Origin of the sequence: Roseibium sp. (assembly GCF_048260565.1) — a bacterium.
Taxonomy (GTDB): Bacteria; Pseudomonadota; Alphaproteobacteria; order Rhizobiales; family Stappiaceae; genus Roseibium.
Genome location: NZ_JBLXGP010000001.1, coordinates 863082 through 919174, shown reverse-complemented (window position 1 = coordinate 919174; position 56093 = coordinate 863082). Strand labels below are relative to the sequence as shown.

Here is a 56093-nt window from a genome sequence, read left to right as displayed (position 1 = left end):
CGTTTCAGCTCATCAACGAGCAGATCCGCGTCGTAGGTATTGGTGTAGCCGATGGAGACAAAGGACGGGGTGTTGACCAGCCTGCCGACCCCGCGATGGAGCGGATCATCGCCCTGAATGTCGCGGCAAGTGTCGAAGGAACCCATTTCGATCACGGTCATCGGCTTGTCGGCGTAGAACACGACGGTGCGCGGATAGCCGTTGGTGGCGGGAATATCGGTGAACCACCGGGCATAACCGCCGACCCAGTCGCTGGTGTTCTGCATGACCAGCGCATCGATGCCGTCCGCGCGCATCGCGGCGCGCACCGCCTGCCAGCGGCGTTCAAGCTCCGCGGTCGAGGTTTGGGATCGGTTGACCGGTCCTGTCATTTGGGAAAGCTCCTGCTAGCTGGGACGTTCAATGACGTTCTTGAGGGCGGCGGCTCCGCCCTTCGCGTAGGCATTCAGATTCTCGGCGACGATCGGCTGGGCCTGCTGGGCGTAGCAGTCCGACATGCCGCCGATATGCGGGGTGATAATCAGGTTCGGTACGGTCCAGAGCGGGCTCGTCTCCGGCAAGGGTTCGGTATTGAAAACGTCGAGCCCGGCGCCGGCGATCTCACCGCTGTTCAGGGCGTCGACAACTGCGTCCTGATCGACACATCCGCCGCGGGCAATGTTGATCAGATAGGCGCTCTGCTTCATGGCCTTGAGCACATCGGCGTTGACGATGTGATGGGTCTCCGGGCCGTAGGGCACGATGACGACGAGGAAATCGGCCTCCGCTGCCGCCTCTGCAATCCGGTTGCGTTTGAAAATGCGCGCAAAGCCGTCGACCTCCGACCGGCCGTCGGAAACGCCCGTTACGCGCATGTCGAACGCATTGCAGCGGACCGCCAGTGCCTCCGCGATCACTCCGAGGCCGACGATGCAGACCGTCTTGTCCTGCAGGAGCGGCTGCGGCCATTGCTTCCAGGCGGATGCCTGCTGGTTGGCGATCATGGCCGGAAACTGCCGGGCGAGGGACATCATCATCAGGACTGCAAGTTCCGACATCTGCGGACCGTGCATCCCCCTCGTATTGGTGATGACCACATCGGAAGCGAGTTCCGGCATGTGGAGCAGATGGTCGACGCCGGTGGTCAGCGCCTGAACCCATTTGAGCTTCGGCATCGCCTGGATCATGTCGACCGGGATGAAAGGCGCCAGTCCGCACAGGATTTCCGCATCTGCGGCCACCTTAAGCGCTTCGTCGACGGTGACCGCAGGCAGGAAGGCATATCCGGGACACTGTTGTGCAAGGGTCTCGCAGTACCACTGCGCATCCGGGTCGAAGATCAGGACTTGTGTTTTGGCCATGATTTGCCTCGGTCAGTAAAGCGCTGCGGGCAGCCAGAGCGCCAAGCCCGGCAGCAGGAACAACAGCAGGATGAGGAAGACCGGCGCGATCAGAAAGGGCGCTATGCCGGAATAAAGGGCCCTGAGGCTGACTTCGGGAGCCTGAGCCTGGATGATGAACAGGTTCATGCCGACCGGCGGGGTGATCAGTCCGAGTTCGACGACGATGACGACCAGCACGCCGAACCAGACCGGGTCGTAGCCGTAGCTGGTGATGATCGGCAGGAATACGGGCACGGTGATCAGCACCATGCCGATCCCTTCCAGGAAACAGCCAAGGATGATGTAGAGGATGATGATCAGGGTCATGATCATCAGCGGACCGAGCCCTATTGCCTGAGCGGTCTCGATCAAAAGGTTCGGCAACCGGGTCTGGACCACGAAATTGGCGAACATCGACGCGCCAATGATGATCATGAACAGCACCGCGCTGGTGATGGTCGTTGTACGCAGGGCCCGGATCAGGCTTTCGACGGTCAGCCGGCGGCTGAGAAAGCCGATGACGATGGCGGCGAAGGTCCCGACGCCGGCGGCCTCGTTCGGGCTGAAGATCCCGCTGTAGATGCCGCCGATGGTAACGATGAACAGCAGATAGAACTGCCAGGGTTCAAGCGACGCCTTCAGCCGGTCGCCGAAGGATACCTGATCGGCGGCCGGAACCTGACCGGAAACCCTATGGGCGACGAACAGCGCGATCGCCGCATAGAGCACCAGCAGGACGATGCCGGGGATCATGGAGGCGGCGAAGAGCTTGGGGATCGACTGTTCGGCGATCGCCCCATAGATGATCAGAATGATCGACGGCGGGATGAGAATGCCGAGCGTTCCGCCGGCGGCGACGGAGCCGGCGGAAAACGCATCCGCATAGCCCGCCTTGCGCATTTCCGGCATGGCGATCCGGGTCATGGTTGCCGCAGTCGCAACCGACGAGCCGCAAATGGCGCCGAAAGCCCCGGAGGCGCAGATCGTTGCGACCGACAGACCGCCACGCAATCCGGACATGATGACCCGGGCAGCAGAGAAAAGCTCGGACGAGAGCCGCGAAGAGGTTGCGATTTCGCCCATCAGGACGAACAGCGGGACGACGGACAGGCCGTATTTGGAGGCCATGTCGAATGTGGTCGACCCGGCCATGAACTGGGCGACCTGAATGTTCGACAAGGCTGCATTGCCGACGATGCCGCAAATGGCGAGCGCCAGCCAGACCGGAGTACGCAAGAACAGGAGGACGAACATGATCGCGATGAACAGCAGTCCGACAATCGAAGCGCTCATTTCGATGGCCCCTTGTTCGCCGGGTAGGCTGGACTTCTGGAAAGTCCGCCGAACAGGTTCAGGATGGAGGCGAGAACACCGCCTGCCATGCCGCCGAGCGCGATGACCCAGACGATCCAGACCGGCAGGTTCAGTTCCAGTTTCAGGTCGCCGTACAGGTAGGCCTGTCTCGCCGGGTCGATCATCGACAGGAGCATGAAGCCGAGGATCACGGCGGACAGAAGGTTGGAAAACCGCCTGAGAAATTCCACGAACCCGGGTGGAACCAAATGATCGATCAGGTCGATGATGATTTCATGCCGCCCGGCGATCACGGCCGGAAGGCCGTAGAAGACACTGATGACAAGCAGGATCTCGACACCGTCATAGGCCCCGGTCAACGGCTTGTTGATGGCAAACCGCATGGCCACGTCCGCCACGATGACCAGCATCATGAGAAACAGGGCGGTCATGGCTATTGCGAGCAGCGCACGCAGTATCGCATCCGAAAAACGGTTCAGTCCGGACATTGAATCCACTTTACCTGTTGTCGAAAGTTAATGGGAAGCCGGAAACCGGCTTCCCGTGCGCTGAGCCTATTTCGTGTAGGCGTCGTAGAATGCGCGTCCGGGCTTGCCGGATTCATCGACCGCATTGATCGAAGCATCGATTATAGGTGTCACGATTTCGGTCAGTTTTTTCACCTGACCATCGTCGAGGGTGACGATGTCGATGCCGTGATCAACAGCATACTGGCGGCCCTTGGCTTCGCCTTCGTCCCACATGGCACCGAAAGTGGCGGCGCGGGCAGGGCCGGTCGTTTCCATGATGAGCTTCTGTAACTTCTCAGGCAACGCATTGAAGGAAGTCTCATTCATGACCACGGCGAACGTTGCCGACGCCATCCCCGGTTCCAGAGAATATTTCACCACCTGGCCGAGATCGAACGCCATGACGGCTTCGAAGGGGAAGGTTGCGCCGTCGATGACACCCTTCGCCATGGCTTCGGATACTTCGCCGGGCGGGACCGGCATAGGGGAAGCGCCCAGGCTTTCGATCATCTGCTGAAAGACCTTGCCGGCGTAGCGGATGCGCAGACCCTTAAGGTCATCGAGCGTTGCCGGCTTCTTGTCTGCGAGATTGATCTTCAGCGGAGGGGTTACCGCCATCCAGAGGATCTTCGTGCCCGGATGTTCGGCAGCCAGGTATTCCGGTGCGAGTTCGGTCAGCCGTTTGGACGAAACCGCGCTGTTCGACCCTTCCGAAGGATAGGAAAGGGGCATGGCCGCAAGCCCGGTCATGGGAAACCGGCCCGGAGTGGCGGCATGCAGCACCACGGAAATGTCAGCAGCGCCCGAGGCGGCGAGATCATACTGCCGCGGAGCCGGGCCAAGCTGACCGGCAGGAAACAGGTTGATGGTGAGTTCTCCACCGGACTTTTCCGCTAGCTCTTCCCCCCATTGGGTCAGCATGCGGTTAAAGGCATGTTTCGGCGGCAGAAAGGTCGATACTTTCAGGGTTTCTGCAGATGCGGATGCGATCGAGGCGACGCCGACAGCGAGCGCAATGCCCACTTTACAGATAAAGGCATGTTTCATGTTTTTCCTCCCACAGTGCCGTTTTTCAGGTTCGGTTATTTTTGTTCTCAACCTGATTTGCGATACACGTGTACCGTATCGTAGAACTTTTGAGATTGTCAATTTGTTTTGCCGGAAATGGCATGAAAAACGTACGTTTTATCAGCGTTTTCACCCAGGCAAGACAGCATGCGTCGGACAACTCATGCGTGGAAAGAAACGCATAAGGGAAGACCGATCAGAGTGATTTTCTTTTCGAAGCAAATGGTCGGGAAAATCAGGTTTTTCCGATGACCTCGAGCCGGGCGAGCTGGTCGAGCGTCTTCAACAATTGCGCGACCAGCTTGGCTTCGGTCAGATTGAAACGGGAGCTTGGGGTCGGGATCGACACCGCGTAGATTTCGCCCTGGCGATCGCCGAAGGCTGCGCCGACCGCCGAGATACCGTCCGTATGCTGATCGCGATCGAAGGCGATCCGAGTGTTGCGGATATCCTCGATCTCGGCGAGGAAGGCATCCAGCTTCTTCGGATCCTCGGCAATTTCAGGCGCTTCACTCGCCATCAGCTTCATGATCCGGCCCTCATCCATAAGTGCCAGGCATGCTTTGCCGTTCGCGGTGTCGAAGAGGGGGAAACTTTCGCCGACGAAGGAGACCGTACGCAGGCGATGGGTTCCGGGGATCTGGTCGATGAAGATCAGACGCTTTCCGCGCTGAACGGCCAGGTCGACCGTTTCGCCGGTGGCCTTGGCCAGTTCCACCAGATAGGGGCGGAGGATCTCGCCCATGTCAATGCGCGCGGATTCCGCCAGAGATGTGATTTCCGGGCCGAGGCGGATGCCGCGGCCCGGGCTGGCCGCAATCACCATATGCTCGGCCTGCAAGGCACCGACGATCCGCTGAACGGTCGATCGCGGGAGCCCGACCCTTTCGGCGATCTGCCCGAGGCTGAGGCCGTCGTTCTCGTTTCGAAGGCTGCGCATGATCGCGACCGCGCGCGCAATCACCTGCACGCCGGATCTGGAATCGTCGGTGTCTTTTGTCTTGCCAGCCATCGTCATCACTTCTTTATCGTTCTTGCGCCGATCTCCTTAGCATGCCAGCCCGCTTTGCCAAATGCTCTTGATGGCGGGCGGTTTGTTGCTAGAAGGCGGTTCGATCGGCGCCCTTCAGGTCGAGTATTTCGCGCGCTTCATCGGGTGTGGCCACTTCGCAGCCCAGGTCTTCAACGATGCGTCGGATCTTGGTCACCTGCTGGGCATTGCTCTCGGCAAGCTGGCCGCGGCTGATGAAGAGGCTGTCCTCCAGTCCGACGCGGACGTTGCCGCCTATCTGACTGGCGGTCGTGGCCATGGGGATCTGGGCTGCGCCGGCGGCCAGGATCGACCAGCGGTAATCGTCGCCGAAGAGCTTGTCCGCCGTCTGTTTCATGAACAACAGGTTGTCGATATCTGCCCCGATGCCGCCCAGAATGCCCATGACGAACTGGATGAAGATCGGTGCCTTGAAGAGGCCGATATCCATACAGAACTTGAGATTATAGAGGTGGCCAACGTCGTAGCACTCGTGCTCGAACTTGATGCCGTGAGGCGCCAGTGTGGTTGCCGCTTCCTCGATGTCCTTGAAGGTATTGCGGAAGATGTTGCCGTCGGAATTGGCGACGTAGTCCTTTTCCCAATCGAACTTCCAGGTGTCGTAGCGTTTGGCGAGCGGATGAAACGAGAAGTTCATCGATCCCATGTTCATGGAACACATTTCGGCGCTGAAGGTTGCGGCCGGTCTGATGCGATCCTGAATGGACAGGGTCAGTGACCCACCGGTCGAGATATTCACGACGGCGTCGGTCGCCTGCTTGATGCGTCCGAGAAAAGGCTTGAAATCATCCGGATCGACGGACGGCGCGCCGGTTTCGTTGTTGCGCGCATGCAGGTGCAGGATGGATGCCCCGGCCTCGGCGGCCTCAACGGCCTGTTGTGCGATGTCGTCGTAGGTATACGGCAGGGCGTCCGACATGGTCGGCGTGTGAATTGCTCCGGTCACTGCGCATGTGATGATCGTCTTTTGACGCTTATTTGCCATGTCGGCCGTCCTGGTTCTCTGAGGGTTGCACCACCCGCCGTGCCAGCGGGAAAATTTCAATGCCGACCTTGGCCCGAAACAGGCCCCAAAGCCCTTTCGGAGCTCGCAACATGACGACGATTGCCACAAGTCCGAGGACCAGGAGATAGATCGTGCCAAGGTCGGCAAGAGTTTCGCGCAAGGCGAAAAAGATAATGGTTCCTATGATCGGCCCTTCCAGGGTACCGATGCCGCCGATCACCACGATGAAGATCACGAAGGCGGTCCAGTCGTTGACGGAAAAGGCTGCGTCCGGCGAAATCCGGAGTTTCTGAAGGAAGATCAGCGCGCCCGTCGCGGACGTCAGGGCGGCGGTCACGATGTAGACGACGAGTTTCGTCTTCCAGATGTCGATGCCGAGGCTCTTGGCGGCCAGTTCGTTGTCTCGGATCGCCGTCAGCGCCAGGCCCTGGCGTGAGCGCAGGAACAGGAACGCAACGGCGATGACCAGGATGGCAATTCCCAGTGCCAGCCAGTAGCTGGTGGATTCGCGAGCCGAGCGGTTGGCCGCGATGGATTTGACCACGTCGATCGGCAGGCTGGTGCCCGAGCCTCCGCCGAGGTCGCTGACCTGCGCGAAAACCAGCCTGAAGACTTCTGCGATGACCCAGGTGCCTATGGCAAAATAGGCGCCGCGCAGGCGGAAGATCAGGATGGCGACGGGCAGGGCGACGGCCGCACCCAGAATGCCGGCGATCGGAATAGCCAGAAGCGGTGAAATACCCAAGAACATGGTGAAGGCGAACAGCATGTATCCGCCGAAACCGACGAAAGCCTGCTGACCGACCGAGACGAGACCTGCATAGCCAGCCAGGAGGTTCCAGAGGCTTGCAAGCGAGAGATAGAGGAAAATCTCGCTCATAAGACGGAGGTCGGCGCGTCCGGCCCACCAGGGTGCGGCTGCCAGGAACAGGCAGAGCGCGAGGCCCGCGATCGCTGCCACGCGGCTGACCGGTGTGGTGCGGGAGATCGTGTAGCTCGCTGCGGTCATCCGTCGATCCTCGGAAACAGGCCGCGCGGACGGAACGCCAGCACCAGAAGAAACGCCAGATGGCCCGCCAGAAGCTGCCAGCCCGGATTGAGCTGAGCGCCGATGTTCTGGCTGATGCCGAGAATGATGCCTCCGGCAAGGGTGCCCCACAGATTGCCGAGCCCGCCGATGATCACGGCCTCAAAACCGAAGATGAGCCGTCCGGGGCCCGCAGACGGATCGAAACTCGTCCGTATTCCCAGGAACAGGCCGGCGATTGCGACGACGGCGAGCGACAGGGCCATGGCGAGACCGAAGACATGGGCCTTGTTGAGCCCCATTAGCTGGGCGATGTCCTGGTTGTCGGAGGTGGCGCGGAACGCGCGGCCGAGCGCTGAGCGATAAAAGAGCCACTGCAGGCCGGCAATCGTGGCGACGGAAACGGCAAACATCAAAAGGGGTAGCCAGCCGATGTTCAGGTTGCCGGGCAGGGTAAGGCTTGCGGTCTCCAGAGCTCCCGCGTTCATCTTCTGCGGGTCGGCGCTGTAGATTTCCAGCAGTCCGTTCTGCAGGATGACCGAGAGACCGAAGGTGACCAGCAGCGGCGGCAGGATGTCGTCGCCAAGCGTGTGGTTGAGCACACCGCGTTGCAGAACATAGCCGATAAGCCCCATGACCGGGATCACGATGATGAGGGCTACAAGCGGATGCAGGCCGACGGTGGTGGCGACCGTCAAGCCCAGGTAGGCGGCCAGCACGATGAAATCGCCGTGGGCGATATTGACGAGGCGCATCACGCCGAAGATCAGCGAAAGCCCGGCGGCGAAGAGTGCATAGAGACCGCCGAGCAGCACGCCTTGAACGATTGAGTTTATCCAGTCCATGATTACCTCAGATTCCGAAATAGGCGGCGCTGATGGCTTCGCGGGTGACGGTGGCGGCCTGACCTTCCAGAGCGATACGGCCTTCCTGCAGGCAGTAGATCCGGTCGGAAACGGACAGGGCCTTGGCGATGTCCTGTTCGACGATGATGGCGCTCGTACCGCCGCCGATGATGGATGGCAGGATCTCGTAGATCTGCTTGACGACGATTGGCGCCAGACCGAGGCTGATCTCGTCGAACAGCAGGATATCCGGGTTCGACATCAGGGCTCTGCCAATGGCGACCATCTGCTGCTGGCCTCCCGATAAAGCTGTGGAAGGCACCTTCCGCCGCTCTTCCAGGATCGGGAAAAGCCTGAAGATCTTCTCAAGGTTCCAGGGACCCTGCCGTCCGGCCTGCCCGCCGATGATCAGGTTTTCCTCAACGGACAGGGAGGGAAACAGCTGGCGGCCCTCGGGCACCATGGCAATACCCAATCTGGCGATCTGGTCCGCGCGCAGGTGGCCTATATTCCCGCCCTTCCAGCACACCATGTCAGGGCCATTGGAAAGAAGCCCCGTGATGGACCGCATCAGGGTCGATTTGCCGGCGCCGTTGGCGCCGATCACCGCAACGACCTCGCCGGCATTAACATGAAGGGTAATGCCGAAGAGGGCCTGAAAGTCGCCGTAGAAGGCGGTCAGGTCGTTTACCGTCAGAAACGGGTCAGCCATCCGCATCGACCCCCATGTAGATTTCGCGAACTTCTCGTAACGCCATCGTCTCTGCGGGATCTCCGTCCGCGATCTTGCGTCCGAAATCGATCACGATCAGCCGGTCGACCACGGAAAGCAACGCATGGACAATGTGCTCGATCCAGATGATCGAGACGCCTTCCTTGCGGATATCGTTGATCGTATCTATGAGGTCGCGGCATTCGTGTTCGGTCAGCCCTCCGGCGATTTCATCGAGCAGCAGAAGTTTCGGCCGGGCGCAGAGGGCGCGTGCCAGTTCCAGACGCTTCCTGCCGAGAAGAGTCAGACTGCCCGCCTGGGCATTGGCACGGTCGATCAGTCCGGTTTTCTCAAGGACCTCGAGGCAATGCCGGTTGGCCTTCGAGATACTGTCCCGCGCGCCATGGGTGGCCGCCACCATCAGGTTTTCAAACACGGTCATGCCGGAAAACGGCTGCGGGATCTGAAACGACCGGGCGATTCCGGCCCGGCAGCGATCGGCAGCGGACATGTTCGTGATCGGTTTGCCGCGGAAGTGGAGAGAACCGCAGTCCGGGGCGAAGGTGCCGGTGATCAGGTTGAACATGGAGGTCTTTCCCGCACCGTTCGGACCGATGACGCCGAGCGCTTCGCCTTGCGTCAGGCTGTAGCTCAGTTCATCGGCCACGACGACGGCGCCGAAGGACTTGGTCACATTTTGCAGTTCAAGGATGGGCAAGATCGAAATCCTTGTGGCTTTGAAGGGGCCGGCCGGACAAATGGGCTTGCCCGGCCGGCTAGCCGCGTTCTCAGGCCAGCAGCTTGAGTTCGCCCGTGGTCGGGATGAACGGCGCGCTGTTGTTTGTCGTGATAACGAGATCGAAGCCGTTGGCTCCCTTCTGCCACTGCCCGGCGACAAGGGGTGTCTTGGTGACGTTGGGGACCGGTCCTGTGCTCCAGTCCACCGGCCCGACGACCGTCCCGACCTTCGTCTGCCTGATTGCTTCAAGAATGGCCTGGGGGTCGTCGAGATCCGCCGTGCGCCGGATCACATCCGCTGTGACTTCGAACAACGCATGCTTGAAGCCGATCGGCTGGGTCCATGGCCGCCCGGTTGCGGAGCTGTAGCCTTCAGCCAACTGTCTCGAACTTTCGCCCGTGAGGGACGAAGAGAACGGATGGTCGGGAGACCACCAGATTTCCGAGGTCAGGCCGTCGCCGCGGTCGCCAAGAGACTCGATTACCGACGGGAACAACAGTGCCTTGCCGATGGTCACAACCTTCGGATTGAACCCCTGCTGCGCCGCCTGGGACCAGAAGTTGGCGAAGTCGGGCGGAATCATGTTGCCGGTGACGATCTCGCAGCCGGCTTCCTTGAAAGCGGAAATCTGCGAGGTGAAATCATCGGAGAGCGGCTGATAGCGTCCCGGGTCGACAAGAGTGAAGCCTTTCGCCTTCAATGTCGGCGGGAACCCGCGCTCGGCATTGCCCCATGCATTTCCGTCCGCGTCGTTCGGGAACAGCCCTCCGACATTTCGACTGACGCCGCTTTGATGCCACAGACCGAGGAACGCATTGATGACGTCCTCCAGGCCCCAGAAGAAATGATAGGTGTATTCGAAACCTTTGGCCGGATCGCCGTTGCGGCCGAAGAAATAGGGTTGCCACGGGCAGTTGGTGGTGATGCAGGGGACTTCGTTGACTTCCGCCTGATCGGCGACCGGGTTGGTGGTGTCCGGTGTCGAGTCGCCGACGATAATGTCCACCTCTTCGCCGAGGATCAGCTCGGCCGCTACTTCCGCGGCCCGGTTCGGGTTCGATTGCGAATCCTTGCTGATGATCTCGACCGTATAGGTCTTGCCGTTGTTCTGAAGGCCCGCATCGAAGAGCTTCTGGATCTGCGCGATCACATATTCGTCCGCCTCGCCGAAGCCCGCGAGCGGGCCGGTTTTAGGGCTGACATGGCCGACTTTTATGACCGGGTTGGCCGCATATGCGCGGGTCCGGTACAGGATCGCCGGGGCCGCAAGGCCGACGGCGGCACCTGCCAGCAGGTTTCTGCGTGAAATTTGTTTCTTGCTATCGAACAGCGTCATCGTTTTTCCTCCCAGAAGATGCGCCGGTCCCAACAGGACCGCTAGTCGTCGATAATCGTCTCAAGCCTCCTCAGATGCACAGCGACCCGGCGGCGGATCTGTTCCGCTTCTTCCGGCTTCCAGCGGCGAAATCCTTCGCCGGATTTCATTCCCAGTTTTCCGTCCGCAACCAGCTTGCGCAGGTAGGGGGACGGTTCGCCCCGATCGTCCAGGTCGAAAAGAACGTTCTCGTGAATATCGAGGGTCAGGTCGGTGCCCACCAGGTCCGCGTTTTCCAGCGGCCCCAGGACGGCAAGGCGACGGCCGAAGCTCGACTTGACCACGGTATCGACGGCTTCCGCCGAGCAGACGCCCTTTTCGACCAGATTGACCGCTTCCCGCCACATGGCGTGCTGCAGCCGGTTGCCGATAAAGCCGGGCACGTCCTTTTCCACCTTCACAGGCGTCTTGCCGACGGCGGCCAACAACTCGTAGACCGCCTGGAAGGCTGCATCGGAGGTCCATTCGGTGCGGATGACCTCCACCAGCGGGATCATGTGCGGCGGGTTCCACCAATGTGTCCCGACGCCGCGCGTTTTGTCCTCCAGATCCTGCATGATGGTCGTGATCGGAATGACCGATGTGTTGGAGGCGAACAGGCAGGATTTGGGCGCTGCCTGTTCCACGTCCCTGAACAGCTGGCGTTTCAGGTCCGGTTTTTCCGGTGCTGCCTCAAAGATCACGTCCGCGTCGCCGACACATTCGGCAAGGTCGGACACAGCGGTTATGCGGGTGAGTGCCGCTTCGGCGTCATCCGCGCCACAGCCGAGAGCCTCAAGACTTGCCCGGACACGATCATGCAACGACGCAAGGCTCTCGGCGAAAGGGTCATAGACCCGGACGTCGTGTCCGGCGCGGGCAAAGGTCAAGGCAATGCCGTGACCCATGAGGCCCGCGCCGACAACGGTGATTTTGCTCAGGTCCGCCATCAGATCACCCTGCCGTATAGCCGCCGTCGGCGTACAGGATATGACCGGTGTAGAAGTCCGAGGCTTTCGAGGCGAGGAACAGCAGGGGACCTGCCAGATCCTCCGGTTCGCCAAGGCGGCCCTTGGGAACGCGTGTCAGGAACCCGTTGCGAACCGTCTTCGCCTCGTCAGTGTCCTCGAACATCCAGGCGGTCAGTGGCGAGCGGAACACGGTCGGGGCAATCGCGTTGACGGTGATGCCGGTCGGCCCGAGTTCGCAGCCGAGTGCCTTGGTGATCCCGTCCACGGCGGCTTTCGAGGCACAGTAGGCGGTATAGCCTGCGGGATGCCCCAACAGCCCGCGCGCGGAGGAAACCAGAACGATCTTGCCACCGTCTCCCTGAGCCTTCATCTGCACGGTCGCCGCACGGGCGAGCATCCAGGACTGGGTGACATTGGCGTCCATCACGCCGGTAAAGGTTTCGACCGGCATTTCGTCGATCTTAGCAACCTTGTTCATGCCCGATGCGACGACCAGGATGTCCAGCCGTCCGAAGGCCTTGACGGTCTCATCGACCATCGCCTTGCAGGCTTCTTCGGTGTTCGGGCGTGAATTGAGTTCCAGAACGTCAGCCCCAAGCTCCCTGCATTCTTCCGCAATCGCCTTGAGGGCATCGGCATTGCCGGCGGCGAGCGCGATCTTGCATCCCGCGCCGGCCAGTGTTCTGGCGGCGACCATACCGAAAGCTCCGGACGCGCCGGTGATCAGCGCGGTCTTTCCGGCGACCTCGAACATGGACAGCGGGTTTTTCCAGGTATCGGTCATGGGTCAGGCCTTCGGCGGGTAGGGGATGACGACGAGCATGGTGCACACCAGATTGGAGCGGTTCTCGATCTTGCGGACCTCTCCCGGAGCGATGGTGCAGCTGTCGTATTTGCCCAATATGGTTTCGATGCCGTCGATTATGACGGTCATCTCGCCTTCGAGAACGACATAGATCTTTTCGAATGGGGTGGAATCCGGTCCCGCACCCCCGCCGGGAAGAAACTGGCTGAGGCCGACCCACTGATTGGTTGGGCCGCCTTCCTCGAAACCCTGCAGGCGCAGGCCGACCACATCCCAGTGGTTCGGTGCGTCATAGGGCTGAGCATCCTGAAATCGTTTTACGTGCATGCGTGATCCTCCCAAATGCTGCATGCATGGCCGCCGCCGGAGGCAGCGGCCATCAATACGGGCCTAGAAGGTTTCTCCGGCCTCGATGCGGTAGTTCTGACCCTTGTCGATCATGGCGACCAGCCGGATGATGCAGCCGTCGCCACGGTCCCAGTTCCACGGGAAGAAAGCGAATGTGCAGCGCTTGCCGGTGACGGCATCAAGATCGCCGCCGACGTTTTCGATGCCGAGAATGCCGTTGGAAAAGAGCCTGTTATGGACAGGTTCCCATTCCGGGAAGGCCTCATCCCAGGTAATGCCGCCGGACCATTCCTTGTATTCTTCGGCAAGGTGGGGCAGCAGCGGACCGTTGCGGTGCGGACCGATTGCGGTCGCAAGCGGATGATCGTTTGCCTGGGTGTCGTGGCCGACGACCTTGATGCCCTTTTCAACCATCCAGTCGGCGGCCGAGGGAACAAGACCCGGGCAATAGGGGAAGTAGTCGCCGTCTTCGTAGACCTTGTGCCAGCCGGTGTTGATGATCAGGACATCGTTCTTGCGGATGGCGTGGCCGCAGGCCTTTTCCAGGTCGTCAGCGGTGATCTGCTCCCATTTCTTTTTCGGGATCGATACGACCAGACCGGAGCCGAAGAAATGCGGCAGCGGAACCTCATCGATAAAAGGCGTGCCCTGAACAACGTGGGCCGGCGCGTCGATATGGGTGGTCACGTGCATTGTCGTGGTGATCGTCTGCGACAGCACACCTGACTTTGCCATGTAGTGCATGCGTTCGATCTGGACGTCCCGGAAATAGGGCCAGTTCGGGCACTGGAAACCGTAACGGTGACTGAGGTTGTAGAATTCCAACCCCATGTCGTTGTTGGTGTTTTCCTGAAAATCGATACCCCTGATCGTAATCGTCATTTTTTTGTCCTCCCAATCGCATCTTGCGGGCGCGTTTTCATGTCTTGAAAATTGATACACATGTATTGCCATGCAGTCAATACGTACCGCACTGCGGTTTTTGGATTTGTGACTGCAGTCCGGCCCGCTCGAAAACAAGACCGGCTTTTCGACAGCCTTTGCGGTTCTGTTGCCGCTTTCGGAATGTGTGCTGCGGAGGATCTGAGACGGCCGAGGCGGACAAGGTTTGAAAATCCGGCCGACGGAGGTTTTGCGCTGCCGACTAACAGACGTTGTTATGTGATTGCAGGACCTAGGCCGCGCTGCGACGAATGCGCGAAATCGAAGCGGCGTAAAATTTGATCAGCTCGGCTGCTTTTGGTGCAGCGTTTTCAGGCAGGGACGGTAGCTGGTTTTGTGTCGAATAAATTCTGATCCGCGGATAGCCGCCGGACAGCCGGATACCGGTCAAATGGCACGCTCTGTGCTGCATATTGCACGCTTCGTCCTGAAGGTAGAGCAAGCCAAAAAACGGCCTTCCAGAGGGTGCCATCGGAACTGGAGGCTTGAGGGAAAGTTGTCGATGTCGCCAAAGCATGCTCCTCCCGCATGCGGTTCCATCGGCGGCTTTTTTTGTTTCACATAGGCCCTTGACGTTGGGGCTCAGGCCTGAGCGGCCCGCCTGCCTTCACTTGATCGGCGGCTGGGGCAGCCTTGCCTCGCCCGGCTCCATGACCAGCGTGTGATCGAGGGAGTACCAGGGACCGTTCCAGTCGGTGATTTCTGGATGCGGTTTGTCGTGGCGGACGAAATGTCCGGTGGTGGCCTTTGTGACGCCGAACTGGACGTCGGTTTCCAGCCTGGGATCGTCGTCGGCATAGATCTGGGTGATCAGCGTCTTGTACCCATCCTTGAAGGCGAGCGCGTGAACATGGGCCGGGCGATAGGGGTGGCGGTTCTGGGCAGCGAGCAGGCGTCCGACAAGGCCGTCGGTCGGGATCGGATAACCGGCGGGGCGAACCGAGCGGAAGCGGATCTCTCCCTTCTCGTCCGTTGTGAACTTGCCGCGCAGGTTCATGTCCGCCTGGTCCGGGTCCTGGTTTTCATAAAGGCCCACGGGAGAGGAATGCCAGATATCCACTTCCGCGCCTTCGATCGGGGTTCCGGTCTGATCGGTAACGGTGAAGGTCACGGCCATCGGTTCCCCCGGCGTATTGGAGCGGACGATCGAGGCGTCGTTATCGGTTCTCGGCGAATTCAGCCTCCAGAACGGACCGAGCAGGTTCTGCGTGGTCTCGGTCGCGCCGTTGTTGCCATTGTTGAGCAGGCAGACCAGGGCGGAGACGCCGAGAGAGCCGGACATCAGCACCGCTTCATTGTGGGTGTCGGTGGTCAGCTTGCCGATCTCGTTGACGATGGCTGTCGCCTTGCGGAACTCGTCCTCGGTTAGCCGGACGTCCCGGATGAAGCCGTGCAGATGGGTGATCAGCGAGACCATGATTTCGCGCAGGCGCGGATCGTTGGTCTGCTCCATTACCTTCAGCACGGCCTCGGTGACCTGCTCCTGGCGCTCTATCGTCATGCCTTCCTCCCGTCCGACCGCTGCTCCTGTCAGCGGACCGGCCTATCCTGTCCGGATGTACCCTAACCGGAAGCCTCGGCAATCGCGCTCCAGACCTTGTGAGGCGTCGCCGGCAGGGTGATGTCCTCAACGCCGACCGGTGCCAGAGCGTCCAGGATCGCCGAGATGACGGCCGGCGTTGCCCCGACCGTGCCGGCTTCGCCTGCGCCCTTGACGCCGAGCGGGTTGGTGTCCGTCGGCGTGCTCAAGGTGGAGAAATCGATCGGCGGCATGTCGGTTGCCCGTGGCATGGCGTAGTCCATGAAGCTGCCGGTGGTGAGCTGGCCCGTTTCGTCATAGACCACGTCTTCCATCAGCGCCTGGCCCAGCCCTTGCGCGATACCGCCGACCATCTGGCCTTCCAGCAGCATGGGGTTGATCACCGTGCCGACGTCATCGACGGAGACGATCTGCAGCACGTCGATGTCGCCGGTTTCCGGATCGACTTCCACTTCCGCGACCTGGCAGCCGTTCGGGAAGGTGAAGCCCTGCAGCAGGAAATCGCCTTCGCCGGAAAGACCAAGGCCCAGTTCCGGCGGCAGGATCGGCAGGAAGGACATGGCCGCAACCTTCTGGATCGGCATTTTCTTGTCGGTTCCGGCAACCGACAGTTCGCCGGCTTCGAACACGACATCGTCGACGCTTGCTTCCAGCAGATGGCCGGCGATGGCGCGCGCCTTGTCGATCACCTTGTCGGCAGCGATCTTGAGCGATCCGCCCCCGTTGATCATGGAACGGGATGCGACCGTGCCGCGGCCGAAGGAGACTGCGTCGGTATCGCCCTGGAGGACCCGGATGCTGTCGAAGGGCACTCCGAGCCAGTCCGATACCATCTGGGCATAGACCGTCTCGTGGCCCTGGCCGTGGGAGAAGGTACCGGCAAGCACAGTAACGCCGCCGCCCGGATCGAAGCGGATTTCCATGGATTCATTGACCAGCCCGGCGTTTTCCATGTGGAGCGCGATACCGACACCGCGCAGCTTGCCGTTCCTGGTCGAATCCGCCTTGCGCTGGTCCATGGATGCCCAGTCGCTGACTTCCAGCGCCTTGTCGACCACGGCGCCGTAGTTGCCGGTGTCGATCTTGTAGAGCAGGGGTGTCTGGTAGGGCATCTGCTCCGGAGTCACCATGTTCAGCTTCCGGATCTCGATCCGGTCACGGCCGGTTTCCCGGGCTGCCTTGTCCATCAGCCGTTCGATCAGATAGGAGGCTTCCGGGCGCCCGGCGCCGCGGTAGGGCTGGGTCGGCGATGTGTTGGTGTAGATCGCCCGAGAGAGGGCATAGGCCGCTGGTATGTGATAGCAGCCGGTCGCCAGCGTGGCCGCGAACATGGCGGAAACGCCGCCGCCGGTGGCAAGGAAGGCGCCTGCGTTATAGTCGCTGGCGACTCGGAGTGCGGTGATCTTGCCATTCGCGTCCAGAGCCAGTTCGGCTTCCACCATCTGGTCGCGGCCGTGGTAGTCGGCCAGAAGGGATTCGGAGCGGTCGGCTTGCCAGCAGACGGTGCGGTGCAGTTTCTTCGCCGCCCAGGCAACCAGCACATCTTCGGGATAGACAGCCCCCTTCATGCCGAAACCGCCGCCGACATCCTTTGCAAGCACGCGCACCTGGGTCTGAGCCAGGCCGAGCGTGCCGGCGATTTCAGCCCGGACCGCGTGGGGCGACTGGGTCGAGGTCTGAACGGTGACCCGGGCTTCGCGTGCGTCGTAGCTGCAGGTCGTTCCGCGCGGCTCGAGGGCATTGGCCGACAGACGGTTGTTGTGCAGCGTCAGCCGGGTGACGTGAGCGGCGGATTCGATGGCGGCTTTCGTCGCGGCTTCATCGCCGAGCGCGATATGAAAGGCGACATTGTCCGGCGCATTCTCCCAGATGGCAGGCGCGCCATCTCCGATTGCGGACGGAGTGTCGGTCACGACCGGCAGTTCGTCGTAGTCAACTTCGATCAACTCCGCAGCGTCCTGGGCAAGGACACGGCTGTCGGCGATCACCACCGCCACGGCCATGCCCGAGTAGTACACCCGGTTTTTTGCGAGAGCTGCGAAAGGCCCTGTTTTGACGTTCTGGTGGAGGCCGGGAAAGATCGTGTGGCAGGATATCCCGCCAATACCATCGGCCTCATAATCCGCCCCGGTCAAAACCGCATGAACACCCGGCGCCGCCCTGGCTGCCTCGACGTCGATGGAGCGGATATCGGCATGGGCGACAGGCGAGCGCACCACATAGGCATGAAGTTTCGAGGCGTCCTTGATGTCGTCGACATAAAGCCCCTGTCCGGTCAGAAAACGCCGATCTTCCTTGCGCGTAACCGATTGACCGATGCCGTATTTCATTCATCCCTCCCAAATGTATACATGACGGACAGTAGCCAACAGCCGCTGCAGGTCAATCGTTTCGTTCCATGATTTTCAAGTTTTGACGGTGTTATTTCTGGTCAGGAGCCGCCCTGAAAATGGCCTAATGCGCAGCCGGTTTTCAGGCACTCCCTCGTGTTGCATCAATGAGAGAGTGGAAGCTGTTTGCCATGGTTCCATCGAATTGGGGCGCCATATACCGATGTCGTGACGAACGATGTCCGTACTGGCGAGGAACAGCTGCAATCTCTCGACGCGGAAATCGATCGTGCCCGGAAGAAGATGGCGGAAGGCTCTCCCTCTCACAAGGTCGAGGCCGCCGGTGAATTGACGGTCCTGGAAAAAATGCATCAGGACCTCGCGGACAAGCTGAAAGCGGCAACGAAGCAGCATGCGGAAAACTGGACGTTGGCGCATGAGGAGATTCGGAAGGATATTGAATCCTTGTACGAATCCCTGGATCGCTGGGTGATGAAATATTCAAAGCCCGGTGTCTGATCCATTTTAAGCCCGGGTATCAGGTCAGGGGGAAGGATGAGGCATTCTCCCCGCATTGCTCCGGATAGTAAGGCCCGCTGATACCGACTCAATTTTCAGAGCCGCAGCAGATTCTTCGCGTTTCCGCTGAAGATCGCGGCTTTAACAGCGTCCCCGATCGGACTGTTTCGTAGCCAGGTTACGCCCTCCGTATTGGATACGTAGGGCCAGTCGACCGCAAACAGGATGTGATCGGTGCCCATCGTCTCCAGGCAGCATTGAAGGGCAGCGTCGGAAAAGAACCCGCTTGTCGTGATGTGGAAGTTGTTCCGGAAGACGTCTGCAAAGGAAGCAGAGGTATTTTCCGGCCTCGACAGCGCTTCGTCGATCCTCGGCAACAGGAAAGGGATCGCTTCCCCGAGATGTCCGAGGATGATTTTCAGGTCCGGAACTTTTTCAAAGAGGCCACTCAGGATTAGCCGCACGGCGTGGGTGCCTGTTTCCACGCCGAAACCCCAGGCCGCCTTCACGAGCGCCGGATGGGTTTTATCGTAAGGGGCGTAGTAGCTCCCGATAACGGATTTGTCCGGCAGGGCAGGGTGCAGGTAGATCGGCACGTCGAGTGACGCGGCCCTTTCGAAGATCGGCCAGAAATCTTCCGCATCGGTGAACCTGCCGCGGCTCAGTCCATGGATCATTGCTCCTTTCAGGCCGAGTTCCTCCACCGCGCGGGCCAATTCGTCCGCAGCCGCCTGCGGCAGCATGGTCGGGATCATGGCAAAGCCGGTAAAGCGGTCGGGGGCTTCCCGGATCACGATGGCGAGCGCATCGTTGACATTGCGGCATGCCTCGACGGCGATGTCATCGGACAGCCGCTGGCTTCCGGGAGACTGGTGCGAGAGAACCTGCATATCAATCCCGGCCGCATCCATCTCTTCGATCCGGATACCGGCAAAATCGTAAAGGCGGGACCTGACGTTGGACGGTGGATCTGCGACCGGGCCAAAATGCTGCGATAGAGCCGGATGCATGAAGTGTTCTTCCAGTGCAATAATGCCGGAACCGCGCTCCCAACCGTTCATACTCAGGCCTCCCCAGCCGATATTCTCAGACTGCTTCCAAAGGCGGGCTGGCGGCCTTCCGAAGCAATCTATCTTCTCGTAAAATACGCAATCGATTGCGTATTTAGCAATGAAAATCGGAAGAAGGCCGGCCGCCGGATAGGGGTGCCTGCCTGCCGGATCGCGATTTATGTCGGTTTTAGGCGATGCGTTTCACGCTGCCGCGCTCGATCAATTTCACGGGCAGGATCGTTGTTCGGGGAACGGTCGCTTCAGGCTCCGTCATCATCTTGACGAGAAGCTCCGCGCTCATTCGACCGGCATCGAACTGCTGGATCCGGATAGTCGTGAGGCCCGGCGGGATGAGATCCAGAAACGGAATGTCATTGTAACCGGTGACAGATACGTCGTCCGGGCAGGATAGTCCGTGGCGGTTCAATTCATCGATGGCGCCAAGGGCCAGTCTGTCGTTGGCGCAAAGGATGGCGGTAAATTTCCATCCGGATTCCACCAGGTCCCGTGTGCAGCGGCGGCCTTCGTCTTCGTCAAAGTGGGACGAGATCGCAATGGCTTTCTCCGGAAGGTTCAGGTCGAATTCCCCGGCGGCGGCCTTGAAGGCCTCCATACGCCCTCGTCCGGTCGACAGGGCCTGCGGTCCGGCGATGTGTGCGATCCGGCGATGTCCTGCATCGTAGAGATAGCGGAGCATTTCCGAGATGCCACCGGGATCGTCGTTAATGACTGCAGGAATCTTGGAATTCTCGATCTGCCGGTTGACGGTCACCATCGGTATTCCCTGACGGCTGACTGCCACCATTCTCGGGTCCGATCGATAGGGGGCGGCGTGGATGATGCCGTCGACACCCCTTTGAAGCAGGACATCGACAAGTTTGCCTTCGCGCTCCCTGTCGCCGTCGGTGTTGACGATGATGGACGCGTATCCCTTCGGTTCCAGGATGCTCTCGACACCGCGCACGATCGGCGGAAACAAGGTGTTCGAGATATCGGGAAGCATCAGGCCGACGGTCATGGTTCGTCTGGTGCGCAGGCCCGAGGCAAGCCGGTTCGGGCGATATCCCATGCGTTCCGCCGCGGCGCGAATGCGTTCGACAACCTCTGCGGTAAGGGATGTCCGAGCGTTTGGATCCAGGGCCCTCGAAACGGTGGATACGTGCACGCCGGTTTCGCGTGCGATGTCTTTCAATGTCACCGGCTTGGTCATCGTTTCCCCGGTCAGGGTTTCCTTGGGCAGGTCGGACTTGTCTCAACTTTCGTCAAAATCTAACGGGTCGAATTAAAATTCGCAATCGTTTGCGAAAAAGGCTTGACCGTCTCTTTTGGCAAGCATAACGTTTAATGCAATCGATTGCGCGATTATTGCCAAAGCAATCTGGCGCTGCGCTTTTGATGCGGGAGGAAAGATGACCAAGGTTGCCGAAAGGTCGAACGCCGTTTCGCCGGTGGTTCGCGAAATCGTGCCGTTCGTTGCGAGGCGTGCCGTTTCGGCCGTCCGGGGCGCTAGCCGGATGACCGAAAGCGGCGCGGGCATTCTTCGGTTTGACGGACTTCCTGCCAAAGGAAAATTTTCAGGTTTCACAAAGGAAGACGCAGCTTCCTGCATCGGATCTCAGTCCGGGGGCGGCTGCACGTTTACAAATTGGAGGATGGTCAATGAGCAGCCCTAAGATTGGATGGGTCGGAATGGGGCGCATGGGGTATCCCATGGCGGAAAGGCTCGTCGAGGCAGGCTACGATGTCTATGTCTGGAACCGGACCCGCTCGAAAGCCGAGCCGCTCGCCGCGAAGGGCGCGACACTGGTCGACAGTCCGCGGGACCTTGCGGGCGTGGACATTCTCGGCACCATGGTGTCCACAGGGCAGGATGTCGAGCAGGTCTATTTCGGCGAGAACGGGGTGCTGTCCGGGGACAAGACGCCGAAGATCTTCCTCGATTGCTCGTCGATCGCCGATCACCAGTCCGCAGCCATCCGGGCAAGGCTTGCCGAAAGAGGCGCGCAGCTGATCGCTTCTCCGGTCAGCGGCAACGGCAAATGCGTCAAGGCAGGCAAACTGAGTGCGGTTGCCTCCGGTCCGCAGGATGCGTTTGAAAAGGTCCGTCCGGTCATCGCAGCCATGGCGGCGAATGGCGTGTCTTATGTTGGCGAAGGCGAGTTGGCCCGGTTCTGCAAGATCGCGCACAATGTCTTTCTCGGCGTCGTCACCCAGAACCTCGCCGAAATCACGGTTCTCGCCGAAAAGGCTGGTATTCCCAGGTCCGCCTTCCTCGATTTCATGAACAACTCGGTCATGGGGTCGATTTTCACCCGTTACAAGACGAATGCTCTGGTCAATCTCGACTGGACCACGACCTTCACGCCGGGACTCCTGCGTAAGGATCTGGATCTCGGTCTGAGTTCCGCTCGGGACCTCGGTGTTCCCATGCCGGTGACCGCTGCTACGCGGGAGGCCCTGCAGGCGCATTTCGGAGCGGCAACGCTCCAGGACGATCCGGAGGCTTATCTTCAAAAAGATTTTGCTGCCCTGCTCGAAACCGTTGCGCTGGCGGCGGGGCTCGAGCTCAAGAGCGAGAACGCACCCTATCCAACCGGATTGGAATTACCGCAAGCTGCTGAATAAAAGCAGGATTTGCGGAATAAACAGCGCCAAAAAAAGCAACAAGCATGGCGCAGGGGATGCTGCAGGATCGATCCAGATGGTCCTGCGGCACCGCAAAACCCTAGGGAGGGAACGTATGAACTTTCGCACGCTTCTAACAACAACCGCCGCATTGGCAATGATGGCTACGGCCGCCCATGCGGAAATCAAGATCGGCGCATCCTTGCCGCTTACCGGCGGTTTCTCGATCGCCGGTGCCAAAAACAAGCAGGGGTATGAACTCTGTGTAAAGATGCTCAACGAACGTGGCGGCATCAACGGGGAAAAAGTCGAGCTGGTCCTGTCGGACAATCGCTCGGATCCGGCGACCGCTATCAACCAGTATGAGCGTTTCATCAACGTCGACAAGGTCGATGCGGTCTTCGGGACATTTTCGTCCAAGCTGACGTTCCCGGTCGCCAATATCCTGGCGAAATACGGCTATGTTCATCCGATCCCCGCCGGTGGCGCCCTGCGTATCTATACCCAGGGCCACAAGAACCTGTTTTATTTCCAGCCTGACGCGGCCGAATACGTCGGCCGATCCCTGAAGGGTCTCATCGAGAATCTGGTTCCGGAAGGAGAACGTCCGAAGACCGCTGCGGTGGTGTCCGCGGATGATTTCTTCGCCAACGCCATCGAAGCCGGTCTGCTTGGCCAGAAGGTGATGAATCCTGCTGACGGCAGCGAAGTTGCGGATCTCGCGCCGGGATATCTGGCCGATGCCGGTATCAAGGTCGTCTACTCCGAAAAATGGCCCGAAGAAGGGTTCAATGATTGGCTGAACCTTGCCAATTCCATCAAACGGTCGGATGCGGAACTGATCATCGCGCTGACGGCTTCCGCAGAAGAGGCGGTCCAGCTCACGCGTGCGCTCAAGACCGTCAAGGCCGAACCGAAGATGGTCTATTACAGCCAGGGGACACAGTCTGAATTCCATGAAGGCACCCAAAGCGCCTCCGACAGCATTCTGATGCACACCGCCTGGCATCCGGCGGCTCCCTTCAAGGGGCTTCTGGAGGGCGAGGAATTCACCAATGCGGACTTTGTGACGGCCTTCACCGAGGAATACGGCGAAGCGCCGGATGAAGACGCGGCAATTCCCTTCGCCGTCTGTCAGGGTGTCGAGCAGGCGATCGAAGGCGCCGGTTCGACCGACAATGCGGCCATGGGCAAGTGGCTTTCCGAACGGACGCCAGAAAATCCGGTCCGCACGATCCTTGGCCGCTTCGCATGGGATGACAGGGGACTTCCGATCAACAAGCCGTTCCTCGTCGCCCAGTGGAATGACGGGGAACTGCAGTTCGTCTATCCGACAAACGAGTTCTCGGAAGTCTCCAAGATGACCTATCCGAAGGGTGGCTTCTAAGCATCGAACGTCTATCGGGCCCGGTCTCGGCCGGGCCCGGTAATATCCTTAAACAAGGAGTTCCCATGCTTGAAGTGAAGAACCTCAGCAAGCATTTCGGCGGGATCACCGCAGTCAATAATTGCAGTTTCACGGTCGAGCGCGGTTCGATAACCGGCCTGATCGGCCCGAACGGTGCGGGAAAGACCACGGCCTTCAATTGCATCAGCCGAACGATGATGCCGTCGGCGGGCGAGGTCTGGCTGGACGGTACGCGCATCGATACCCAGCGCCCACACCAGATCACAGCTCACGGATTGTCCCGTACCTTCCAGATATCGCGCAATCTCGCGGATATGACAGTACTGGAAAACGTAATCTGCCAATCCAAGATCCGCGGTTGGCGGGACCTGTTTCGCCCCGCCATGAGCAAGGAGGAAATCGACAAGGCCTGCGGCATCCTCGATTTTCTTGGTATTACCCGGATCGCCCATGAGGACGGTTCCAATCTCAGTTATGGCCAGAAGAAGCTCATGGATCTTGCCGCGCTTTTGATGAGCGATCCGAAGATCATCCTCCTGGACGAACCGGCAGGCGGTGTGAACCCGACTTTGCTGGAAGAGATTATCGGCCATATCCGGAAGCTGAACGAAAAGGGACTGACAGTCCTGATCGTGGAACACAACATGGACCTGATCATGCGGCTCTCCCATCGCATCGTCGTGATGGCGCAAGGGCAGGTGATCGCCGATGGCGAACCAGCCGATATCCAGGAAGATCCGACAGTTCTGGAAGCCTATCTGGGCGGTGTGACCGAGGAGGCGGCCTGATGGAAAAGCTTCTGGAAGTCGCCAGCCTGACCGCCGGTTACGGCGACGGTCCGGCCATTCTGGACGGTGCGCACCTGACGGTCGAACCGGGCAAGATCCATTGCATCATAGGTCCGAACGGCGCCGGCAAATCCACTCTGCTCAAGGCCATCTGCGGTATGCTGAAGGTCCGCAAGGGCGACGTGAAATTCAAAGGGGAAAGCCTGAAAGGCCTTCGCCCCGACCAGGTGCTGCGCAAGGGCATCTGCTTCGTGCCTCAGGAGCGTGCGCTGTTTCCGAAAATGACCGTGCGCGAGAACCTTCGCATGGGCGGGTATTCGCTCGCCGACAAGTCCGGCCTGGAAAAGCGGATCAACGAGATCGAGGAGCGTTTTCCAATCCTTCGCGAACGCCGCGATCAGCATGCCGGCACCATGTCGGGCGGACAGCAGCAAACCCTTGCCATGGCCCGCACGATGATCATCAAGCCGGACATCGTCATGCTCGACGAACCATCGCTCGGACTGGCACCGAAAATTGTCGCGGAAATGTTCGACATCATGCGGCTGATGGCCGGGGAGGGGATCACCATTCTGCTCGTCGAGCAGAACGCCCTGACGGGCCTGAAGAATTCAGATTGGGGTGTGGTTCTCGATCTGGGGCGGACCCTGTTCGAAGGGCCGGCGGACGATGTGCTTTGCGATCCGCGTATCCAGGAACTCTATCTCGGCGGAAAGAAGGCTGCGTAATGGGCGAGATCATTCAAATCATCATTCTCGGCCTGGCCCTTGGTGGGGTTTATGCCCTGATGGGGTCCGGGCTCAGCCTCGTTTTCGGGGTGATGCGGATCGTCAATCTCGCGCACCCGGTCCTGATCATGGGCGGATCCTATGTGGCCTATTGGGGCTTCCGGCTTTACGGGGTGGATCCTCTCGTCATGCTGCCGGTTGCGGTGGTCATCCTGGCGGCGACCGGGGTTATTCTTTACAAGCTGGTCTTTGAACGGGAAGCGCGCTCGGCGAAATATTCGGAGATGACGGTTCTCCTGACCTTTGCTCTGGCGATGGTCGTGGAAGGCGGGCTTGGCACGGCCTTCACCAACACGCAGCGGGTGACCTCGCCGGACTACGCGACCGATGCCATCTTTATCGGGGACGTCTTCATTCCGACGGGCCAGCTTTATGCCGGCATCGTCTCGCTGGCGATTATTTCCGCCCTTGCGCTGTTCCTGAAGTATTCCCGGTTCGGCTATGCCATCCGCGCCACGACCCAGAACCGGGAAGCGGCCGAGTTGCTCGGGGTCAATGTGAACTTCGTCGGTCTCGTCAGCTTTGCGATCGGCCTGGGTCTTGCCGGTGCGGCCGGGTCGCTGGTGTCCTTCGTGTTCTCTTTCTATCCATCCAAACACTGGGAGTGGATTGCGATCCTGATGTCGCTGGTCGTGCTCGGAGGCATGGGCTCGATTCTGGGTACGGTGCTGGCCGCCCTCATCCTTTCGGTCGTTGCGGCGTTCGTCGGCACCTATTTCGGCGCGACCTGGTCGACGCTCACCTTCTTCGTCGCGCTCTTTGTGGTGCTCATGGTCCGGCCTCAAGGGCTGTTTGGCGAAAAACCGGAGTTGGCATAGTGACTAGTCTTGATACCAATGATGTAATCACGGCCCGGAAAGCCTACTACGCGGGTCTCGCCGGCGAGGCAGACAAGGGGCGAGTGGTCTGGTTCCCGATCGCCTTTCTGGCAGTTCTGCTTGTATTGCCGGTCTTGCAGTTCACCGGAAACTACAACTACCTGATCCACCTGGTGCTGTTCACGGCCAGCTATGTGGTGATGGCGTCCGGATGGAACATCCTTGGCGGCTTTGCCGGCTACATTTCGCTCGGCCATAATGTGTTCTTCGCCGTCGGCGGCTATTTCGCCGGGATGATTTTTGCCCGCTACGGGATTTCGACGATCATCCTGGCGCCATTGGCAGGGCTGGTCGCCGCTGCCCTGGGTTATCTGATTGGTCTGATTACCCTGCGGGTGAGGGGCCCATCCTTCATCATCTCGTCGCTTGCACTGGTGATGATCTTCAAGATTCTGTTCGACAACTGGGATTTCGTCGGCGGATCGAACGGGTTGTCACTGGCCGCGAATGACCTTCCGGTTCATTGGGCCAAGCTGCCCTACTACTATGCCTTTGTCGTCATGGCCGCCTTTTCGGTCTGGGCAAGTTTCAGGATCAAGCACTCCAAATTCGGTCTCGGTCTGAGGGCGATTTCAAAGGACGAGATCAAGTCCGAGAGCGCGGGGATCAATACCCGGTTCTACAAGGTTCTTGCCTTTGCGATCTCCGCCTTTTTCGTCGGCATGGCCGGGGCGGTCTGGGGCGAATACCTGACCTACATCCGGCCCAATATCTTCCTGATTATTCTGGTGTCGGTGAACATGGTGCTGATGTGCATCCTGGGCGGGAAGGGGACGATCGCAGGTCCGGTCATCGGCGCGATCCTGCTGGTCGCCTTCAATGAATTCTTCGTCGCAACGCTCGGCGCTTCGGAGATCAACATCTTCGCGACCGGCATGATCATGATGCTGTGCCTGATGTTTTTTCCGCTCGGCATTGTCGGCACGCTGGCACGCCACAAGAAACTTCCCCGCATACTGAACTGGGACTGATCTTATGACCGATTTCGTCCTTTACAACGCTCCCCAGTCCACCTGTTCGCAGCGGGTGCGCTATTCCCTGCATGCCAAGGGGCTGGATTTCGAGGAACACAAGCTGGACCTGTTCTCCGGGGATCAGCTCAAGCCGGAGTATCTGGCTATCAATCCCAACGGGGTGGTGCCGGCCCTGGTTCACGACGGGACGCCGATCATCGACAGCGCCGTGATCCTGGAATACCTGGAAGACGTCTTTCCGGACCGGGCGCCCATGCGGCCGGAAGATCCGCGGGAGATGGCGAAACTCAGGGCGATGATGCGCTTTGTCGACGAGGTGCCGACGCCGGCAATCCGGGTGCCGTCCTACAATCTGGCGTTCCTTCCTCACTTTCAGGCCATGACGGAGGAAGACTTCCAGGCCCTTTGCGACAGCAAGCCGCTGCGCCGGGAATTCCTGATGAAGATGGGGCGGACCGGCTTTCCCAAGGCGGATATGGATGAGGCCCTCGGCAGACTGCGCAGGGGGATCGAGCGCATGGCCATTTGGCTCGCCGAGAGCGGCGGTCCCTGGATCATGGGTGACAAGATCAGCCTGGTCGATCTGGCGATCATGCCGGTGATCGTGCGCATGGACGATATCAACCTCGGATCGATCTGGGACGATCACCCCGTAATTAGTGACTGGCTGGACCGGATCCGGGCAACAGAGCCCTTTCGGACGACCTATTACCACGGGGCCTTGCTTACCGAGAAATATCCGCATCTGGCCAGATTGCGGGAACAGAAGACGGTCGAGGCCTAATCCGGTAATGCAGTTGCTTCCTTACATGCTGGCCGCCCTGGTCGTTGGAATAGTCGTATCGTTCCAACCACCGATGAACGGCATGCTGGCAAGGTCGGTCGGCAGCGCCTATGGCGCGGCCGCTGTTTCGATCGGTGTCGCCTTCGCCAGCATTCTTTTGTTCCTGCTCGTGATGGGGCATGGCGAGATCAGCCGGAGAACACTCGGGAGCGTGCCCTGGTGGGTCTATCTCTCCGGCACGGTGGGAGCGGCTTTCGTCGCTGCGGGCGCCGCGATAGCGCCTGTGACGGGCGGACTGGTCTTTTTTATCTGTATCGTTGCAGGTCAGCTGGTCGGATCGATGCTGGTGGACCATTTCGGTGCCTTCGGGCTCGAAGTCCGCACCATGTCATTCATGAGGTTTCTCGGACTTTTGATGGTCCTGGGTGGGGCCATTCTGGTCAGCCGAAGCTGACCGGGCGCCTTTGAAAGTTATTTCGTCTGCAGGTGCAATCGATTGCACCTTTTGGAAACAGGACTGCGACGACCCCATGCCCGAAGCCTCAAGGCCCGGTGCGGGAGTCGCAAAGAGGAGACAAGACAATGAACCGCGCACTGACACCGAACCTTCTCACGCCCCAGGATCTTGAGCACCATTGGCGCTGGGAGGGACGGCTTCCCGCATGGGGACACACTTCGGTCGATTTCGAGCGTCGTGTCGACCATGACCGGCTGCGGCGCTACCGGCTGGCCCGCACGCGCCAGGCGCTGAAGGCGTCCCCGGCAGGTACGCTGCTTCTGTTCGACGTCAACAACATCCGCTACGTGTCGTCGACCAAGATCGGCGAGTGGGAACGGGACAAGATGTGCCGGTTCTGCCTGCTGACCGGCGACGATTCCCCTTACGTGTGGGACTTCGGCTCCGCGGCGGTCCACCACAAGAAGTTCTCCGACTGGCTGGAGCCGGACCACTGCCGCGCCGGTGTCGTGGGCATGCGCGGGACGATCCCGCCGGAATTCGGCCTGATGCGCAAATACGCCAGGGAGATCGCGGGGCTGATCCGCGATGCCGGCATGGCGGACATGCCTGTCGGGGTCGACTATGCGGAAACGGCCATGTTCCATGCTTTGCAGGAAGAAGGACTCAACGTCATCGATGGCCAGCAGATCATGTTGTCGGCGCGCGAGATCAAGAACTGGGACGAGATCCAGTTGCTCACCCAGGCGGCGTCGATGGTCGACGGCGTTTATCACATGATCTACGAGGAGCTTAAACCCGGCATCCGCGAGAACGACATCGTCGCCATGTCGAACAAGATGCTCTACGAGATGGGCTCCGACGACGTCGAGGCGATCAACGCGATCTCCGGCGAGCGCTGCAATCCGCATCCGCACAACTTCACCGACCGCTACTTCCGCCCCGGCGACCAGGCCTTCTTCGACATCCTGCAGTCCTACCAGGGCTACCGGACCTGCTACTATCGGACCTTCAACATCGGCCGGGCGACGCCGGCCCAGCACGACGCCTATGTGAAGGCGCGCGAATGGATCGATGCGTCGATTGCCATGATCAAGCCGGGCGTTTCGACCGACAAGGTCGCCGAGGTCTGGCCGAAGGCGGAGGAGTTCGGCTTCCCGAGCGAGGAGGCGGCCTTCGGGTTGCAGTTCGGTCACGGCCTGGGCCTGGCGCTGCATGAGCGTCCGATCATCTCCAGGGCCGTCTCGCTCGATCACCCCATGGAGATCCGGACGGGGATGGTGTTCGCGCTGGAGACCTATTGCCCGGCGGCCGACGGCTATTCGGCGGCGCGGATCGAGGAGGAGGTCGTGGTGACGGACACGGGCTGCGAGGTGATCTCGCTGTTCCCGGCCGAAGAGCTTCCGATCGCCAACCGCTACTGAGTAATCCATCCGACATCTGGAAGGTCCGGCCGGTTCAGAAGGCCGGACCCGTTTGCGGGAGTTTATGATGGCAGCCAAAGCAGCCAGAAAATCCAAATCCAATACTGAAAGCTATCTGCGCATGTACCGGCAGATGGTGCGCATCCGCGCGTTTGAGGACAATGCCAACCAGCTGTATCTGTCGGCGAAGATGCCGGGCCTGACGCACATGTATTCCGGCCAGGAGGCGGTGGCTGTGGGCATCTGCGAGGCGCTGGAGGATACGGACTATATCACCTCCACCCACCGCGGCCATGGCCATTGCGTCGCCAAGGGCGCGGAGTTCAGGCAGATGTTCTGCGAACTCTTGGGCAAGGAGGAAGGCTATTGTCGGGGCAAGGGCGGTTCGATGCATATCGCCGACCAGAGCCACGGCAATCTCGGCGCCAACGCCATCGTCGGCGGCTCCACCGGCATTGCCACCGGTGCCGCACTCACCGCCAAGTACCTGAAGACCGGAGCGGTTGCCGTCTGCTTCTTCGGCGACGGCGCGACCGCGCAGGGGCTTTTGTACGAGGTGATGAACATGGCCTCGCTGTGGAAGCTTCCCGTCATCTATGCCTGCGAGAACAACGGCTATTCGGAATATACCAAAACGGATGAGATCGCCGCCGGCTCCCTTACGGAACGGGCGAAAGCCTTCGGAATGGAGGCCTTCCATGTGGATGGCCAGGACGTGCTGGCAGTGAACGAGCTCACCCAGGATCTGGTGGCGCGCGCCCGCAAGGGTGAAGGCCCGTTCTTCGTGGAACTTGAGACCTACCGTTATCACGGCCACCATGTGGGCGACATCAACCGGACCTACTACCGCTCCAAGGAAGAAGAAGCGGAGTGGAAAGAGAAGCGCGATCCGATCGTCAACTTCGGTAAGTGGCTGACGGCGCAAAAGATTGTGACGGCCGACGATCTTGCCGCGATCGACACGGAGGTGAAGGCGGATGCCAAGGCGGCCGTCGATTACGCCCTTGACGCCAAGTATCCGGATGCGTCGGAAGTGACCATGCATGTCTATGCGGAGGCGTCCTGATGCGCGAGATCACGCTCTCCCAGGCGGTCAACGAGGCGGTCGCGGAAGAAATGCGCCGGGACCCGAAGATTTTCCTGATCGGCGAGGACGTCGCCGAAGCCGGGACCCCGTTCAAGGTGCTCTCCGGCCTTGTGGAGGAGTTCGGCACCGAGCGAATCATCGACACGCCGATCTCCGAGCCTGGATTCATGGGTATGGCGGTCGGGGCCGCCATGACCGGGTCGCGGCCGATCGTCGACCTGATGTTCGGCGACTTTCTGTTCCTGGTAATGGACCAACTCTGCAACCAGGCGGCCAAGACCCATTACATGTCCGGCGGCAAACTGAAGGTGCCGCTGGTTCTTCGGACCAATCTGGGCGCCACCCGGCGCTCCGCCGCCCAGCATTCGCAGTCCTTGCATGCGCTGGTCGCCCATATTCCGGGGCTGAAGGTGGCGTTGCCGTCGTCGGCCTATGAAGCCAAGGGTCTGTTGAAGACGGCGATCCGGGACGACAACCCGGTCGTCATCTTCGAAGACAAGCTGATGTACAACGACAAGGCACCGGTGCCGGAGGAGGAATATCTTCTTCCCTTCGGCCAGGCAGCGGTCCTGCGGGATGGCAAGGACGTGACGCTGGTGGCGACCTCCTCCATGGTTCAGGTGTGTCAGAAGGCGGCGGAGCTTTTGGAAACAGACGGGATCTCGGCGGAGGTGATCGACCCGCGCACGATCGTGCCGCTGGATGAAGACACAATCGTCGGCTCGGTGAAGAAGACCAGCCGTGCGGTTGTGGTCGACGAGGGGCACCAGAGCTACGGGGTAACGGCAGAGATTGCCGCGCGGATTGCCGACAAGGCCTTCTATCACTTGGATGCCCCGGTGCAGCGCATCGGCGCCATGGACGTGCCGGTGCCGTTCTCGCCTGCACTGGAAGACCTGACCGTGCCGACGCCGGAAAAGGTCGCCGAGCGCGCGCGCAAACTCTGTCGGGGGGAGATCTGATCATGGCCCATGACGTGATCATGCCCGCCCTCGGCATGGCGCAGGAGACCGGGTTGATCCTGGCCTGGCGTAAGAGCCCGGGTGATGCGGTCAAGGCCGGCGACGTGCTGATGGAGGTGGAGACCGACAAGGCGGCGATGGAGGTCGAGGCCCAGGCGGACGGATTCCTGAGCGAAGTGCGCGCGGAGGAAGGCGCGGAAGTGCCCGTCGGCGAGGTGATCGCGGTAATCTCCGAAAGTGCCGACGACGTCAAGGCGACGCCCAAAAAGCAGGAAGAGCCCAAACAGGAGGCGGCGCCAAAAGACGCCCCGAAAGTGGAAGCTCCCCGGAAGGACGCGCCGAAGCAGGAGGCTGCCCCCGCACCGAAGGCCGAGCCGGCTCCTCAATCAGCTAAGATGGCAGTCCCAAAGGCACCTGCAGACCAGCCGGTTAACGGCAAGGTGCTGGCCTCGCCCAAGGCAAAGCGCCTTGCACAGGACCGCGGACTCGATCTGACCCGTCTGGCAAAGGCCGGCCATCCCCAGCCGTACCGTGTGGCGGATCTGGAGGTGCTGGCTGCCATGCCCGGAGCGGGAGGGACTTCAAGCGCCGGGTCAGCCGGGACCGACCGGCTGATGGCGCGCGCACGGGTCATGGCGGAGGCCTTCGACGGCTTCTGCGGATGGCTTGCCACCGAGAGCAGAATTGGGGGCGAAGCGGACACGGATGTAGGCAGGGTGTTGGCGTCGTTTGCCGCCGGCAGCCTGCGGTCTGTCACCGGGGCTGCCGATCTCACCGTGCGGGTCATGACCCCGCGCAAGCAGCCGAGGACCTATGCGGATCCGGATCTGGCCGGGCTGACCCGACTGTCGGCCTCGGAGGCGGAACCTGAGCCGGATCTGTTCGTTTACGACCTGACGGCAACCCGTCTGACCCATGCGGAGCTTGCGGCAGCCCATGCGCCGACCTTGACCGTGGCCCGCGACGGGGTCAGGCTGGTCGTCACCCTGGCGGCCTCTCCCGACCGGCTCGATGACGAGGCCCTGATTGCCTGTCTCGACGCCTTTGCCGGGCGGCTGGAAGAGCCGCTAAGACAGCTTCTCTGATTTATAAGGACAAGTTCCATGAACAAACCTGCTTTGAATATCGATGCGCAGCAGTTTTTGTCCGATCTCTATATTAATGGAGACTGGCGTGCCGGCGCCGGCGGGGAGCGCTTCGACGTGCTCAACCCGGCAACCGAAGAGGTGCTGACATCGGTTGCGTCCGCTGAGATCGCCGATGCCGATGCCGCCCTTGACGCAGCCGAAGCCGCCTTTGCCGATTGGTCAGCGCGCAAGCCGCGCGAGCGGTCCGAAATCCTGCGCAAGTGCTTCGAGCTGATGACCGCCCGTCTCGACGACTTCGCCAAACTGATCACCCTGGAAAACGGTAAGGCGGGGGTCGATGCCAGGGGAGAGGCGGCCTATTCGGCGGAGTTCTTCCGCTGGTTTGCCGAAGAAGCGGTGCGCGCCGACGGTCTGATCACCCATGCGCCGGCCTCCGGGGCGCGGATCATCGTCCAGCACAAGCCGGCCGGTATCGCGGTTCTGGTGACGCCCTGGAACTATCCGGCCGCCATGGGCACCCGCAAGATCGCACCGGCGCTCGCCGCCGGCTGCCCGGTGATCATCAAGCCCGCTTCGGAAACCCCGCTCACCATGCTCGCGCTGATGCCGCTTCTGGAAGAGGCGGGCGTGCCGAAGGGCCTTGTCAACGTGCTGCCGTCGAAAAAGACCGGCGCGCTGGTCGACCACATGCTGCACGACCCGCGTGTCCGGGTGGTCTCCTTTACCGGCTCCACCCAGGTCGGGCGCAAGCTCCTGCATTCGGCCGCCGACAATGTGCTCAAGCCCGCCATGGAGCTTGGCGGCAACGCACCGCTGATCGTGTTCGAGGACGCCGACATCGATATCGCGGTCGAGGGCGCCATGCTGGCCAAGATGCGCAACCTGGGCGAGGCCTGCACGGCGGCAAACCGGATCTATGTGCATGAGGCGGTCGCCGACGCCTTTGCCGACAAGATGACTGCCGCCATGGCCGGGCTGAAGATGGGCAACGGCCTGGACCCGGATGTGGACGTCGGACCGCTGGTCAATGCGGACACGCGCGACAAGGTCGCCGCCTTCGTTGACGACGCGGTTCAAAAAGGCGCGAAGGTGCTCCTCGGCGGCAAGGCGCCGGGCGGCACGGGCTTCTTCTATCCGCCGACGGTAATGACCGATGTGCCGATTAATGCCGACTGCGTTCATGACGAGATCTTCGGGCCGGTCGCGGCGATCCAGACCTTCACCGACCAGGAAGACGTCATCAGGAGGGCCAACGACACGGAGTACGGGCTGGTGGCATATGTCTTCTCCGAAGACATGAAGCGGGCACTGCAGGTCTGCGAGCGGCTCGATTACGGCATGGTCGGCCTCAACCGGGGGCTTGTCTCCGATCCTGCGGCGCCCTTTGGCGGCACCAAGCAGTCGGGCCTCGGCCGGGAGGGCGGCCACGAGGGTATGCTGGAGTTCATGGAAACCCAGTATATCTCCGCGAGCTGGTAAGGAGCCTGCCTTGAACACGGTCATCGCCAGTCCTTCCGTCCGTGCCCTTGCCGCGCGCAAGGGCATCGACCTCAACGATCTCGGGCGGAGCCTTGGCCGGGAGACGCTGGCGCGCGAAGATGTGGAAGGCACTAGTGGTGGCGGGGCGTCCGCCGCCGCTTCTCCCTCTGCGGACACCGCCTACTGGGACGTGGACCATAGCCAGTACGGTCCGGTGCGCGAGGAACCGATGTCCCGGTTTGCGCAAGTTGCGGCGAAGAACCTCGCCGCCGCCAATGCGCTGATCCCCCAGGTCACCCATCACGACGAGGCCGATGTCTCCGCCATCGAGGCCTTCCGGCAATCCCTGAAGGACGAGGCGTCCGAGGCGGGCGTGAAGCTCACGGCCCTTGCCTTCCACGTCAAGGCGCTCAGCCACTGCCTGCGCACATTCGAGACCTTCAACGCTTCCCTCAGCGCGGATGGCAAAAAGCTCATCCTCAAGGATTACGTTCACATCGGCATTGCCGTCGACACGGCTTACGGCCTCACCGTACCGGTCATCCGCAACGCCGACCGGAAGGGTCTCTTTGCCATTGCTCAAGACATCGCAGATCTCGCCGCCAAGGCCCAGGCGCGCAAGCTGCCGCCCGGTGCCTTCGGCGGCGCCTCCATGTCGATCTCGAACCTTGGCGGCATCGGCGGCATCGGCTTTACCCCGATCGTCAATCCGCCCGAAGTCGCCATTCTCGGCATTACAAAGGCCAGAATTCAGCCGGTCTGGAATGGGGAGGTCTTTGTGCCAAAGCCTATGGTGCCGCTCGATCTCTCCTACGATCACCGCGTCATCAACGGGGCAGACGCGGCACGCTTCCTCAGCCAGTATGCTAGCCTGATCAGCGAGCCCAGACGCTTGATGCTCTGATCGTCTAGCAGAATGTAAAAAGTCGCCGGGAGGAACAGGGGTGACTGAGACAAATGTCACGTTTTGCGTAAACGGGGAGGACAGGACGGTTTCCGGCCGGTCCGACATACCGCTCCTTTATGCCTTGCGGGAGGAACTGGGGCTCAAGGGAACCCGGTTCGGGTGTGGCGATGCAGCCTGCGGTGCCTGCACCGTCATTATGGATGGCAGGGCGGTAACCTCCTGTGACCTGCCAATATCCGCAGTGGCGGGGAAATCGGTCGAGACAGTCGAAAGTCTCGACACGGATCCACCGCATCCGCTGATCGCTGCGGCGATCGCTCAGCAGGCGGGCCAGTGCGGTTATTGCCTGCCGGGAATTCTCATGGCCGCCAAGGCCTTGCTTGACCGGAACAAACATCCGGGTCGAGCAGAAATCATCGCCGCACTCGACGGCAATCTGTGCCGCTGCGGGACCCACACAAGGATCATTCGCGCAATAGAGCAGGCGGCTGGAACGATGGCGGAGGCGGGCGAATGAGTGCGTCCAAACCTCCAATGCCGCTCACTGCCGCGCCGCTGATCAGCGATTGGATCCGGGTTTCGCCAAACGGTGAGATAACGGTGCTTTCCGGGCGGGTCGAACTCGGCCAGGGCAGCGGATCGGCAATCTGCCGGATGGCCGCCGATGAACTCGGCTGCGCGGCTGTAGCACTCACACTTGAGGCTGGACATACGGGACTGACGCCGAATGAGGGGTTCACGGCGGGCAGCATGTCGATCTCCGGTGGCGGTCAGGCCGTCAGATGGGCCGCATCGGCTTTTCGGAACCTCGTCCTGAAAGCGGCTTGCCAACGCTTGGGGTGCGAGGTCGAAGATCTCGATCTAAGCAACGGATTTGTCCTCAAGGATGACGTTCCAACGGACCTGACGATTGGCGAACTGGTCGGGGATCTTGCTCTTGATCAGCCAGTTGTCGAGTGGGCCGTGCCGCTGACGCATGAAAAAAAGCGTTTCGCTGCGGGTGCGCTTCGGCTGGACCTGAAGGAGCGGCTTACCGGCGCCCCCTTCGTTCATGACATGGAACGGCCCGGTATGCTTTACGGCAAGCCGCTGCATCCGCCGAGCATGACGGCGGTGCTGGAAGACCTCGATCTGGAGGCGCTGAAAGCCCGACCGGGAGTGGTTTCGGCGGTCCGTGACGGCAGTTTTATCGGCATTGTGGCCGAAACGGAGGTGGAAGCCATCGCCGCTGCCCGTTGGGCGCGGGCGCGCGCCAGATGGGTCGACCGGGCGCAGGCGCCGAACGACCCGATACAAGCGATCGGGACGTCTACGGAGCCTGCGGATGTCGTGGTGCAGAACGGGAAGATCAACGGCGCGGAAGGGCGGCAGTTCGAAACCACCGTTTCGCGGCCGTATCTGCATCATGGATCCATCGGACCTTCGGCTGCGGTCGCGGAATGGCAGGGTGAGGAACTATCGGTCTGGTGCCACAGCCAGGGCGTCTATCAGCTTCGGTCCGCGCTCGGCATGGTGTTCAGGCAACCTGAAGAACGGATATTTGTGATCCATCGTCCCGGGGCCGGTTGTTATGGACACAATGGAGCCGACGATGCGGCGCTCGACGCGGCGCTGATGGCGAAGTCCGTTCCCGGCCGACCGGTCAAAGTGGTTTGGAGCCGCAGGGACGAATTCCAGTCCGCGCCCATGGGGCCGGGGATGGTGACGCAGTGCGCGGCGACGGTCGGGGATGACGGCAGGATCTCGTCCATGCGCATCGAGGTGAATTCGGCCCCCCATGCCAATCGGCCCGGCGTCAACGGAACACCGAATTTGCGTGCGGCAGCCTATCTGGAAAATCCCATGACGCCAGCGCCGTCAACGGACATTCCGCTTGCACGCGGAGGCGGAGCTGACCGTAACGCGGTCCCGATTTACGCGATCCCGAATCTCGAAGTCTCCAAACGGATCGTCCATTCCCTGCCTTACCGGTCGTCATCGCTGCGCGGACTTGGCGCCTACACGAATGTCTATGCGATCGAGACGCTGATGGACGAGATCGCATCGGAGCTTGGGATGGATCCGGTTGTCTTCCGTCTTGCCCATCTGGAAGACGAGCGCGCCAAGACGGTGATCGAGGCCGTCGACGATTGCGCCGGATCCTGGCGCGCCCAGGCATCCGAACCGGGCATCGGCTGGGGCCTGGGGTTCGCGCGGTACAAGAACACGGCGGGCTATTGCGCCGTCATGGCTCGTGTCGAGATCGATCAGGAGATCCGCGTGACTGACGTCTATGCGGCGGCCGATATCGGAGAGGTCATCAGCCGGGACGGCGCCCTTAACCAGATCGAAGGCGGGATCCTTCAGTCCATGAGCTGGACCCTGAAGGAAGCCGCCCGGCTGGAAGGCAGTCAGGTCGCCGCCGAAAGCTGGCTCGACTATCCGATCCTGAAATTCTCCGATGTGCCGAACCTCTCTGTCCGCCTTCTGGAACCGCCCGATGAACCGCCGCTCGGCTGTGGCGAAATTTCACAAGGGCCGACCGCTGCGGCACTGGGCAACGCGGTTCGTTCCGCCCTCGGTGTGACGGTCCGGGACCTGCCCCTGACCCGGGACCGGGTGATGCAGGCACTTTTCTGAAAGCATCGCTTTACCCAACCAACGGAGAAAGAAACTTAGCCGGCGCGATGTGTGGTATCCTTTGAACGGTGGCATAAGCCACCAGGAAACGACGGGAGGGCATCATGCATCAGACGTCTCCTTACAAGCATTCGCTTATTCTCCGGAACTTCGGTCATTGCGACCGCTGCATGAAGAAGGCGCTTATGTCTTCCTTATGCGCCTGGGGCGTATTTGCACTGGTTTCGTCGACCGGCGCATATCCGACCCTTGCACTGGCAGCAGCCCTGATTGCCTGCGGGGCAAGCCTGCTCTGGTTCGCCCATCTGACCGGTTACGCCTTGCGGGCGACACGGTCGTTGAAGGCGGTCCCTGTTGACCCTACCGGCAGGCGCAGAACACTTGGTCTGATGGTCCGGGCAGCGGGTATCGGTATGCTGGCTTCCGTCCCGGTGACCTTGCTGCCGACGGCCGCGGCTGCTTTCTGCGGGCAATGCACGAAAAATGCCGATTGCGGTTATGGCTTCAGCTGCAAGAACACGGCGCCGGTCAATTCCGGCAAGGTGTGCAACGAATGCGTTGAAGACTAACGGACGCAAGGCGTCCTTAGCCTGATTACTGAGGCGATGGCGATTCCTGAAACGAACCGAGCGTGCGCCCAAGGGCGCGCCGCAGGAGGAAATGTGTTGCCCTGAATTTACCCGCATCCGTAACCGAATCCGTTTAATCTGAAGCTGAGGCATCGGCAGGAGTGACCTATGCCCGCAGATTGCCGACGGAAAGAGGGGAGGGAATATGGATCAGGACCTTTTCGAAAAGGGTTTGGCAAAACGCAAGGCAACTCTCGGCGGCGAATATGTCAACAAGGCCTTTGAAAACGCCGGTGATTTCAACCTTCCCTTTCAGGAAGCGATGACCGCCTGGTGCTGGGGTTTCGGCTGGGGCGACGAGACGATCGATGCCAAGACCCGATCCATGATGAACCTCGCAATGATCGGAGCGCTCGGCAAGATGCATGAGTGGGAAACCCATTGCCGGGGTGCGCTCAACAACGGCGTGTCGAAAGAGGAGATCCGGGCGATCGTCCACGTGGTCGGTATCTACTGCGGCGTGCCGCAGGCCATGGAGTGTTTCCGGGTAGCCACCAAGGTGCTTAAGGAAAACGACCTGCTCTAGGAGGATGTACCGATTAGAGCTGGCCCGGGATCTGGTCTATACCTCCGGCTCTTGAAGCGTTTGCGGTGCGACCTACTTGCGTCGTGAGCCGCTTGCGGCTACCGAAGCAGACCCGTTCCCATATCCTCACAACGCATAAGCCCGTATTCATGATTGTCGACAGCCACTGCCACCTTGATTTTCCCGATTTCGACGGCGAGCGGGACGAATTGATCGCCCGCGCCCATGAGGCGGGGGTCGATCTGATGGTGACGATCTGTACCAGGATACGGAAGTTCGATCAGGTGCGGGCGGTCGCGGAAGCCTATGACAATGTCTATTGTTCGGTCGGCACCCATCCGCACAGTGCTGGAGAAGAGCGCGGCATCCCGGTAGAGGAGATCGTCGCGCTCACCAATCACCCGAAGGTGGTGGCGATCGGCGAAGCCGGGCTTGACTATTTTTACGACAAGGCGCCTCGGGACGCACAGGCCGAAGGTTTGCGCATCCATATCGATGCCGCGCGCAAGACGGGCCTGCCGCTCGTCATTCATTCGCGGGACGCCGACGAGGACATGGCCGCCATCCTGCGCGAGGAAATGGGGAAGGGGGCCTTCCCGGCCCTTCTGCATTGCTTTTCCTCCGGACGCGATCTTGCCCTGGCCGGCATCGAACTCGGTCTCTACGTTTCCTTTTCCGGGATCCTGACCTTCAAGCGCTCCGAGGAATTGCGGGAAATCGCAAGGGAACTCCCGGCCGACCGACTTCTGGTCGAGACGGATGCGCCCTATCTGGCGCCCCAGCCAAAGCGGGGCAAGCGCAACGAACCGGCCTATACGGCCATGACCGCGGCGGTTCTTGCCGAAACCCGGGGCGTTTCTTTAGAGGAAATGGCGGATCAAACGACGGAGAATTTCTTCCGGCTGTTTTCGAAGGTGCCGAAACCGGCGCACCTGCAGGCGAGCGCAGAATGAGCGGGGAACTTACGGTCACCATCCTCGGTTGCGGGTCGTCAGGCGGCGTGCCCCGGATCGGTAACGACTGGGGCGCATGCGATCCGGCGGAACCTAAAAACCGGCGCAGTCGCTGTTCCATCCTGATCGAACAGATCGGTGAAAACGGCAAGACCACCGTTCTGGTGGACACCGGTGCCGATATGCGCCAGCAGCTTCTTGATGCCGATGTGCAGCATCTGGATGCGGTTCTCTACACCCATCCGCATGCGGATCATCTTCACGGTATCGACGATCTCCGGGCCCTGACCATCAGGCATCGTCAGCGCATACCTGTCTATATGGATGCCCAGACCTTTCAAAAAGCCCTCGGCGCCTTCGACTATTGTTTCACGACACCGCATGGCTCGTCTTATCCGCCGATCCTCGAGCGGCACGAACTCGTGGCTTACGAGGATTGCGTGATCGATGGGGCAGGCGGACCGATCCGGTTTCTGCCCCTGGAAGTCGAACACGGGGAAATCAAGTCGTTGGGATTTCGGTTTGGCGGGATTGCCTATCTCCCGGACGTCTCGGATATCCTGGCGCAGTCGCATGAAGGCTTTTCCGATCTGGATGTCTTCATTGTAGACGCGCTGCGCAGAACGCCGCACCCGAGCCATTTCTCGCTGGATGATGCCCTGGCCTGGATCGATTATCTGAAGCCGAAGACAGCCGTGCTGACCAACCTGCACAACGATATGGATTACGCCACTTTATGCGGAGAACTGCCGGATCATGTCGTTCCGGCTTATGACGGCATGCAGATTGAGGCCAAGGCCTGAGTTGCCAGACATTTACCGGTCAGGGCTTTGAGCTGCCGGTACCATAGGCCGCCAGTATCATCTGCACCGCCGATTCCACAGTTGCGTTGATTTCTTCCTGTGCTGGCATGTGGCCCGGATGGAACATGGCTCTTTTTCCGATCCGTGAGCTGCACAGATCCATGAACTGGCAGGCAGCCAGCTCTGTATCGGGGCAATTCAGCTCGCCGCTTTCGACGTATTTTTCCAAAAAGCGGCCGAAGGTTTCCATGCCCTTCTTCGGGCCGGCGTCATAAAGCAGCGCACCGAATTCGGGAAATTTTTCGATCGCTCCGATGACCATTCGGATCGTCGACAGTCTTTCGGCATTAAACATCTGTTCGATAAAGACACGGCCGATTTTGGTCAGGGAATCGTGCAGATTGCCTTCGCCGGCGGCGCAATCGAGAAGAGCTTCCGCCTGTTTCATACGGTCTTTCAGGATCAATTCCCGAAACAGGGCTTCCTTGCCGGGGAAATAGACGTAGAGCGTGCCCTTGGAAACGCCCGCTGTCCGGGCGATCTGGTCCATGGAGGCTCCATCGTAGCCGTGAGACAGAAATACCTCGCGTGCACCGTTCAGGATCTGCCGGCATTTGGCCGTGTCCGGGCGGGGAGTGATCTTTTCGTCTACGGTTTCGTCGATTTGCGTCACGTCACGGCGGTCCATTCGTTGGGTTTCCGATAGCGCGGAAACAGGTTCGCCAAGTCTACCGTCTCAAACTGCCGGAATAAAGCGAAGCCGAAGCAGTGCCGCGTCGCCGGTCGTTAAAGCCTCCAAAAATTTTTGGTTCAGCCGATTGCGCCGCACAATTCAATTGCGTATATAGTATTGACCGAACCGTTCAGTCAATATTTTTGAGTTTGGCGGCCATCCGTTCGGAAATAGCGACAAGGGTATTCATCTGTGAGCACAGAGACGCAAGACGCCGAGGCGCCCGCTACAGCGGCTGGAGCCACCACGGGTTACAAGGCCGTGGAGCCCGCTGAAACAAAGGTGGCCGCGACTGTCCCCACGAAGCCGAAGAAAAAGGCGAGGCGCAGGATCATCCTGCTGGTGCTTCTGACTGCGGCTCTTTCCGGCGGGGCCTACGAGGGACATGCGTGGTGGACGCACGGCCGGTTTATTGAATCGACCGACGATGCCTATGTGAATGCGGATATCACCGTCATTCTGTCCAAGGTCTCGGGTTATGTTTCCGAAGTCGAACAGGATGACAACGCCTTTGTGCGGAAAGGGGATATCCTGTTCCGCATCGATGACGGCGACTACCGTCTGGCAGTTGAAGCCGCGCGCAACAGTCTCTCGTCCGCCAAGGCGACGGTCGACCGGATTTCCGAACAGATCAAGGCCGCCGAAGTCTCGATCAGCGAAGCAAAGGCAGGTCTGCTTGCCGCGCAAGCAGCCAAAGAAGACACAGACCTGACTTTTGACCGCAGGTCCAAGCTGACGGTCAACAACGTCATCAGTCAGGCGAGCCTCGATTCAGCGCGCACAGCGCAGAAAAGCGCGGATGCGAATGTCCAGAAGGCGGCGGCTGCCATCGATCTGGCGAGAGCCAATGTCGAGGTTCTGAAAAGTCAGAAACAAGAGGCCGAGCAGGCCGTAAAATCGGCCGAGACAGCGCTGGAAAAGGCGAAGCGGGATCTCGGCTTCACGATCGTGAAGGCGCCAGTCGACGGTATTCTTGGCAACCGTGCCGCACAGGTCGGTTCCTTCCTTCAGGCTGGAACCCGCGTCGCGGCCATCGTTCCGATCAGCGAAGCCCATGTGGATGCGAACTTCAAGGAAACACAGCTCGGCAAGATTTATCCCGGTGCGGAAGTGCATATGTCCGTTGATGCCTATCCGGGCCAGATACTGACCGGCCGTGTGGAAAGTATCTCGCCGGCGACCGGTTCGGTTTTCAGCCTGCTTCCGTCCGAAAATGCAACCGGTAACTTCACCAAGGTCGTTCAGCGGGTTCCGGTGAAGATCGAGGTCGATCCGGATGATGCAAGGACCCATCCCTTGCGCGCCGGCATGTCCGTAATTGTCGAAGTGGATACGCGGACCGGATCCCCCGCATCCGATGGTGCCCAAGTGGCGCTTCGGCAGTAAAAGGCCGCCCCGGCATGGCAAACACCGTGGCTCAGGGTCATCCGGATCAGGTCATCACCGGACGCAGGCTGTTTACCTTCCTGTGCATGGTTTTCGGCATGTTCATGGCGATCCTGGACATCCAGATCGTGTCCGCGTCCCTGCCCGAAATCCAGTCGGGCCTGAGCGCGTCCCAGGACGATATCGCATGGGTCCAGACGGCCTATCTGATCGCGGAAGTGATCATGATCCCGCTTTCCGGATATCTGTCGCGGATGCTGTCGACACGCTGGATGTTTGCCATGTCGGCGGCCGGCTTTACCCTCATGAGCATGATGTGCGCGACCGCCTCGACGATTGAGGAGATGATCGTCTGGCGGGCGCTGCAGGGCTTTATCGGCGGGGGGATGATCCCGACGGTTTTCGCTTCCGCCTATACCATCTTTCCCCGTGAGAAGTTCAGTGTCGTGTCGCCCATTATCGGTCTTGTTGCGACCCTTGCTCCGACGATCGGTCCAACGCTTGGCGGATACCTGACCGAATGGGCTTCCTGGCACTGGCTGTTCCTGATCAACGTGATCCCGGGGATTTTCGTGACAATCGCCGCGGTCACGCTGATCGATTTCGACAAGCCTGATTGGTCTCTGTTCAAGCATTTCGATTGGATCGGGTTCGCTGCCATGGCGATCTTTCTGGGGTCGTTGGAATTCGTTCTAGAGGAAGGCTCCGGGGAAGACTGGTTCCAGAGCGAGGAAATTCTGCTGTTCAGCATGGCGACCGTTATCGGTGCCGCGGTGTTCTTCTGGCGGGTGTTCACCGTGCGCGAGCCCGTGGTCGATCTGCGCGCCTTCTCCAACCGGAATTTCACCATCGGCTGCATCTTCAGCTTCACGATGGGGATCGGCCTTTACGGGCTGACCTACCTTTATCCGGTCTATCTCAGTTCGGTCCGGAACTACAGTTCGCTGCAGATCGGAGAGACCATGTTCGTTTCCGGTGCGGCCATGTTTCTGACGGCGCCGATCGCCGGACGCATGATGAGCATGATGGACCCGCGGATCATGATGGCCATCGGATTCACCGGTTTCGGGATCGGTACCTGGATGGTGACCGGCCTGACCCATGACTGGGACTATTGGGAATTGTTCGTACCGCAGATCCTGCGCGGTTGTTCCCTTATGATCTGCATGGTGCCGATCAACAACATCGCCCTTGGCGTGCTGCCGCCGGCGATGATCAAGAATGCCTCGGGCCTGTTCAACCTGACCCGGAACCTGGGCGGAGCCGTCGGTCTTGCAGTTATCGGCACGATGCTCACCAACCGGCAGGATTTCCACTATGCGCGTCTGGCGGAAAGCGTCAACTGGGCGCGTCCGGTCGTGAATGAAACCCTGACCATGATGAGCCATGCCTATTCGGCGCTCGGCAATCTGGCTGAAACCGCCGGGTTGAAAACGCTGTCGGGAATCGTGACCCGCGAGGCGATCGTCATGTCGTTTTCGGACGTGTTCCTGTTGCTGACGACGCTTTTCGTCGGCCTGGTTTTCGCGCTTGTCCTGGTAGAAAAACCGGCGGCGGCCGGTGGCGGCGGTGGCGGACACTAGCGAATCCGACCTGTCCCCGATAGGCTGACCGGATGGTAGAGACGGGCGATCCAAGCGATGACGGAGGTGGCCAGCGAGGCCGGCAAAATCGGGCTGCCCAAAGAAAGTACAAGCTGCCGACGGAAGAACGTCTGACGAGAGCGGCTGTTCACTATCTGGACCGTTATGCGTCTTCGCTGGAAAATCTTCGGAATGTCCTGAGCCGCAAGGTGAAGCGTGCAGCGACCGCCAATGGCCGTACTCCGGATGAATTCCAGGACATAATTGACCGGGTCGTAGAGAAATGCCAACGGGCCGGGATGGTGGATGACAGGACCTATGCGGAAACGAAATTGTCCGGCTTGCGGCGGCGCGGTCGCTCCAAGCGGCAGATCGAGGCGACGCTGGCCGCTAAGGGGGTCGATCGCAATCTGATCGCAACCGTCATTGAGCAGGACGGTACGTCAGAACTGGAAGCTGCCCTGACTTACGCACGGCGGCGCCGACTGGGGCCCTGGCGGACAGGGGGGCAACGTGAGGAGCGCCGGGAGAAAGATATGGCGGCGCTTTGCCGGGCCGGATATCCGTATGAGATTGCGCGCAAGGTGATCGATGCTGCGGACGACGGGGAGGCGACATCCGCAGCCTTTTGAACCCTTATGCCGCCTGGCTGGACTTGTCCGCTGCGGGCGTGCGGATTGTTTTCAGGGCTCCGGCCCATTTATCGAGCTCCGCAAGCATGTCGGTCGCGCCTTTTTCGTGAAGCTCGTTGGCATTGAAGCCATTTTCGTCCAGAAACTCGCCATAGCCCGGAATTGTCACGGCCTCGGGCACAGGAACCACCTTCAGGGCGCTCAGCATCGGCTTGAGCGACTGAACGCCACGCAATCCGCCGGAAACGCCGCCGTATGAGACGAAACCGGCTGGTTTATAGGCCCATTCCTTCGAGAGATAGGTCAATGCATTGATGAGCGAAGCCGGTGCGGTGTGATCATATTCGGGCATGATGAAGACATAGGCATCGCCCTTGTCGATGGTTTCGCTCCAGCGCTTGGTATGGTCATGCTCATATTTCTGCATGACCGGATGGTGCGGCTCGTCAAAGACAGGCAGATCGAACTCGGAAATGTCTACAACATCTATCTCGAAGTCGCTGTTATTGCTTGCATATTTTGCAAACCAACGCCCTATCTCCGGGCCTTTGCGGCCTGGTCGGGTGCTGGCCAGGATGACTTGCAGACGTAGCGGCATGGCTTTTCGTTCCTTTTGGTATAAAATTGATACTTAGGAACGAATAAGTACTGGAATGCTGCAATGCAAGAAGGAACACATCTGGACCTTGGGCACATACATGTTACCGGCGGCTGCAAGCGGATTACACCGATTCTGGCGCGTATCGGCGACAAATGGACGTTGCTGATCGTCTGTATCCTGGCAAACGGCCCAATGCGGTTCAGCGAGCTGAAACGCCGGATCAACGGCATCTCGCAGCGCATGCTGACATTCTCGCTGCGCGGGCTTGAACGAAACGGGCTGGTGTCGCGGACTGTTTATCCGTCGGTGCCGCCACATGTGGAGTACGAGTTGACGGAACTGGGCCGATCGCTGCTCGAACCGATCCGACATCTGATGACGTGGGTTGGAAAGAACGTTGATTGCGTCGAAGCCGCGCAGCAGCAGTATGATGCGCGCCATAGCGAATGACCGCGTCAACGAGAAGGATCAGCGCGACAGGACATGAAGGATCCTGCAGAAACCGGCGCTAAAGTGCATATCTAATAAAGTTCCATAATATATATTATGCGAATTAAATGTGCGCCGAGACCGGCCCAGCATGATTGGAGATGCCGCAGTCCCCACCTCTATTTATCCCGCTCGAGATCAACGTTGGTAGGAAGACCGGCTTCGACACGTCTGAAGCAATGTTGTCAAGCGGTCTCATGGTTGCTTGCGGGAGCCGTTTGTGACGAGTCCTCGCTGACTTCATTTGCGAAGAGAAACCGGGCTTCGGCATCCGCATCCAGTTGAAGCGTAAGCGTGTCTTCGGTTCCGTTGAAGGCAATTATCGTTTTGCCGTCGCGTTGCGCAACAGTCATGTCTTCGCGGCTGTATCCGGCGCCAATTTCGACTGTGATATCGCCTGATGCAGATACAACATCGTTTCCTGAGCCCTTATCGAACAAGATCCGAGAGCCCGCTCCGACCTGGATCCGATCCGTACCGGCTCCGCCGTCGACGGTCGCTTCGGCGCCGGCACTGATATAGTCATTGCCATTTCCCCCATACACCTTCGAACGATCTTGCGCTGAAATCCGGTCATCGCCGTCTCCCGCCAGAATGCGTGAGTTCTTTCCGGTTCCAATCACGTCGTTGCCGGCGCCGCCATCGACATAGGCATAGTCGTAAGTCTGCACCGTGTCGTCGCCATCGCCAGCGTGTATGTGCGCGCTGTCATAGGCGATGATGGAATCGTTGCCTTCGCCAGCATATACGCGACCCTGGTTGTAGACCTGGATCTGATCGTTGCCTTCACCGGCATCGATGTAGGCCTTATCGTATGCGCTGATAACGTCGTCCCCACGGCCGGCCAGCACATTCGCATTGTCATAAGCTGAAATGGTGTCATTCCCGTCGCCGGCGGAAACGTCCGAGTTGTTGTAAGTCTTAATATGATCGTCGCCCGCCCCTGCATCTATCACGGCATTATTATAGGTGCTGATCCGGTCATTTCCCGCCCCGCCCGACACGGTTGCCCGGTCATAGGCGCGGATTTCGTCGTCTCCGGCACCTCCGCTTAGCCTGGAGTTGTCGTAGGCCCGCAGGATATCGTCGCCGGCATCGCCAAAGAGAGCCGAATTGGCGTAAGTGCTGATGTAATCGTTACCGTCACCGCCCTTGACGAATGCATTGGCATAAGTCTCGACCCGATCGTCACCGGGTCCAGCGTCGATTATCGCATTTTCTTGCGCGCTGATCGTATCGTTCCCCGCTCCGGCAAAAATCACCGCGTAGTCATCCGCATTTATCCGATCGTCAGCTGCGGTTCCCTCGTAAACGGTGTAACGACTTGAATTCTTAGAAGATTCAAGTTGTGCGATGAGGCGTCTGGCCGATTCGAGATCCGCGACAGCCTTTTCGATCCGCTTCCTGACAGGATCGGATTGACCGGCCTGGGCGGCTTTATCCTTGTCACTGCCGGCAGAGGGCTCTGAGCCGGATTTTTCAAGTTTGACGGCGGTTTGAGTATGTCTTGAACTCAGCCCTAAAGATGTTCGATACATTTCTACAGGAACACCAAGCATACCCGTTTCCTTCCAGTCTTCGACGAGTTTCAACCGTGAGCTGATTCACTTTCCGAACTCTTAAAAAACGCGAGCCGGACTTGCCAAGACCCTCCACTCGTTCCCTCGCCTTCCTGCCAACATGGAAAGTTGCGGTTCCCTGCTTCCCGATAGACGCCGGCTATGCGGCGGTATAACGTTCGGGCTTTAAAAGGTTTTCATCGGTCGGCATCGGATTTTCATGGCTTCCAGGAAGCAAACCGCCAAACGGATCAATCTCGCGCTTCAAGGTGGCGGCGCGCATGGTGCGTTTACCTGGGGCGTGTTGGACTGGATGCTCCAGGACGAGCGTTTCATCATCGATGGGATATCCGGTACTTCGGCCGGCGCCATGAATGCGGTGGTTCTGGCTTCGGGACTGGAAGCCGGCGGTGAAGACGGCGCCCGCGCCTATCTGGAAGACTTCTGGCGCGAAGTCAGCCGGCAATCCTTCTTAAGCCCGATCAAGCGCTCGCCGATCGATATTGCCCTTGGCCAGTGGAGCCTCGATTTTTCGCCGAGTTATCTGGCTTTCGACATTCTGTCCCGGTTCTCCTCGCCTTACGAATTCAATCCGCTCAACATCAATCCGCTGCGTGATGTGGTCGACAAGGTCGTCGATTTCGACCGGGTCCATCGTTGTTCCGCGCTGAAGCTGTTCGTGGCGGCCACGAATGTGCATACGGGCAAGATCCGCGTTTTCAGAGAAAAAGACGTCACGCTGGACGCGGTCATGGCTTCCGCCTGCCTGCCGCATATGTTCCAGGCCGTGGAGATCGATGGCGTGCCTTATTGGGACGGTGGTTATATGGGTAATCCGCCGCTCTATCCGTTGTTCTACCACACGGATACGCCGGACGTGGTCCTTATCCAAATCAACCCGGTACAGCGGCGCGAGACGCCGAAGACGGCACGCGAGATCCTGAACCGCCTGAATGAGATCACGTTCAACTCCACTCTCCTGCGGGAGCTGCGCGCGATCGACTTCGTCAGTCGGCTGATCGAAGACGGCAAGCTGTCGCCCGACGAGTATATGAAGGTGCACCTCCATCGTATCACGGCGGATGAACTCAAGCCGCTACAGGCGTCGTCCAAGGTCAATGCGGAATGGGCGTTCCTGACGGAACTCAAGGACATCGGCCGCAACGCCGCGCGGGAGTGGATGGATCGGCATTACGACGATATCGGCAAACGGTCGACGGCCGACCTCTCGGAGGAATATTCCTGAAGGATTTCAACCCGTTGCAAATGTCAGTTCAGGGTCGGGCCCGCTGCTTTCCTATTTCGCGATAGAGCGCTTCCGGGGTGACGCCGATCTGGCGGGCAAGCTGGACCCACTCGCCTTTCGGCGGCAGGTCGCCGTGCCATGCCAGCCAGGCCTGGAGCCGTTCCCGGACTGTTTTGAGCGACAGGATCTCGTTCTGCAGCCGTATGAGCTGGACTTCGCGCGCGAGCCTCGCGGCCCAGGTTTCCGCAAAATCTGGGTTTTGCCGGAAATGTGTAAGGAAGGCGTCTTTCGGGACGATTTCGACGATGGCTTCAAGGCGGGTCACCGCGTCGCAATGATAAATGGCGGCGAACACGGAAGCCTCGGCGACAACATCGCCGGGCTTGGCCCTTTGCAGGACAATCATGCCCCCTGCTTCCTGGTGCCGAACCAGTTGAACCTCTCCTTCGGCGACACGAAACAGGCTCTGGACCGGATCGCCTCGATGGAACAGGTACGCACCCGGATCGAACCGCCGTTTTTGGCTGGCGAGACCGCCGAAGAGATTGTTTGCGCTGAATGACATGATAGCTATCATGTCCAAAGGCGTCCTGTTCCGGCAAGATAAAACGACAAATCAGACAACCCGGAGTGCCTCAATGATCCGTTACGCCCTCGCCGCCGCCCTGATAATTGCACCGGTAACGACGCAAGCCGCACAGATGGAGACCGGCGGCCACATGGGCCATGACCATCAGATGCAGCATAATGCCGGAACCGGAATGCAAGCTGCCGAAACACCAAAGGAACCGGGCCAGGGTGCGTTTGCTGCGATCCAGGAGGTCGTCGGCCTGCTCGTCGCCGATCCGCAGACCGATTGGTCGAAGGTCGACATTCCGGCCTTGCGCGCCCACCTGGTAGACATGAACAACGTGACCCTTCATGCCAGGGTCGAGGCCGCGCCCCTCGACAACGGCTATCGCTTCACGGTCACAGGAACCGGAGAGGTGAAGGATTCGATCCGGCGCATGGTCAAGGCCCACGCGGCGACCATGAACGGGGTCGCCGGATTTACCTATGCCGCAGAAGACAGTCCGGATGGCGCTGTCATGACGGCATCGGTGGCGGATCCGGCCGACCTGACGAAATTGCATGCCCTCGGGTTTATCGGCATCATGACGCTGGGTGCTCATCATCAGGACCATCACCTGGCGATCGCGTCCGGCCAATCGCCGCATCACTGAGAAGGGTCTGCCCGGCTGGCAGTGTTCCGGTGGGCTCAGTCGAGCCCGGCGCCCCTGCCCCGCATTTTCTTGACGGCGCCGCGTTTCTTTTTGGTCTCGAGGCGCCGCTTCTTCGATGCGAGCGTTGGCCTCGTCGCCTTGCGGGGTTTCGGCTTTTCAAATGCTTTGCGTAGCAGCTCCAGGAGCCTGTTCAGAGCATCTTCGCGGTTGCGTTCGCGGGTCCGGAAACGGTCCGCCTGCAGGACGATCTCCCCGCCCTGGGTCAGCCGGCTTCCCGCCAGCGTCGCAGCGCGTGTCTTCACGTCCTCCGGCAGGGTCGTGTTGCCGTCCAGATCGAAGCGCAGCTGAACCGCGGTCGACACCTTGTTGACGTTCTGACCGCCCGGCCCGGACGCCCGGATGAAGTCCTCGTGCAGGTCGTCAGGCAGAATATAGAAACGCCCGGTCACCGGGATGCGTTGCTTCTGGCCAGGGTCCTGCTCGTGATCGGTCATGACGCCGTCTTCTGTTTCGGCCAGTCGAGCCCGAGCCCGTTCAGGATCAGGCTGCAGACGGCGTTTTCCGCTTCGGTAAAAAATTCCGGATCTTCCAATCCCGTTCCCGTCAATGCGCGGATCTGGCTGTCGAAGTCCGCATAGTGCTGGGTCGTCGCCCAGATCGTGAAAATCAGATGCACGGGCGTGATCTTGCGGATCTTGCCGGCTTCGATCCACTGCTCGATGACCTTTGATTTTTCGGAAACCAGGTTTTTCAGGTCTTTTTCCAGAACGTCCTTGATCTGCGGCGCACCCTGCATCACCTCATTTGCAAAAAGTTTCGAGGCTTCAGGCCTTTCTGCCGACATTTTCATCTTTTGCCTGATGTAGGCCGCAAGCTCGGTTGCCGGTTCGCCTTGCGGATCAAGGGTCCGCAGCGGGGCGAGCCAAACGTCGAGAATATGCTCTAAGACCGCTTCATAAACCGCTGTTTTTGAAGAGAAATAATAAAGCATGTTCGACTTGGACATTCCGGCTGCCGTGGAGATCTTGTCGATGGTTGCGCCGGAATATCCGAAGCGGGAAAATTCACCCAGAGCGGCCTCGATAATCCGGCTGCGGTTCATTTCCTGAATGCGGCTGAGACGAACCGGCTTATCCGATTTGCGTCGCTTGTTCATGCCCCTGCCCCTTTGCCGTTCGGATGAATTCCGACACCGGCAAGAATGATGCCGACAACCGTTTTCTTTGCCGTTTCGAATTGCTCGTCGCTCAAGGGCTTTCCCGCATTCAATGTTTCGATCTGGTGGTTGAAGTCGGCGTAGTGCTGGGTCGTCGCCCAGATCATGTAAAGCAGTGTCCGCGGATCGACGGGCGCCATCCTGCCTTCCCCGATCCAGCGCTTAATGACGGCGATCCGGCTTTCGGTCCATTCGTCCAGCGTTGTTTCGAGGTAGTCCTGGATCACCGGCGCCTTGTGCAGGATTTCATTGGCCCAGACCTTGGATCCCATCGGATGGCGGCGGGAGATATCCATCTTGGCGTTGATATAACTGGTGAGGGCCACTTCCGGATCGTCGCAGTCGTCAAAGGTGTTGGCTGCATCAAGCCAGATCTGAAAAATGTTTTCCACCACCTGACGATATAGGGATTCCTTCGTGGGGAAATAATAATGCAGATTGGCTTTCGGGATCCCTGCCCGATCCGCGATCTGGCCGGTGGTTGCGCCCTTGAAACCGTGCTCTGCAAACACGGCTTCGGCCGCCTCGAGAATGAGGCGTTCGTTTTCGGCGCGGGCCGCGGTTCGACTGGTCTGTTTCTGCAAGGGCTTCACGTGATCACAAATTCATCATGCCGATTGAATTCTCATCTTGACCGATTGGTCAAGTCTTCATAACGTTGATTTGACCGTTTGGTCAGGTTTGTATTTCTTCTACTTCCGTAGCAACGGGGGGCGGGAGCGGCAAGACTGGCTGATTTGCGGTCTTTAGACAATAAGCCGGAGAAACCGGTCTATCGCGTGAATACAAAAGCCACCCGGTCCAGAGAAAGCAGTATTCCCGGAGCAGCGGCGACAAACTGTCCGGAGATACGAAAAACGGGAACGGCCCGGGTGGATTTCCCGCATGGCTGATGCGAACGTGCTTTTTGATCCGGCGCGTTCCTGAGGTGCGTGCCGGTGATTTACCCGGTGCCCATGGCGCCAGCAACGTCGCCGTCCGGGGACAACGGACGGCAAGGAGGACACATGTCGAAGTCGGCATCCACCGCAGCCCCGGTATCGGGCACAAACAATCTCGAAGCCTTCTGGATGCCGTTTACGGCAAACCGGCAGTTCAAGAAGAACCCGCGCATGTTCGTCGGGGCCAAGGACATGCACTACACCACCGGCGACGGCCGGCAGGTGCTGGACGGAACCGCGGGCCTGTGGTGCTGCAACGCGGGCCATGGCCGACCGAAGATCGTGGAAGCCGTCCAGAACCAGGTCGCCGAGCTGGACTATGCGCCGGCATTCCAGATGGGTCATCCGAAGGCCTTCGAACTGGCGGCCCGTCTGGCGGCCCTGATGCCGGCGCCGCTCGACCACGTCTTTTTCACCAATTCCGGTTCCGAAAGCGTCGACACGGCGCTGAAGATCGCGCTGGCCTACCAGCGCGCCATCGGCCAGGGAACCCGCACCCGGCTGATCGGCCGCGAACGCGGTTATCACGGGGTTGGCTTCGGCGGCATTTCCGTCGGAGGCATCGTCGCCAACCGGCGCACCTTCGGCACCATGCTGACCGGTGTCGACCACCTGCCCCATACCCATGACATCTCCCGCAACGCCTTCACGCGCGGCGAGCCGGACCATGGCGCGGAATATGCCGAGGAACTGATCCGGATCATCCAGCTCCACGATCCCTCGACCATCGCCGCCGTCATCGTCGAGCCGGTTGCCGGGTCCACCGGCGTGCTGATCCCGCCCAAGGGCTATCTGAAGCGCCTGCGCGACATCTGCGACCAGCACGGTATTCTTTTGATCTTCGACGAGGTCATCACCGGCTTCGGCCGGCTGGGCACTCCGTTCGCCACCGACTTCTTCGGCGTGACCCCGGATCTGGTCACCACCGCCAAGGGCATCACCTCCGGCGTGATCCCGATGGGTGCGGTCTTCTGTACCTCCGATATCTACCAGGCGTTCATGACCGGTCCGGAACACATGATCGAGCTGTTCCACGGCTATACCTACTCGGCCCATCCGATCGCTTGCGCGGCGGCGCTCGCGACCCTCGACACCTATGAAGAGGAAGGCCTGCTGACCCGGGCAGCGGAACTCTCCCAGTACTGGGAAGATGCGCTGCATTCACTCAGGGACTGCCCGCACGTGATCGATATCCGCAATCTCGGTCTCATCGGCGCGATCGAGCTGGAACCGATTGCGGGCGAGCCGACCAAGCGCGCCTTCTCGGCTTTCCTGAAAGCCTATGAGGACGGCCTGATGATCCGCACCACCGGCGACATCATCGCGCTGTCTCCGCCGCTGATCATTTCCAAGGATCAGATCGACGAGTTGTTCTCGATCCTGCGCTCCGTCCTCAACGCCATCGACTAAAAGCACCAGAAAGAAAACAAAATGGAACGCATCAACAATGCCATCGGCGGCAGGGAGGTCGCCTCCAACTCAGGACGTGTGGCTGCCGTCTACAATCCGGCAACCGGCGAACAGTCCGCTGAGCTCGGCCTTTCCAGTGCCGCGGAAGTGGCGGAGGCCATCGCGGTCGCCAAGGCTGCGTTCCCCGAGTGGCGGGACACCCCGCCGCTCAAGCGGGCCCGGATGATGTTCAAGTTCAAGGAACTGCTTACGGCCAATGCGGACAGGATCGCCAGGGCGATCTCCAAGGAACACGGCAAGACCCACGACGATGCGCTCGGCGAAGTGGCGCGCGGCATCGAGGTGGTGGAATACGCCTGCGGCATTCCTTCCCTGCTTAAGGGTGAATTCGCCCGCAACGTCGGACCGGCCATCGACAGCTATTCCGACCGCCAGCCGCTCGGCGTGGTCGCCGGGATCACGCCGTTCAACTTCCCGGCCATGGTGCCGCTGTGGATGTATCCGATCTCGGTTGCCTGCGGAAACACCTTCATCCTGAAGCCGTCCGAGCGCGATCCGTCCGCGGTGATGGTCGTTTACGAGCTTTTCAAGGAAGCAGGCTTTCCCGATGGTGTCCTGAACGTGGTTCACGGCGACAAGGAAGCCGTGGACGTGCTCCTGACCCACCCGGACGTGAAGGCCGTCTCCTTCGTCGGCTCCACGCCGATTGCCGAATACGTCTATTCGACGGGGACTGCCCACGGCAAGCGGGTCCAGGCGCTCGGCGGCGCCAAGAACCACATGATCGTCATGCCGGACGCCGACATGGACCAGGCCGCTGATGCCCTGATGGGTGCCGGCTACGGCTCCGCCGGCGAGCGCTGCATGGCGGTATCCGTCGCCGTGCCGATCGGCGAGAAGACCGCCGACAAGCTGGTCGAAAAGCTTATCCCGCGGGTCCAGGCCCTGAAGATTGGCCCTGCCACCGACAGCGATGCGGAAATGGGCCCGGTCGTGACCGAGCAGCATATGCGCAAGGTGCTCGGTTACATCGACCAGGGCGAAAAGGAAGGCGCCGAGCTTCTCGTGGACGGTCGCGGCTTTTCCCTGCAGGGCTACGAGAACGGTTACTTCGTCGGCGGCACGCTGTTCGACCGCGTGACGAAGGACATGACCATCTACAAGGAAGAGATCTTCGGGCCGGTGTTGTCGGTCGTCCGGGCATCCGGTTACGAGGAAGCGCTCTCCCTGATCAACGACCACGAATACGGCAATGGCACCGCTATCTTCACCCGCGATGGTGATGCCGCCCGCGCCTTTGCCGACCGGATCGAGGTCGGAATGGTCGGCATCAACGTGCCGATCCCGGTGCCGGTCGCCTATTTCTCCTTCGGCGGCTGGAAGCGGTCGCTGTTCGGCGATCATTCGATCTACGGTCCGGAAGGCGTTCGCTTCAACACGCGGCTGAAAACCGTGACCACTCGTTGGCCCGCCGGCATCAAGGAAGGCGCGGTCTACACATTCCCGAGCATGGACTGACAAGGACCGACCATGACGCGACCGCAGGCAACGTCTGAACTTCTTCTTGAGGACGAAAGCGTCCGGGTGACCCGGTTCGATTTCGCCCCAGGAGCGGAAACCGGATGGCACAAGCACGGGATGGACTACGTCATCACCGCGGTGACGGACTGTCCCATGCTTCTGGAAGAGCCGGGCGGCAGCCGTGAGTCCATGGTGCCTGCGGGCATGGCCTACAAGCGCGCGATCGGCGTTGAACACAATGTCATCAACAACGGGGACAAGCCGATGTCCTTCGTGGAAATCGAACTCAAGAAGGGGATCTGAAAAATGGCAGCTCCGGGTGAAAACCTGCGTATCAACGCCGAACGGCTGTGGGACAGCCTGATGGAAATGGCCAAGATCGGCCCGGGCGTTGCAGGCGGCAACAACCGCCAGACCCTGACCGATGCCGACAGCGAAGGCCGCAAGCTGTTCCAGAAGTGGTGCGAGGACGCCGGCATGACCATGGCCGTCGACACCATGGGCAACATGTTCATGACCCGGCCGGGAACCGATCCGGATGCCCTGCCCGTCTATATGGGCTCGCACCTGGACACCCAGCCGACCGGTGGCAAGTATGACGGCGTGCTCGGCGTGCTCGGCGCGCTCGAGGTTGCCCGTTCCATGAACGATCTCGGAATAAAGACCAAACACCCGATTGTCATCGCCAACTGGACCAACGAGGAAGGCACCCGCTTCGCGCCGGCCATGCTCGCCTCCGGCGTCTTTGCCGGAGTCCACACTCAGGACTGGGCCTATGACCGACAGGATGCGGAAGGCAAGACCTTCGGCGACGAGCTGAAGCGCGTCGGCTGGGTCGGTGACGAAGAAGTTGGAGCCCGCAAGGACAAGATGCACGCCAT

Annotated in this window: 59 protein-coding genes (2 of these 59 cut by a window edge); 31 read left to right on the top strand and 28 right to left on the bottom strand. The window is 60.2% G+C overall.

The window, feature by feature from the left end:
* The 18 genes from ACN0SO_RS04180 to ACN0SO_RS04095 form a co-directional block, all read right to left on the bottom strand.
* On the bottom strand, window positions 1-371 hold the 5' end (the start) of the coding sequence (locus ACN0SO_RS04180) for a M24 family metallopeptidase (RefSeq protein ID WP_417674811.1). The gene continues 823 nt to the left of window position 1, outside the view; 371 of the gene's 1194 nt are visible here — the first part of the coding sequence; its start codon is at window positions 369-371; the stop codon falls past the left edge of the window.
* 15 nt (window positions 372-386) lie between these two features.
* A complete protein-coding gene (locus ACN0SO_RS04175) occupies window positions 387-1340 on the bottom strand; it encodes a D-2-hydroxyacid dehydrogenase (protein ID WP_417674809.1) in 954 nt (317 codons plus the stop codon).
* Window positions 1341-1352: 12 nt separating this feature from the next.
* The gene (locus ACN0SO_RS04170; protein WP_417674807.1) at window positions 1353-2654 is read right to left on the bottom strand and encodes a TRAP transporter large permease; all 1302 of its coding nucleotides are present in this window, start codon (window positions 2652-2654) and stop codon (window positions 1353-1355) included.
* The gene (locus tag ACN0SO_RS04165; protein ID WP_417674805.1) at window positions 2651-3163 is read right to left on the bottom strand and encodes a TRAP transporter small permease; all 513 of its coding nucleotides are present in this window, start codon (window positions 3161-3163) and stop codon (window positions 2651-2653) included. Before ACN0SO_RS04165 ends, ACN0SO_RS04170 begins: the two co-directional genes overlap by 4 nt.
* A 66-nt stretch (window positions 3164-3229) precedes the next feature.
* On the bottom strand, window positions 3230-4231 hold the full coding sequence (locus ACN0SO_RS04160) for a TRAP transporter substrate-binding protein (RefSeq protein WP_417674803.1): 1002 nt from the start codon (window positions 4229-4231) through the stop codon (window positions 3230-3232).
* Between the two features lie 256 nt (window positions 4232-4487).
* Window positions 4488-5264, bottom strand: coding sequence for an IclR family transcriptional regulator (locus tag ACN0SO_RS04155; RefSeq protein ID WP_417674801.1), 777 nt, complete (start codon window positions 5262-5264; stop codon window positions 4488-4490).
* Window positions 5265-5352: 88 nt separating this feature from the next.
* On the bottom strand, window positions 5353-6288 hold the full coding sequence (locus tag ACN0SO_RS04150; RefSeq protein ID WP_417674799.1) for a 3-keto-5-aminohexanoate cleavage protein: 936 nt from the start codon (window positions 6286-6288) through the stop codon (window positions 5353-5355).
* Complete coding sequence (locus ACN0SO_RS04145) at window positions 6278-7318, bottom strand: branched-chain amino acid ABC transporter permease (protein ID WP_417674797.1); 1041 nt, start codon at window positions 7316-7318, stop codon at window positions 6278-6280. The genes ACN0SO_RS04150 and ACN0SO_RS04145 overlap by 11 nt, the downstream gene beginning before the upstream one ends.
* Window positions 7315-8181 carry a branched-chain amino acid ABC transporter permease gene (locus ACN0SO_RS04140; RefSeq protein ID WP_417674795.1) on the bottom strand — a complete coding sequence of 289 codons (867 nt, stop codon included), beginning with the start codon at window positions 8179-8181 and terminating at the stop codon, window positions 7315-7317. Before ACN0SO_RS04140 ends, ACN0SO_RS04145 begins: the two co-directional genes overlap by 4 nt.
* A gap of 7 nt (window positions 8182-8188) precedes the next feature.
* Window positions 8189-8893, bottom strand: coding sequence for an ABC transporter ATP-binding protein (locus ACN0SO_RS04135; protein WP_417674793.1), 705 nt, complete (start codon window positions 8891-8893; stop codon window positions 8189-8191).
* Window positions 8886-9611, bottom strand: coding sequence for an ABC transporter ATP-binding protein (locus ACN0SO_RS04130; protein ID WP_417674791.1), 726 nt, complete (start codon window positions 9609-9611; stop codon window positions 8886-8888). The genes ACN0SO_RS04135 and ACN0SO_RS04130 overlap by 8 nt, the downstream gene beginning before the upstream one ends.
* Window positions 9612-9681: 70 nt before the next feature.
* Window positions 9682-10968 (bottom strand): ABC transporter substrate-binding protein, encoded by a 1287-nt coding sequence (locus ACN0SO_RS04125; RefSeq protein WP_417674789.1) that lies wholly within the window; start codon window positions 10966-10968, stop codon window positions 9682-9684.
* Window positions 10969-11009: 41 nt separating this feature from the next.
* Entirely contained in the window at window positions 11010-11936 is a 927-nt protein-coding gene (locus ACN0SO_RS04120; RefSeq protein WP_417674787.1) for a 3-hydroxyacyl-CoA dehydrogenase family protein, read from the bottom strand.
* Between the two features lie 4 nt (window positions 11937-11940).
* Window positions 11941-12741, bottom strand: coding sequence for an SDR family NAD(P)-dependent oxidoreductase (locus tag ACN0SO_RS04115; protein WP_417674785.1), 801 nt, complete (start codon window positions 12739-12741; stop codon window positions 11941-11943).
* Between the two features lie 3 nt (window positions 12742-12744).
* Complete coding sequence (locus ACN0SO_RS04110) at window positions 12745-13089, bottom strand: cupin domain-containing protein (RefSeq protein WP_417674783.1); 345 nt, start codon at window positions 13087-13089, stop codon at window positions 12745-12747.
* Between the two features lie 63 nt (window positions 13090-13152).
* The gene (locus tag ACN0SO_RS04105; protein WP_417674781.1) at window positions 13153-13992 is read right to left on the bottom strand and encodes a cyclase family protein; all 840 of its coding nucleotides are present in this window, start codon (window positions 13990-13992) and stop codon (window positions 13153-13155) included.
* A 667-nt stretch (window positions 13993-14659) separates the two neighbouring features.
* Entirely contained in the window at window positions 14660-15553 is an 894-nt protein-coding gene (locus ACN0SO_RS04100; RefSeq protein WP_417674779.1) for a dioxygenase, read from the bottom strand.
* A 62-nt stretch (window positions 15554-15615) separates the two neighbouring features.
* Window positions 15616-17922, bottom strand: a complete 2307-nt coding sequence (locus ACN0SO_RS04095; protein WP_417674777.1) for a xanthine dehydrogenase family protein molybdopterin-binding subunit — start codon at window positions 17920-17922, stop codon at window positions 15616-15618.
* Between the two features lie 228 nt (window positions 17923-18150).
* On the opposite strand from ACN0SO_RS04095, the gene ACN0SO_RS04090 reads away from it, so the two are divergent.
* Window positions 18151-18441: a hypothetical protein gene (locus ACN0SO_RS04090; protein WP_417674775.1), complete on the top strand. Its 291-nt coding sequence runs from the start codon at window positions 18151-18153 to the stop codon at window positions 18439-18441.
* A 95-nt stretch (window positions 18442-18536) separates the two neighbouring features.
* Here the strand turns inward: ACN0SO_RS04090 and ACN0SO_RS04085 are convergent, their stop codons facing one another.
* The 3 genes from ACN0SO_RS04085 to ACN0SO_RS04075 form a co-directional block, all read right to left on the bottom strand.
* Window positions 18537-19502, bottom strand: coding sequence for an amidohydrolase family protein (locus tag ACN0SO_RS04085; protein ID WP_417674773.1), 966 nt, complete (start codon window positions 19500-19502; stop codon window positions 18537-18539).
* A gap of 178 nt (window positions 19503-19680) precedes the next feature.
* Window positions 19681-20703 (bottom strand): LacI family DNA-binding transcriptional regulator, encoded by a 1023-nt coding sequence (locus tag ACN0SO_RS04080; RefSeq protein WP_417674771.1) that lies wholly within the window; start codon window positions 20701-20703, stop codon window positions 19681-19683.
* A 72-nt stretch (window positions 20704-20775) separates the two neighbouring features.
* Window positions 20776-21102, bottom strand: a complete 327-nt coding sequence (locus ACN0SO_RS04075; protein ID WP_417675054.1) for a hypothetical protein — start codon at window positions 21100-21102, stop codon at window positions 20776-20778.
* A 35-nt stretch (window positions 21103-21137) separates the two neighbouring features.
* Here ACN0SO_RS04075 and ACN0SO_RS04070 point away from each other — a divergent pair, with 35 nt between their 5' ends.
* From ACN0SO_RS04070 to ACN0SO_RS03975, 20 genes are all read left to right on the top strand, one after another.
* A complete protein-coding gene (locus tag ACN0SO_RS04070; RefSeq protein ID WP_417675048.1) occupies window positions 21138-22118 on the top strand; it encodes an NAD(P)-dependent oxidoreductase in 981 nt (326 codons plus the stop codon).
* A gap of 115 nt (window positions 22119-22233) precedes the next feature.
* Entirely contained in the window at window positions 22234-23505 is a 1272-nt protein-coding gene (locus ACN0SO_RS04065) for an amino acid ABC transporter substrate-binding protein (RefSeq protein WP_417674769.1), read from the top strand.
* Window positions 23506-23570: 65 nt separating this feature from the next.
* Window positions 23571-24314: an ABC transporter ATP-binding protein gene (locus tag ACN0SO_RS04060; RefSeq protein WP_417674767.1), complete on the top strand. Its 744-nt coding sequence runs from the start codon at window positions 23571-23573 to the stop codon at window positions 24312-24314.
* A complete protein-coding gene (locus tag ACN0SO_RS04055) occupies window positions 24314-25042 on the top strand; it encodes an ABC transporter ATP-binding protein (RefSeq protein WP_417674765.1) in 729 nt (242 codons plus the stop codon). Before ACN0SO_RS04060 ends, ACN0SO_RS04055 begins: the two co-directional genes overlap by 1 nt.
* A complete protein-coding gene (locus ACN0SO_RS04050; protein WP_417674763.1) occupies window positions 25042-25920 on the top strand; it encodes a branched-chain amino acid ABC transporter permease in 879 nt (292 codons plus the stop codon). The genes ACN0SO_RS04055 and ACN0SO_RS04050 overlap by 1 nt, the downstream gene beginning before the upstream one ends.
* Window positions 25920-26951: a branched-chain amino acid ABC transporter permease gene (locus ACN0SO_RS04045; protein WP_417674761.1), complete on the top strand. Its 1032-nt coding sequence runs from the start codon at window positions 25920-25922 to the stop codon at window positions 26949-26951. Before ACN0SO_RS04050 ends, ACN0SO_RS04045 begins: the two co-directional genes overlap by 1 nt.
* A 4-nt stretch (window positions 26952-26955) precedes the next feature.
* Window positions 26956-27738, top strand: coding sequence for a glutathione S-transferase family protein (locus tag ACN0SO_RS04040; protein ID WP_417674759.1), 783 nt, complete (start codon window positions 26956-26958; stop codon window positions 27736-27738).
* 7 nt (window positions 27739-27745) lie between these two features.
* Window positions 27746-28192: a DMT family transporter gene (locus tag ACN0SO_RS04035; RefSeq protein WP_417674757.1), complete on the top strand. Its 447-nt coding sequence runs from the start codon at window positions 27746-27748 to the stop codon at window positions 28190-28192.
* A 128-nt stretch (window positions 28193-28320) separates the two neighbouring features.
* Window positions 28321-29619 carry a M24 family metallopeptidase gene (locus ACN0SO_RS04030; protein WP_417674755.1) on the top strand — a complete coding sequence of 433 codons (1299 nt, stop codon included), beginning with the start codon at window positions 28321-28323 and terminating at the stop codon, window positions 29617-29619.
* Window positions 29620-29686: 67 nt separating this feature from the next.
* Window positions 29687-30685 (top strand): thiamine pyrophosphate-dependent dehydrogenase E1 component subunit alpha, encoded by a 999-nt coding sequence (locus tag ACN0SO_RS04025; RefSeq protein ID WP_417674753.1) that lies wholly within the window; start codon window positions 29687-29689, stop codon window positions 30683-30685.
* Window positions 30685-31668, top strand: a complete 984-nt coding sequence (locus ACN0SO_RS04020; protein WP_417674751.1) for an alpha-ketoacid dehydrogenase subunit beta — start codon at window positions 30685-30687, stop codon at window positions 31666-31668. The genes ACN0SO_RS04025 and ACN0SO_RS04020 overlap by 1 nt, the downstream gene beginning before the upstream one ends.
* 2 nt (window positions 31669-31670) lie before the next feature.
* Complete coding sequence (locus ACN0SO_RS04015) at window positions 31671-32753, top strand: biotin/lipoyl-containing protein (protein WP_417674749.1); 1083 nt, start codon at window positions 31671-31673, stop codon at window positions 32751-32753.
* 18 nt (window positions 32754-32771) lie between these two features.
* Window positions 32772-34235, top strand: coding sequence for an NAD-dependent succinate-semialdehyde dehydrogenase (locus ACN0SO_RS04010; protein WP_417674747.1), 1464 nt, complete (start codon window positions 32772-32774; stop codon window positions 34233-34235).
* 10 nt (window positions 34236-34245) lie between these two features.
* Window positions 34246-35139 carry a 2-oxo acid dehydrogenase subunit E2 gene (locus ACN0SO_RS04005; RefSeq protein ID WP_417674745.1) on the top strand — a complete coding sequence of 298 codons (894 nt, stop codon included), beginning with the start codon at window positions 34246-34248 and terminating at the stop codon, window positions 35137-35139.
* A 40-nt stretch (window positions 35140-35179) separates the two neighbouring features.
* Window positions 35180-35659 (top strand): (2Fe-2S)-binding protein, encoded by a 480-nt coding sequence (locus ACN0SO_RS04000; protein ID WP_417674743.1) that lies wholly within the window; start codon window positions 35180-35182, stop codon window positions 35657-35659.
* Window positions 35656-37761, top strand: a complete 2106-nt coding sequence (locus ACN0SO_RS03995) for a molybdopterin cofactor-binding domain-containing protein (protein ID WP_417674741.1) — start codon at window positions 35656-35658, stop codon at window positions 37759-37761. Before ACN0SO_RS04000 ends, ACN0SO_RS03995 begins: the two co-directional genes overlap by 4 nt.
* 104 nt (window positions 37762-37865) lie before the next feature.
* Window positions 37866-38330: a DUF3624 family protein gene (locus tag ACN0SO_RS03990; RefSeq protein ID WP_417674739.1), complete on the top strand. Its 465-nt coding sequence runs from the start codon at window positions 37866-37868 to the stop codon at window positions 38328-38330.
* A 205-nt stretch (window positions 38331-38535) separates the two neighbouring features.
* The gene (locus tag ACN0SO_RS03985) at window positions 38536-38916 is read left to right on the top strand and encodes a carboxymuconolactone decarboxylase family protein (protein WP_417674737.1); all 381 of its coding nucleotides are present in this window, start codon (window positions 38536-38538) and stop codon (window positions 38914-38916) included.
* Window positions 38917-39065: 149 nt separating this feature from the next.
* On the top strand, window positions 39066-39869 hold the full coding sequence (locus ACN0SO_RS03980; RefSeq protein WP_417674735.1) for a TatD family hydrolase: 804 nt from the start codon (window positions 39066-39068) through the stop codon (window positions 39867-39869).
* Window positions 39866-40672, top strand: a complete 807-nt coding sequence (locus tag ACN0SO_RS03975; protein WP_417674733.1) for an MBL fold metallo-hydrolase — start codon at window positions 39866-39868, stop codon at window positions 40670-40672. The genes ACN0SO_RS03980 and ACN0SO_RS03975 overlap by 4 nt, the downstream gene beginning before the upstream one ends.
* A gap of 19 nt (window positions 40673-40691) precedes the next feature.
* Here the strand turns inward: ACN0SO_RS03975 and ACN0SO_RS03970 are convergent, their stop codons facing one another.
* Window positions 40692-41360 carry a TetR/AcrR family transcriptional regulator gene (locus ACN0SO_RS03970; protein WP_417674731.1) on the bottom strand — a complete coding sequence of 223 codons (669 nt, stop codon included), beginning with the start codon at window positions 41358-41360 and terminating at the stop codon, window positions 40692-40694.
* 237 nt (window positions 41361-41597) lie between these two features.
* Between ACN0SO_RS03970 and ACN0SO_RS03965 the strand changes: the two genes are divergently transcribed.
* The 3 genes from ACN0SO_RS03965 to ACN0SO_RS03955 are packed head-to-tail and all read left to right on the top strand — an operon-like array spanning window position 41598 to window position 45006.
* Window positions 41598-42791: an HlyD family efflux transporter periplasmic adaptor subunit gene (locus ACN0SO_RS03965; protein WP_417674729.1), complete on the top strand. Its 1194-nt coding sequence runs from the start codon at window positions 41598-41600 to the stop codon at window positions 42789-42791.
* Between the two features lie 14 nt (window positions 42792-42805).
* Complete coding sequence (locus tag ACN0SO_RS03960) at window positions 42806-44374, top strand: DHA2 family efflux MFS transporter permease subunit (protein WP_417674727.1); 1569 nt, start codon at window positions 42806-42808, stop codon at window positions 44372-44374.
* Between the two features lie 32 nt (window positions 44375-44406).
* The gene (locus ACN0SO_RS03955) at window positions 44407-45006 is read left to right on the top strand and encodes a regulatory protein RecX (RefSeq protein WP_417674725.1); all 600 of its coding nucleotides are present in this window, start codon (window positions 44407-44409) and stop codon (window positions 45004-45006) included.
* Window positions 45007-45010: 4 nt separating this feature from the next.
* On the opposite strand, the gene ACN0SO_RS03950 is transcribed toward ACN0SO_RS03955, so the two are convergent.
* Window positions 45011-45604, bottom strand: a complete 594-nt coding sequence (locus ACN0SO_RS03950) for an NADPH-dependent FMN reductase (protein WP_417674723.1) — start codon at window positions 45602-45604, stop codon at window positions 45011-45013.
* Between the two features lie 63 nt (window positions 45605-45667).
* Here ACN0SO_RS03950 and ACN0SO_RS03945 point away from each other — a divergent pair, with 63 nt between their 5' ends.
* Window positions 45668-46057: a winged helix-turn-helix transcriptional regulator gene (locus ACN0SO_RS03945; RefSeq protein ID WP_417674721.1), complete on the top strand. Its 390-nt coding sequence runs from the start codon at window positions 45668-45670 to the stop codon at window positions 46055-46057.
* Between the two features lie 224 nt (window positions 46058-46281).
* Here the strand turns inward: ACN0SO_RS03945 and ACN0SO_RS03940 are convergent, their stop codons facing one another.
* Entirely contained in the window at window positions 46282-47688 is a 1407-nt protein-coding gene (locus ACN0SO_RS03940; RefSeq protein WP_417674719.1) for a calcium-binding protein, read from the bottom strand.
* A 187-nt stretch (window positions 47689-47875) separates the two neighbouring features.
* Between ACN0SO_RS03940 and ACN0SO_RS03935 the strand changes: the two genes are divergently transcribed.
* Window positions 47876-48901: a patatin-like phospholipase family protein gene (locus ACN0SO_RS03935; RefSeq protein ID WP_417674717.1), complete on the top strand. Its 1026-nt coding sequence runs from the start codon at window positions 47876-47878 to the stop codon at window positions 48899-48901.
* A 28-nt stretch (window positions 48902-48929) separates the two neighbouring features.
* Here the strand turns inward: ACN0SO_RS03935 and ACN0SO_RS03930 are convergent, their stop codons facing one another.
* Window positions 48930-49466, bottom strand: a complete 537-nt coding sequence (locus ACN0SO_RS03930; RefSeq protein WP_417674715.1) for a Crp/Fnr family transcriptional regulator — start codon at window positions 49464-49466, stop codon at window positions 48930-48932.
* A 73-nt stretch (window positions 49467-49539) separates the two neighbouring features.
* On the opposite strand from ACN0SO_RS03930, the gene ACN0SO_RS03925 reads away from it, so the two are divergent.
* Complete coding sequence (locus ACN0SO_RS03925; RefSeq protein ID WP_417674713.1) at window positions 49540-50124, top strand: hypothetical protein; 585 nt, start codon at window positions 49540-49542, stop codon at window positions 50122-50124.
* A 35-nt stretch (window positions 50125-50159) separates the two neighbouring features.
* Here the strand turns inward: ACN0SO_RS03925 and arfB are convergent, their stop codons facing one another.
* From arfB to ACN0SO_RS03910, 3 genes are read right to left on the bottom strand one after another with little or no spacing between them, the layout of a single operon-like run.
* Entirely contained in the window at window positions 50160-50618 is a 459-nt protein-coding gene (arfB, locus tag ACN0SO_RS03920) for an alternative ribosome rescue aminoacyl-tRNA hydrolase ArfB (protein ID WP_417674711.1), read from the bottom strand.
* A complete protein-coding gene (locus ACN0SO_RS03915) occupies window positions 50615-51280 on the bottom strand; it encodes a TetR family transcriptional regulator C-terminal domain-containing protein (protein WP_417674709.1) in 666 nt (221 codons plus the stop codon). The genes arfB and ACN0SO_RS03915 overlap by 4 nt, the downstream gene beginning before the upstream one ends.
* Entirely contained in the window at window positions 51277-51924 is a 648-nt protein-coding gene (locus tag ACN0SO_RS03910) for a TetR family transcriptional regulator C-terminal domain-containing protein (protein WP_417674707.1), read from the bottom strand. Before ACN0SO_RS03910 ends, ACN0SO_RS03915 begins: the two co-directional genes overlap by 4 nt.
* A 423-nt stretch (window positions 51925-52347) precedes the next feature.
* Here ACN0SO_RS03910 and ACN0SO_RS03905 point away from each other — a divergent pair, with 423 nt between their 5' ends.
* The 4 genes in view from ACN0SO_RS03905 to ACN0SO_RS03890 are tightly spaced (at most 21 nt apart) and all read left to right on the top strand, a layout consistent with a single transcriptional unit that may run on beyond the window.
* A complete protein-coding gene (locus ACN0SO_RS03905) occupies window positions 52348-53691 on the top strand; it encodes an aspartate aminotransferase family protein (RefSeq protein ID WP_417674705.1) in 1344 nt (447 codons plus the stop codon).
* Between the two features lie 21 nt (window positions 53692-53712).
* Window positions 53713-55209, top strand: coding sequence for a CoA-acylating methylmalonate-semialdehyde dehydrogenase (locus tag ACN0SO_RS03900; protein ID WP_417674703.1), 1497 nt, complete (start codon window positions 53713-53715; stop codon window positions 55207-55209).
* Between the two features lie 12 nt (window positions 55210-55221).
* Entirely contained in the window at window positions 55222-55515 is a 294-nt protein-coding gene (locus tag ACN0SO_RS03895; protein ID WP_417674701.1) for a cupin domain-containing protein, read from the top strand.
* A gap of 3 nt (window positions 55516-55518) precedes the next feature.
* A protein-coding gene (locus tag ACN0SO_RS03890) for a Zn-dependent hydrolase (RefSeq protein WP_417674699.1) crosses the window boundary here: on the top strand, window positions 55519-56093 show its 5' portion. It continues 682 nt past the right edge of the window; 575 of the gene's 1257 nt are visible here — the first part of the coding sequence; the start codon lies at window positions 55519-55521; its stop codon lies beyond the right edge, outside the window.

Coding starts and splice junctions, on each gene's coding strand:
- ACN0SO_RS04175 (WP_417674809.1), bottom strand. CDS start 1,340: ATGGCCAAAACACAAGTCCTGATCTTCGACCCGGATGCGCAGTGGTAC.
- ACN0SO_RS04170 (WP_417674807.1), bottom strand. CDS start 2,654: ATGAGCGCTTCGATTGTCGGACTGCTGTTCATCGCGATCATGTTCGTC.
- ACN0SO_RS04165 (WP_417674805.1), bottom strand. CDS start 3,163: ATGTCCGGACTGAACCGTTTTTCGGATGCGATACTGCGTGCGCTGCTC.
- ACN0SO_RS04160 (WP_417674803.1), bottom strand. CDS start 4,231: ATGAAACATGCCTTTATCTGTAAAGTGGGCATTGCGCTCGCTGTCGGC.
- ACN0SO_RS04155 (WP_417674801.1), bottom strand. CDS start 5,264: ATGGCTGGCAAGACAAAAGACACCGACGATTCCAGATCCGGCGTGCAG.
- ACN0SO_RS04150 (WP_417674799.1), bottom strand. CDS start 6,288: ATGGCAAATAAGCGTCAAAAGACGATCATCACATGCGCAGTGACCGGA.
- ACN0SO_RS04145 (WP_417674797.1), bottom strand. CDS start 7,318: ATGACCGCAGCGAGCTACACGATCTCCCGCACCACACCGGTCAGCCGC.
- ACN0SO_RS04140 (WP_417674795.1), bottom strand. CDS start 8,181: ATGGACTGGATAAACTCAATCGTTCAAGGCGTGCTGCTCGGCGGTCTC.
- ACN0SO_RS04135 (WP_417674793.1), bottom strand. CDS start 8,893: ATGGCTGACCCGTTTCTGACGGTAAACGACCTGACCGCCTTCTACGGC.
- ACN0SO_RS04125 (WP_417674789.1), bottom strand. CDS start 10,968: ATGACGCTGTTCGATAGCAAGAAACAAATTTCACGCAGAAACCTGCTG.
- ACN0SO_RS04120 (WP_417674787.1), bottom strand. CDS start 11,936: ATGGCGGACCTGAGCAAAATCACCGTTGTCGGCGCGGGCCTCATGGGT.
- ACN0SO_RS04115 (WP_417674785.1), bottom strand. CDS start 12,741: ATGACCGATACCTGGAAAAACCCGCTGTCCATGTTCGAGGTCGCCGGA.
- ACN0SO_RS04110 (WP_417674783.1), bottom strand. CDS start 13,089: ATGCACGTAAAACGATTTCAGGATGCTCAGCCCTATGACGCACCGAAC.
- ACN0SO_RS04105 (WP_417674781.1), bottom strand. CDS start 13,992: ATGACGATTACGATCAGGGGTATCGATTTTCAGGAAAACACCAACAAC.
- ACN0SO_RS04100 (WP_417674779.1), bottom strand. CDS start 15,553: ATGACGATAGAGCGCCAGGAGCAGGTCACCGAGGCCGTGCTGAAGGTA.
- ACN0SO_RS04095 (WP_417674777.1), bottom strand. CDS start 17,922: ATGAAATACGGCATCGGTCAATCGGTTACGCGCAAGGAAGATCGGCGT.
- ACN0SO_RS04085 (WP_417674773.1), bottom strand. CDS start 19,502: ATGAACGGTTGGGAGCGCGGTTCCGGCATTATTGCACTGGAAGAACAC.
- ACN0SO_RS04080 (WP_417674771.1), bottom strand. CDS start 20,703: ATGACCAAGCCGGTGACATTGAAAGACATCGCACGCGAAACCGGCGTG.
- ACN0SO_RS04075 (WP_417675054.1), bottom strand. CDS start 21,102: ATGCAGGAAGCTGCGTCTTCCTTTGTGAAACCTGAAAATTTTCCTTTG.
- ACN0SO_RS04065 (WP_417674769.1), top strand. CDS start 22,234: ATGAACTTTCGCACGCTTCTAACAACAACCGCCGCATTGGCAATGATG.
- ACN0SO_RS04060 (WP_417674767.1), top strand. CDS start 23,571: ATGCTTGAAGTGAAGAACCTCAGCAAGCATTTCGGCGGGATCACCGCA.
- ACN0SO_RS04055 (WP_417674765.1), top strand. CDS start 24,314: ATGGAAAAGCTTCTGGAAGTCGCCAGCCTGACCGCCGGTTACGGCGAC.
- ACN0SO_RS04050 (WP_417674763.1), top strand. CDS start 25,042: ATGGGCGAGATCATTCAAATCATCATTCTCGGCCTGGCCCTTGGTGGG.
- ACN0SO_RS04040 (WP_417674759.1), top strand. CDS start 26,956: ATGACCGATTTCGTCCTTTACAACGCTCCCCAGTCCACCTGTTCGCAG.
- ACN0SO_RS04035 (WP_417674757.1), top strand. CDS start 27,746: ATGCAGTTGCTTCCTTACATGCTGGCCGCCCTGGTCGTTGGAATAGTC.
- ACN0SO_RS04030 (WP_417674755.1), top strand. CDS start 28,321: ATGAACCGCGCACTGACACCGAACCTTCTCACGCCCCAGGATCTTGAG.
- ACN0SO_RS04025 (WP_417674753.1), top strand. CDS start 29,687: ATGGCAGCCAAAGCAGCCAGAAAATCCAAATCCAATACTGAAAGCTAT.
- ACN0SO_RS04020 (WP_417674751.1), top strand. CDS start 30,685: ATGCGCGAGATCACGCTCTCCCAGGCGGTCAACGAGGCGGTCGCGGAA.
- ACN0SO_RS04015 (WP_417674749.1), top strand. CDS start 31,671: ATGGCCCATGACGTGATCATGCCCGCCCTCGGCATGGCGCAGGAGACC.
- ACN0SO_RS04010 (WP_417674747.1), top strand. CDS start 32,772: ATGAACAAACCTGCTTTGAATATCGATGCGCAGCAGTTTTTGTCCGAT.
- ACN0SO_RS03995 (WP_417674741.1), top strand. CDS start 35,656: ATGAGTGCGTCCAAACCTCCAATGCCGCTCACTGCCGCGCCGCTGATC.
- ACN0SO_RS03990 (WP_417674739.1), top strand. CDS start 37,866: ATGCATCAGACGTCTCCTTACAAGCATTCGCTTATTCTCCGGAACTTC.
- ACN0SO_RS03985 (WP_417674737.1), top strand. CDS start 38,536: ATGGATCAGGACCTTTTCGAAAAGGGTTTGGCAAAACGCAAGGCAACT.
- ACN0SO_RS03980 (WP_417674735.1), top strand. CDS start 39,066: ATGATTGTCGACAGCCACTGCCACCTTGATTTTCCCGATTTCGACGGC.
- ACN0SO_RS03975 (WP_417674733.1), top strand. CDS start 39,866: ATGAGCGGGGAACTTACGGTCACCATCCTCGGTTGCGGGTCGTCAGGC.
- ACN0SO_RS03970 (WP_417674731.1), bottom strand. CDS start 41,360: ATGGACCGCCGTGACGTGACGCAAATCGACGAAACCGTAGACGAAAAG.
- ACN0SO_RS03960 (WP_417674727.1), top strand. CDS start 42,806: ATGGCAAACACCGTGGCTCAGGGTCATCCGGATCAGGTCATCACCGGA.
- ACN0SO_RS03955 (WP_417674725.1), top strand. CDS start 44,407: ATGGTAGAGACGGGCGATCCAAGCGATGACGGAGGTGGCCAGCGAGGC.
- ACN0SO_RS03950 (WP_417674723.1), bottom strand. CDS start 45,604: ATGCCGCTACGTCTGCAAGTCATCCTGGCCAGCACCCGACCAGGCCGC.
- ACN0SO_RS03945 (WP_417674721.1), top strand. CDS start 45,668: ATGCAAGAAGGAACACATCTGGACCTTGGGCACATACATGTTACCGGC.
- ACN0SO_RS03935 (WP_417674717.1), top strand. CDS start 47,876: ATGGCTTCCAGGAAGCAAACCGCCAAACGGATCAATCTCGCGCTTCAA.
- ACN0SO_RS03930 (WP_417674715.1), bottom strand. CDS start 49,466: ATGTCATTCAGCGCAAACAATCTCTTCGGCGGTCTCGCCAGCCAAAAA.
- ACN0SO_RS03925 (WP_417674713.1), top strand. CDS start 49,540: ATGATCCGTTACGCCCTCGCCGCCGCCCTGATAATTGCACCGGTAACG.
- arfB (WP_417674711.1), bottom strand. CDS start 50,618: ATGACCGATCACGAGCAGGACCCTGGCCAGAAGCAACGCATCCCGGTG.
- ACN0SO_RS03915 (WP_417674709.1), bottom strand. CDS start 51,280: ATGAACAAGCGACGCAAATCGGATAAGCCGGTTCGTCTCAGCCGCATT.
- ACN0SO_RS03905 (WP_417674705.1), top strand. CDS start 52,348: ATGTCGAAGTCGGCATCCACCGCAGCCCCGGTATCGGGCACAAACAAT.
- ACN0SO_RS03900 (WP_417674703.1), top strand. CDS start 53,713: ATGGAACGCATCAACAATGCCATCGGCGGCAGGGAGGTCGCCTCCAAC.
- ACN0SO_RS03895 (WP_417674701.1), top strand. CDS start 55,222: ATGACGCGACCGCAGGCAACGTCTGAACTTCTTCTTGAGGACGAAAGC.